This window comes from Bacillus sp. FSL W7-1582 (genome assembly GCF_038593325.1).
Classification (GTDB): Bacteria; Bacillota; Bacilli; order Bacillales; family Bacillaceae; genus Bacillus; species Bacillus altitudinis.
On the sequence record NZ_CP151987.1, the window covers coordinates 2486682 to 2544352 of the forward strand.

At 41.1% G+C, this 57671-nt stretch carries 56 protein-coding genes, 1 tRNA gene, 2 pseudogenes, 1 riboswitch and 1 other annotated feature (2 of these 61 cut by a window edge); of the genes and pseudogenes, 5 read left to right on the forward strand and 54 right to left on the reverse strand.

Annotated elements, in window-relative coordinates; all coding sequences use genetic code 11:
* Window positions 1-369 carry the 5' portion of a glutamyl-tRNA reductase gene (gene hemA / locus NSQ11_RS12820; protein WP_008342832.1) on the reverse strand. The gene continues 999 nt to the left of window position 1, outside the view, so the window shows 369 of its 1368 coding nt (coding positions 1-369); the start codon lies at window positions 367-369; the stop codon falls past the left edge of the window.
* 240 nt (window positions 370-609) lie between these two features.
* Here hemA and NSQ11_RS12825 point away from each other — a divergent pair, with 240 nt between their 5' ends.
* The gene (locus NSQ11_RS12825) at window positions 610-1095 is read left to right on the forward strand and encodes a hypothetical protein (protein ID WP_024718411.1); all 486 of its coding nucleotides are present in this window, start codon (window positions 610-612) and stop codon (window positions 1093-1095) included.
* Between the two features lie 225 nt (window positions 1096-1320).
* Here the strand turns inward: NSQ11_RS12825 and NSQ11_RS12830 are convergent, their stop codons facing one another.
* From NSQ11_RS12830 to ilvE, 17 genes are all read right to left on the reverse strand, one after another.
* On the reverse strand, window positions 1321-1716 hold the full coding sequence (locus NSQ11_RS12830) for a hypothetical protein (RefSeq protein WP_035701766.1): 396 nt from the start codon (window positions 1714-1716) through the stop codon (window positions 1321-1323).
* A complete protein-coding gene (locus NSQ11_RS12835) occupies window positions 1717-2865 on the reverse strand; it encodes an MFS transporter (protein ID WP_236809991.1) in 1149 nt (382 codons plus the stop codon).
* 70 nt (window positions 2866-2935) lie between these two features.
* A complete protein-coding gene (locus tag NSQ11_RS12840; protein ID WP_017367733.1) occupies window positions 2936-3076 on the reverse strand; it encodes a hypothetical protein in 141 nt (46 codons plus the stop codon).
* Between the two features lie 237 nt (window positions 3077-3313).
* Window positions 3314-3901 carry a ribosome biogenesis GTP-binding protein YihA/YsxC gene (gene yihA / locus NSQ11_RS12845; protein ID WP_007501562.1) on the reverse strand — a complete coding sequence of 196 codons (588 nt, stop codon included), beginning with the start codon at window positions 3899-3901 and terminating at the stop codon, window positions 3314-3316.
* The gene (gene lon, locus NSQ11_RS12850) at window positions 3898-6222 is read right to left on the reverse strand and encodes an endopeptidase La (protein WP_007501564.1); all 2325 of its coding nucleotides are present in this window, start codon (window positions 6220-6222) and stop codon (window positions 3898-3900) included. The genes yihA and lon overlap by 4 nt, the downstream gene beginning before the upstream one ends.
* 171 nt (window positions 6223-6393) lie before the next feature.
* Window positions 6394-8055 (reverse strand): ATP-dependent protease LonB, encoded by a 1662-nt coding sequence (lonB, locus tag NSQ11_RS12855; RefSeq protein WP_007501566.1) that lies wholly within the window; start codon window positions 8053-8055, stop codon window positions 6394-6396.
* A gap of 139 nt (window positions 8056-8194) precedes the next feature.
* Window positions 8195-9460, reverse strand: coding sequence for an ATP-dependent protease ATP-binding subunit ClpX (clpX, locus tag NSQ11_RS12860; RefSeq protein WP_017358145.1), 1266 nt, complete (start codon window positions 9458-9460; stop codon window positions 8195-8197).
* Window positions 9461-9711: 251 nt separating this feature from the next.
* Window positions 9712-10986 carry a trigger factor gene (tig, locus tag NSQ11_RS12865; protein WP_035701776.1) on the reverse strand — a complete coding sequence of 425 codons (1275 nt, stop codon included), beginning with the start codon at window positions 10984-10986 and terminating at the stop codon, window positions 9712-9714.
* Window positions 10987-11226: 240 nt separating this feature from the next.
* Window positions 11227-12234: a DNA damage checkpoint antagonist DdcA gene (gene ddcA / locus NSQ11_RS12870; protein ID WP_008342841.1), complete on the reverse strand. Its 1008-nt coding sequence runs from the start codon at window positions 12232-12234 to the stop codon at window positions 11227-11229.
* A gap of 123 nt (window positions 12235-12357) precedes the next feature.
* Window positions 12358-12957, reverse strand: a complete 600-nt coding sequence (gene leuD, locus NSQ11_RS12875; protein WP_008342843.1) for a 3-isopropylmalate dehydratase small subunit — start codon at window positions 12955-12957, stop codon at window positions 12358-12360.
* Window positions 12958-12972: 15 nt separating this feature from the next.
* Window positions 12973-14388 (reverse strand): 3-isopropylmalate dehydratase large subunit, encoded by a 1416-nt coding sequence (gene leuC, locus NSQ11_RS12880; RefSeq protein WP_007501575.1) that lies wholly within the window; start codon window positions 14386-14388, stop codon window positions 12973-12975.
* 42 nt (window positions 14389-14430) lie between these two features.
* Window positions 14431-15528, reverse strand: a complete 1098-nt coding sequence (gene leuB / locus NSQ11_RS12885) for a 3-isopropylmalate dehydrogenase (RefSeq protein WP_039166990.1) — start codon at window positions 15526-15528, stop codon at window positions 14431-14433.
* 18 nt (window positions 15529-15546) lie between these two features.
* Entirely contained in the window at window positions 15547-17100 is a 1554-nt protein-coding gene (locus NSQ11_RS12890; protein ID WP_008342850.1) for a 2-isopropylmalate synthase, read from the reverse strand.
* Window positions 17087-18115 carry a ketol-acid reductoisomerase gene (gene ilvC / locus NSQ11_RS12895; RefSeq protein WP_007501581.1) on the reverse strand — a complete coding sequence of 343 codons (1029 nt, stop codon included), beginning with the start codon at window positions 18113-18115 and terminating at the stop codon, window positions 17087-17089. Before ilvC ends, NSQ11_RS12890 begins: the two co-directional genes overlap by 14 nt.
* 18 nt (window positions 18116-18133) lie before the next feature.
* Window positions 18134-18652 carry an acetolactate synthase small subunit gene (gene ilvN, locus NSQ11_RS12900; protein ID WP_007501584.1) on the reverse strand — a complete coding sequence of 173 codons (519 nt, stop codon included), beginning with the start codon at window positions 18650-18652 and terminating at the stop codon, window positions 18134-18136.
* On the reverse strand, window positions 18649-20373 hold the full coding sequence (gene ilvB / locus NSQ11_RS12905; protein ID WP_342501120.1) for an acetolactate synthase large subunit: 1725 nt from the start codon (window positions 20371-20373) through the stop codon (window positions 18649-18651). Before ilvB ends, ilvN begins: the two co-directional genes overlap by 4 nt.
* A 122-nt stretch (window positions 20374-20495) precedes the next feature.
* Window positions 20496-20743, reverse strand: a binding site (T-box leader).
* Between the two features lie 8 nt (window positions 20744-20751).
* Window positions 20752-21666, reverse strand: a complete 915-nt coding sequence (gene ilvE, locus NSQ11_RS12910) for a branched-chain-amino-acid transaminase (RefSeq protein WP_008342856.1) — start codon at window positions 21664-21666, stop codon at window positions 20752-20754.
* A 432-nt stretch (window positions 21667-22098) separates the two neighbouring features.
* On the opposite strand from ilvE, the gene NSQ11_RS12915 reads away from it, so the two are divergent.
* Window positions 22099-23142 (forward strand): lactonase family protein, encoded by a 1044-nt coding sequence (locus tag NSQ11_RS12915; protein WP_008342861.1) that lies wholly within the window; start codon window positions 22099-22101, stop codon window positions 23140-23142.
* 187 nt (window positions 23143-23329) lie between these two features.
* Here NSQ11_RS12915 and NSQ11_RS12920 read toward each other — a convergent pair whose 3' ends face one another.
* From NSQ11_RS12920 to NSQ11_RS12955, 8 genes are all read right to left on the reverse strand, one after another.
* A complete protein-coding gene (locus NSQ11_RS12920) occupies window positions 23330-23749 on the reverse strand; it encodes a YkvA family protein (protein WP_008342863.1) in 420 nt (139 codons plus the stop codon).
* Between the two features lie 95 nt (window positions 23750-23844).
* Window positions 23845-25011, reverse strand: a complete 1167-nt coding sequence (dltD, locus tag NSQ11_RS12925) for a D-alanyl-lipoteichoic acid biosynthesis protein DltD (RefSeq protein ID WP_046527219.1) — start codon at window positions 25009-25011, stop codon at window positions 23845-23847.
* Window positions 25011-25247: a D-alanine--poly(phosphoribitol) ligase subunit 2 gene (dltC, locus tag NSQ11_RS12930; protein WP_003216498.1), complete on the reverse strand. Its 237-nt coding sequence runs from the start codon at window positions 25245-25247 to the stop codon at window positions 25011-25013. Before dltC ends, dltD begins: the two co-directional genes overlap by 1 nt.
* A gap of 21 nt (window positions 25248-25268) precedes the next feature.
* Window positions 25269-26453, reverse strand: coding sequence for a D-alanyl-lipoteichoic acid biosynthesis protein DltB (dltB, locus tag NSQ11_RS12935; protein ID WP_041506773.1), 1185 nt, complete (start codon window positions 26451-26453; stop codon window positions 25269-25271).
* Entirely contained in the window at window positions 26450-27955 is a 1506-nt protein-coding gene (gene dltA / locus NSQ11_RS12940) for a D-alanine--poly(phosphoribitol) ligase subunit DltA (RefSeq protein ID WP_342501121.1), read from the reverse strand. The genes dltB and dltA overlap by 4 nt, the downstream gene beginning before the upstream one ends.
* A 14-nt stretch (window positions 27956-27969) precedes the next feature.
* Window positions 27970-28119, reverse strand: a complete 150-nt coding sequence (locus tag NSQ11_RS12945; RefSeq protein ID WP_024427820.1) for a teichoic acid D-Ala incorporation-associated protein DltX — start codon at window positions 28117-28119, stop codon at window positions 27970-27972.
* 254 nt (window positions 28120-28373) lie between these two features.
* Window positions 28374-29639, reverse strand: coding sequence for a kelch repeat-containing protein (locus tag NSQ11_RS12950; protein WP_148780097.1), 1266 nt, complete (start codon window positions 29637-29639; stop codon window positions 28374-28376).
* A 764-nt stretch (window positions 29640-30403) separates the two neighbouring features.
* Window positions 30404-30583 (reverse strand): hypothetical protein, encoded by a 180-nt coding sequence (locus NSQ11_RS12955; protein ID WP_017358156.1) that lies wholly within the window; start codon window positions 30581-30583, stop codon window positions 30404-30406.
* 117 nt (window positions 30584-30700) lie between these two features.
* Between NSQ11_RS12955 and NSQ11_RS12960 the strand changes: the two genes are divergently transcribed.
* Window positions 30701-31207 (forward strand): hypothetical protein, encoded by a 507-nt coding sequence (locus NSQ11_RS12960; protein ID WP_342501122.1) that lies wholly within the window; start codon window positions 30701-30703, stop codon window positions 31205-31207.
* 83 nt (window positions 31208-31290) lie between these two features.
* Here the strand turns inward: NSQ11_RS12960 and NSQ11_RS12965 are convergent.
* The 15 genes and pseudogenes from NSQ11_RS12965 to NSQ11_RS13035 all read right to left on the reverse strand — a co-directional run.
* A pseudogene (locus tag NSQ11_RS12965) lies at window positions 31291-31621 on the reverse strand (hypothetical protein); the annotation flags it as partial.
* A gap of 243 nt (window positions 31622-31864) precedes the next feature.
* Window positions 31865-32461, reverse strand: a complete 597-nt coding sequence (locus tag NSQ11_RS12970) for a hypothetical protein (protein WP_046344156.1) — start codon at window positions 32459-32461, stop codon at window positions 31865-31867.
* A 160-nt stretch (window positions 32462-32621) separates the two neighbouring features.
* Window positions 32622-33377, reverse strand: coding sequence for a hypothetical protein (locus tag NSQ11_RS12975; protein ID WP_123766599.1), 756 nt, complete (start codon window positions 33375-33377; stop codon window positions 32622-32624).
* A 233-nt stretch (window positions 33378-33610) separates the two neighbouring features.
* Window positions 33611-34153 carry a site-specific integrase gene (locus NSQ11_RS12980; RefSeq protein WP_335358047.1) on the reverse strand — a complete coding sequence of 181 codons (543 nt, stop codon included), beginning with the start codon at window positions 34151-34153 and terminating at the stop codon, window positions 33611-33613.
* Window positions 34150-34442 (reverse strand): annotated as a pseudogene (locus NSQ11_RS12985) (ArpU family phage packaging/lysis transcriptional regulator); the annotation flags it as partial. The pseudogene NSQ11_RS12985 and the gene NSQ11_RS12980, both read right to left, overlap by 4 nt.
* A 182-nt stretch (window positions 34443-34624) precedes the next feature.
* A tRNA-Arg gene (locus NSQ11_RS12990) sits at window positions 34625-34698 on the reverse strand.
* Window positions 34699-34818: 120 nt separating this feature from the next.
* Window positions 34819-35343, reverse strand: coding sequence for a metallophosphoesterase (locus tag NSQ11_RS12995; RefSeq protein ID WP_008345914.1), 525 nt, complete (start codon window positions 35341-35343; stop codon window positions 34819-34821).
* Between the two features lie 14 nt (window positions 35344-35357).
* Window positions 35358-35960 carry an XTP/dITP diphosphatase gene (locus tag NSQ11_RS13000; RefSeq protein ID WP_164071256.1) on the reverse strand — a complete coding sequence of 201 codons (603 nt, stop codon included), beginning with the start codon at window positions 35958-35960 and terminating at the stop codon, window positions 35358-35360.
* Window positions 35961-35970: 10 nt separating this feature from the next.
* Entirely contained in the window at window positions 35971-36699 is a 729-nt protein-coding gene (gene rph / locus NSQ11_RS13005) for a ribonuclease PH (RefSeq protein ID WP_007501599.1), read from the reverse strand.
* A 151-nt stretch (window positions 36700-36850) separates the two neighbouring features.
* The gene (locus tag NSQ11_RS13010) at window positions 36851-37912 is read right to left on the reverse strand and encodes a GerMN domain-containing protein (RefSeq protein WP_017367749.1); all 1062 of its coding nucleotides are present in this window, start codon (window positions 37910-37912) and stop codon (window positions 36851-36853) included.
* Window positions 37913-38013: 101 nt separating this feature from the next.
* Window positions 38014-38832, reverse strand: a complete 819-nt coding sequence (gene racE, locus NSQ11_RS13015; protein ID WP_089374140.1) for a glutamate racemase — start codon at window positions 38830-38832, stop codon at window positions 38014-38016.
* 7 nt (window positions 38833-38839) lie between these two features.
* The gene (locus tag NSQ11_RS13020; RefSeq protein WP_007501606.1) at window positions 38840-39280 is read right to left on the reverse strand and encodes a MarR family transcriptional regulator; all 441 of its coding nucleotides are present in this window, start codon (window positions 39278-39280) and stop codon (window positions 38840-38842) included.
* A 149-nt stretch (window positions 39281-39429) separates the two neighbouring features.
* Window positions 39430-39654, reverse strand: a complete 225-nt coding sequence (gerE, locus tag NSQ11_RS13025; RefSeq protein ID WP_003184172.1) for a spore germination transcription factor GerE — start codon at window positions 39652-39654, stop codon at window positions 39430-39432.
* 206 nt (window positions 39655-39860) lie between these two features.
* The gene (locus NSQ11_RS13030; protein ID WP_025207747.1) at window positions 39861-41177 is read right to left on the reverse strand and encodes a citrate:proton symporter; all 1317 of its coding nucleotides are present in this window, start codon (window positions 41175-41177) and stop codon (window positions 39861-39863) included.
* A gap of 155 nt (window positions 41178-41332) precedes the next feature.
* Window positions 41333-42193 carry a LysR family transcriptional regulator gene (locus NSQ11_RS13035; protein WP_007501609.1) on the reverse strand — a complete coding sequence of 287 codons (861 nt, stop codon included), beginning with the start codon at window positions 42191-42193 and terminating at the stop codon, window positions 41333-41335.
* A gap of 135 nt (window positions 42194-42328) precedes the next feature.
* On the opposite strand from NSQ11_RS13035, the gene NSQ11_RS13040 reads away from it, so the two are divergent.
* Window positions 42329-43459, forward strand: a complete 1131-nt coding sequence (locus NSQ11_RS13040) for a PrpF domain-containing protein (RefSeq protein ID WP_241511343.1) — start codon at window positions 42329-42331, stop codon at window positions 43457-43459.
* A 123-nt stretch (window positions 43460-43582) separates the two neighbouring features.
* Here the strand turns inward: NSQ11_RS13040 and NSQ11_RS13045 are convergent, their stop codons facing one another.
* The 5 genes from NSQ11_RS13045 to NSQ11_RS13065 form a co-directional block, all read right to left on the reverse strand.
* Window positions 43583-44299, reverse strand: coding sequence for a biotin--[acetyl-CoA-carboxylase] ligase (locus NSQ11_RS13045; protein ID WP_135226591.1), 717 nt, complete (start codon window positions 44297-44299; stop codon window positions 43583-43585).
* Between the two features lie 71 nt (window positions 44300-44370).
* A complete protein-coding gene (locus tag NSQ11_RS13050; protein WP_007501614.1) occupies window positions 44371-44829 on the reverse strand; it encodes a thioesterase family protein in 459 nt (152 codons plus the stop codon).
* Window positions 44830-44951: 122 nt separating this feature from the next.
* Window positions 44952-45716 carry a succinate dehydrogenase iron-sulfur subunit gene (gene sdhB / locus NSQ11_RS13055; protein WP_008345969.1) on the reverse strand — a complete coding sequence of 255 codons (765 nt, stop codon included), beginning with the start codon at window positions 45714-45716 and terminating at the stop codon, window positions 44952-44954.
* Window position 45717: 1 nt separating this feature from the next.
* Window positions 45718-47478 (reverse strand): succinate dehydrogenase flavoprotein subunit, encoded by a 1761-nt coding sequence (gene sdhA / locus NSQ11_RS13060; RefSeq protein ID WP_008345971.1) that lies wholly within the window; start codon window positions 47476-47478, stop codon window positions 45718-45720.
* A gap of 37 nt (window positions 47479-47515) precedes the next feature.
* Entirely contained in the window at window positions 47516-48124 is a 609-nt protein-coding gene (locus NSQ11_RS13065; RefSeq protein ID WP_007501622.1) for a succinate dehydrogenase cytochrome b558 subunit, read from the reverse strand.
* Between the two features lie 283 nt (window positions 48125-48407).
* On the opposite strand from NSQ11_RS13065, the gene NSQ11_RS13070 reads away from it, so the two are divergent.
* Window positions 48408-48851, forward strand: coding sequence for a YslB family protein (locus NSQ11_RS13070; protein ID WP_008345974.1), 444 nt, complete (start codon window positions 48408-48410; stop codon window positions 48849-48851).
* Between the two features lie 168 nt (window positions 48852-49019).
* Here NSQ11_RS13070 and NSQ11_RS13075 read toward each other — a convergent pair whose 3' ends face one another.
* From NSQ11_RS13075 to NSQ11_RS13110, 8 genes are all read right to left on the reverse strand, one after another.
* Entirely contained in the window at window positions 49020-50255 is a 1236-nt protein-coding gene (locus NSQ11_RS13075; RefSeq protein ID WP_007501626.1) for an aspartate kinase, read from the reverse strand.
* A 131-nt stretch (window positions 50256-50386) separates the two neighbouring features.
* A riboswitch (Lysine riboswitch) is annotated at window positions 50387-50564 on the reverse strand.
* A gap of 61 nt (window positions 50565-50625) precedes the next feature.
* Window positions 50626-52398, reverse strand: coding sequence for an excinuclease ABC subunit UvrC (gene uvrC, locus NSQ11_RS13080; RefSeq protein ID WP_007501627.1), 1773 nt, complete (start codon window positions 52396-52398; stop codon window positions 50626-50628).
* Window positions 52399-52535: 137 nt separating this feature from the next.
* Window positions 52536-52850 (reverse strand): thioredoxin, encoded by a 315-nt coding sequence (gene trxA, locus NSQ11_RS13085; RefSeq protein WP_007501629.1) that lies wholly within the window; start codon window positions 52848-52850, stop codon window positions 52536-52538.
* Between the two features lie 246 nt (window positions 52851-53096).
* The gene (locus NSQ11_RS13090) at window positions 53097-54575 is read right to left on the reverse strand and encodes an alpha-N-arabinofuranosidase (RefSeq protein WP_058213897.1); all 1479 of its coding nucleotides are present in this window, start codon (window positions 54573-54575) and stop codon (window positions 53097-53099) included.
* A 75-nt stretch (window positions 54576-54650) separates the two neighbouring features.
* Complete coding sequence (locus NSQ11_RS13095) at window positions 54651-55628, reverse strand: electron transfer flavoprotein subunit alpha/FixB family protein (RefSeq protein WP_081114429.1); 978 nt, start codon at window positions 55626-55628, stop codon at window positions 54651-54653.
* Window positions 55629-55672: 44 nt separating this feature from the next.
* Window positions 55673-56446 carry an electron transfer flavoprotein subunit beta/FixA family protein gene (locus NSQ11_RS13100; RefSeq protein ID WP_035391188.1) on the reverse strand — a complete coding sequence of 258 codons (774 nt, stop codon included), beginning with the start codon at window positions 56444-56446 and terminating at the stop codon, window positions 55673-55675.
* A gap of 31 nt (window positions 56447-56477) precedes the next feature.
* Entirely contained in the window at window positions 56478-57257 is a 780-nt protein-coding gene (locus NSQ11_RS13105; protein WP_017358245.1) for an enoyl-CoA hydratase, read from the reverse strand.
* A 25-nt stretch (window positions 57258-57282) separates the two neighbouring features.
* Window positions 57283-57671, reverse strand: partial view of a TetR/AcrR family transcriptional regulator gene (locus NSQ11_RS13110; protein ID WP_017358246.1) — the 3' portion only. Its footprint extends 196 nt past the window's final position; the window shows 389 of its 585 coding nt (coding positions 197-585); its start codon lies beyond the right edge, outside the window; it ends in the stop codon at window positions 57283-57285.

Genomic DNA, 57671 nt, shown 5'->3' on the forward strand with positions numbered 1-57671 from the left:
TGAGCGCACTTGACCGAGTATTTGTGTTTCACCAATGACCATAGAATCAAGTCCACAGGCAACCCGGAATAAATGCTCAACCGCTCCATCATTTTCATAAAACTTCAAATATGGAGAGACATCTTCTTTTTCTAAACCGAACCAATCTGCTAAAAATCTTTTTATATAAAACCGACCAGTATGAAGCTGATCTACAACTGCGTAGATCTCTGTTCGATTACATGTTGAGATGACGATATTCTCTAGAATGCTTTTTTCTTCTTTAAGCTTGGACATCGCTGTTCCGAGCTCGCTCGGTTCAAAGCTCAGCTGTTCCCGTATCTCAACAGGGGCTGTTTTATAATCTAAACCCACAACAAGAATATGCATAACTTCAGCTTGCACCCCCAACGCCCTGTCTAATTTATAATAATTACAATATAGAATTTATTATTTATAATGATTATAACATATATTCATTTTTAACTGGATAAAAATTGTGAACAGATTTCAAAAATGTTGTGATATAGTAGAAAAATGTTCGACATCGAATGCCATATCATCACTTCAAGCAATTTACCAGATTTGGCGCGTGCGGACAAATGATCTGCTTATAAGAAGGTGACATCTTTGAAGAAGAAATCTATTTTGCTGCCGCTCACTTTGCTGGCTGTAGCACTATATGCCATTCTCTCAGGAGATCAATTTGACATTTGGAAAGATCAGGAGAAATGGTATACACTTGTACTGCTTTTTGGCCTTGCTTTCTTATATCAAGGAAAGAAGGAACAGGAAACCTCTCATGTGTTTATCGGTATGCTCATGACAGGCCTTGCGCTACACTTTATCCTTCAGCCGAAATTAGAACACTGGCCAGATACATTTACAATGATTGTGTTCATCGTCGGCCTTGCACTTTTGATGAAATCATCACAGAAAAAGGAATATCGAATAGAAAGTGTTGTTCTCATTGCACTCGGTCTATTCCTTTATTTCTTTCAACAAATTACGAAGCAACTTAGCACACTTTCGATCCCTACTTCCGGTTTTGAATTGTACTGGCCATATGTATTGATTGCCGTCAGTCTCCTCTTATTATTTTTAAAAAGGAAATAACTTATACAATATAATTGTTTGATAAGCCATCAATTGGATGTTTTATAATACACATCTTACGAGAAGAAGAAGATCCAGTTTAACTGATATAGACGACAATAACCGCCTTATCTGCAGTTGCTTGTGTAGCAACATTTTGCAGGTAAGGCGGTTTTGTTTTTCTCCCTTTATGTCAAGTATCATTAAATTGATATCAGTGTCACTGTCAAGCAATTATTATCATTTTTATGGTTTCGTCTTAAGTTCATTTTCATCAGGTAATCTAAATCCAAATTCTTTTTCCCATAAATCATTTCCGCTATCAAACATTTCATTTAGTATATCCACTTCATCAGCTTGATTCCCAAATCCAGCATCATGAGCTAAAATAATGCCGAAATACGACATACAATCGTAATAATAGTTTTGTGGTAACAGCATATGTAAATGCCAAACCTCATCAATTTCAGTATTTGGGGCAAAAGAACAATCGGGATATTTTTTGATCATGAACCAAAATTTTTTGTATTGATCTACTAATCGAGTAACATTCTCTTTATCCATTCCTTCAAAATAGTAACCAAACTTCAAACATGCTTCTACTAAGTCCACCGAAAAGTCAGGATAACTCACTTTATCCATTCATTGAATTCCCCTTTTTAAAATATTTTTTAGAATCAAAAATCGAATGATTCCTATACAAAGACATAATGGAATGATGTAAGAAATATTGAAAATTTTCGAACTTTCCAACATGAATGTAATCACTGTAATGATTAATATCGTTCCTAGCTGATTCAATGTATTCATACCTGCAAGTGCCATACTTCTATAGTGAGGATCAAAAACAACTAAAAAAGATGCTTTGATTAAGCTCATAAACAACGGGTTAATGAGTGTCAAAATAAAAAAACCAATTAAAAACAGTGAACTATTGGGCGCTAAAATCATTAGAATTAACCCAAACATAAGATATATCGTTATAAGATAGACTTTCGAATGTATTTTTTGTATATCCATTCTTCGGATCAATAGATTTCCTAGTAAAACCGATACTCCGCCAATTAGCCAAAATAATGATACAGTAAGATCACTTGCCGAAAACGTTTCTTTCAGAATAATAAACGAATAATTCATTACTACAGGTAAAAACATCCCATCAATAAACATGATGCACAAATAACTCTTTGGTATTTTTTTAAATATTTCAACATTCGTGAAAGATATACTTTCGATTTTCAACTGGGCAACAATTGGATACAAATACTCATAAACCAACAAACCAATAAAAAAGAGCAGAAAAACAAGATACATTTCTGATCCAAAGAATATAAACAAAATTGGTCCACTAAAGAAACCAATTGTTTTAGCTGAGAGTAAAAACATATTACGATATGCAATATCTTTATGGGGTTGATTGGATAAAAACATGTTAAATCCCGATTCTAAAATAAACGATAAGCCATTTATAAAAAATTGAAAAGCAAGCATTAAAAAAAACATTAGATTAAATAATTGATTGTTTAAAGCAAAAAACGAAGCAAGGGTTAGGATAGACAATGTGGTGACGAAAAATTTTGCCGTGTATCTAGATAAAATTTTAAATAAATAGTTGCTCACAATATTACTTAAAATAAACGAAAAGCCACCAATCAGATACATACTGCCTGCATAAAAATATGAACCAGTCATCTCAAAGAAATAAAGAGGCAATCCAGTCCAAACTAGTGCCCCTATGAAAACAATCATAGTATCCAAATAAACTAATGTACTCACTCTACTAATATTCATGTACACTATTCCTTATTTAAGTGTTAAGAAACAGAGATTCTAAAAAACCTCTGTTTCTCATCATACTCTCTTACTTTTTCTTTAATTCCTTTTGCATTTCTTTCATTTCATTTAGCGAGTAATTATAGCATGTTCTCGCTTTCAGTTTTGATTGTTTTTCCTTCATTTCATTTAGTGAGTAATTGTAACAAGTTCTTGCTTTTAATTTCATTATTACCACTCCTATCTGAAATATTTTCAATATCATATTACCGTAATTGATTTTATTTGTAAATATGGGATTTAATTATAATTTAGCATCTATTTAATAAACTTTCGGCATTCAATAATTTCTAGAGACAGAACGAATTTAAACTTAATCGCTTTCCTTCAAGTTCTACGTTTTTCTCAGCGTATGAAAAAAAGTTGCAAGAAAACAAATGTTTTCTTACAACTTTTTATTATCTTCTTAGCTGTTAATCTTCGCAAGGATCGCATTCCATGCTTCATCTTTTCCCTTTTTTGTTTCAGAAGAGAAAAGGATTAATTCATCTGATGGGTCGATGTCGAGTGTCTGTTTGACGACTTTCGCATGCTTTTCCCATTTGCCTTTTGGAATTTTATCGGCCTTTGTCGCAATAATGATCACAGGAACTCCATAGTATTTAAGGAATTCATACATGTTCACATCATCTGCGGATGGCTTATGACGCAGATCCACAATTTGGACGACTGCTTTTAACTCTTCACGCATTGTAATATACGTTTCGATCATTCTCCCCCATGCTTCGCGCTCTGTTTTTGATACTTTTGCAAAGCCATAACCTGGGACGTCCACAAAATGGAGCATATCATTAATAATGTAAAAATTAAGCGTCTGGGTCTTTCCTGGTTTAGAAGACGTACGCGCTAAATTTTTCCGATTAATCAATGAGTTAATGAACGAGGACTTTCCAACATTTGATCGTCCAGCAAGTGCGATCTCAGGCAGCCCCCCGCTCGGGTACTGCTCTGGTTTCACCGCACTAATGACGATATCTGATTTTGTTACTTTCATCTTCCCTCTCCTACTAACGCTTTCTCAAGCACCTCATCTAAATGTGAAACCGGAATAAAAGTTAATCCTTCTCTCACACTTTCAGGAATATCATCAATATCCTTCTCATTGTCCTTTGGAAGAATAATCGTTTTCAGTCCTGCACGATGTGCGCCTAATGCTTTTTCTTTTAATCCGCCAATCGGAAGCACTCTTCCTCTTAACGTAATTTCTCCTGTCATACCAACCTCTTTTGAAACAGGACGTCCTGTGAGTGCTGATACAAGAGCCGTCGCAATGGTAATACCAGCTGATGGCCCGTCCTTTGGAACCGCACCCTCTGGAACATGGATATGAATATCGTGCTTTTCATTAAATTGAGGATCAATGTTCAGTTCATCTGCTTTTGAACGAATATAACTGAATGCCGCCTGCGCAGATTCTCTCATGACATCACCGAGCTTACCTGTTAGCAAAAGCTTGCCTTTACCAGGCGAGAGTGAGACCTCGATGGACAAGGTGTCTCCGCCAACTGTGGTATATGCAAGGCCTGTTACAACGCCGACCTGATCTGTCGTTTCCGCCTGACCATAACGGTAAAGTCTTTTTCCGAGGAATTCAGATAAGTTCTTTTCCGTCACTGTGATGCGTTTGCGGTCTTCAGCCACAATTGCTCTTGCCGCTTTTCGGCAAATCGCCGCAAGCTGACGCTCTAACCCGCGGACTCCTGCTTCTCTCGTGTAATAGCGAATCATATCATAAATCGCTGCTTCACGAAGCTGCAAGTTCCCTTTCTTTAATCCGTGCTCCTTTAGCTGCTTCGGCAGAAGGTGATCTTTCACAATTTCTGCTTTTTCAACTTCCGTATACCCTGCAATCGTGATAATCTCCATTCTATCACGAAGTGGACCCGGAATGGTTGCTAAATTGTTGGCAGTTGCGATAAATAAGACTTGAGACAAATCAAATGTCTCTTCAATATAATGATCGCTAAAGTTATGATTTTGCTCTGGATCTAACACTTCAAGCATCGCAGAAGACGGATCTCCCCTAAAGTCAGAAGACATTTTATCAATTTCATCTAAAAGAAAGACCGGATTCATTGTGCCCGCCTTGCTCATCCCGCGAATGATACGGCCCGGCATCGCACCTACATAGGTTCTTCGATGACCACGGATCTCAGATTCATCACGTACACCGCCAAGAGAGATACGGATAAACTTTCGATCAAGTGATTTAGCAATGGATTTTGCAAGTGACGTCTTCCCTACCCCAGGAGGTCCTGCCAAGCAAAGAATCGGTCCCTTTAATGAATTTGTTAGTTTTTGAACAGCAAGATATTCGAGTACCCGCTCTTTTACTTTTTCAAGCCCGTGGTGCTCGTCATCTAAAATTTCGCTTGCAAGCTTTAAATCTAGACGATCTTCTGTATAAGTGCCCCACGGCAGATTGATCAGCCAATCAATATAATTGCGAATGACAGAACTCTCAGCAGAGCTTGAAGGGATTTTTTCATAACGGTTCAGTTCTTTTAAAGCCGTTTCACGAACGGAATCTGGCATGCCGGACTCTTCAATTTTAGCCATAAGCGTACTGACTTCGCCTGTTTTCCCCTCTTTGTCTCCAAGCTCTTTTTGAATAGCTTTCATTTGTTCGCGCAAATAATATTCTTTTTGCGTTCGCTCCATTGAACGTTTGACACGCTGGCCAATTTTCTTTTCAATCTCTAGCACTTCTTTTTCATTGTGAATGAGACTGATGACCCGATTCAACCGTTTTTTGACATCGACTGTTTCCAGCACTTCTTGCTTGTCTTTTAATTTCAAAGGAAGGTGGGAAGCGACGATATCCGCCATTCTTCCAGGTTCTTCAATATCCGTCACCGTTGCATATGTTTCAGCTGAGATTTTTTTTGAAATTTTTATGTACTGATCAAAGTGATCTAACAAAGTGCGCATGAGTGCTTCTGCTTCTGCGTCCTTTAATTCTTCTTCTGTCAACTCTTTAATATCGACTGACGTATAGTCTTCTAGCTCCATGTAGGATTCGATCTGCGCTCGATTTAAGCCTTCGACGAGCACACGGATCGTTCCATTTGGCAGCTTCAGCATTTGTTTAATTTTTGTGTAGGTGCCGACTTTGAAAATTTCCTCTTCACCTGGTTCATCTATTGAAATTTCCCGCTGTGTTGCTAGAAAAATCATATGATCGTTCATCATGGCCTGTTCTAATGCTTGAACAGACTTTTCGCGCCCAACGTCCAAATGCAAGACCATTGTTGGATAAACAAGCAAGCCTCGCAGTGGAAGGAGCGGAACATTCTTTTTGATTTCATCTGCCATGTTGATAGACACCTCCGTCACTAGTATGAATCATTATAATATACCTGTTTCAGTCTTGTACAATGTAAAAGACTTGAGAAATGATGATCTTACCGTAGTATACCCTTTCTTTTTATCTTGAAAAAGAAAAAAAGATCTATTTCACTAAAAAATCCCCATATGAGATGGGGATTAAACAGATTTCCTTTTCATTTCTTCTTCTAGTCCATCTTTCTTCTCATCTGGCGGATTGACCAAACACTGATCCAGCACTTCTTGGAAGTGCTTCACAGGCACAATTGTCACCCCTTCAATCTCTTTTAATATCGACTGCTGATTGTCATAAGGGATGATCACTGTTTTGACACCCGCTTGTTTGGCTGCCTTGATTTTTGGTATGACACCGCCAATCGGCTTCACCTGACCTTGTAATCCAATCTCACCGGTCATCGCCGTTAAATGATCAATCGGGATTTGATGAATGGCTGAGAAAATGGCTGTGGCCATCGCAATTCCAGCAGACGGCCCATCAATCGGGGCACCAGCCGGAAAATTAATGTGGATATCATATTCATTTGTTCGTATGCCTAAGTTTCGAAGCACGGTTAAGACATTTTCAACTGAGCCCTTCGCCATACTTTTCCGTCTGATCGATTTCGACTGATTGCCGATGCTTTCTTCTTCCGCAATACCAGTAATATTGATACTGCCTTTTTCAAGCGCTTTACAAATGTTCACTTCAATTTCAAGCAGAGCCCCGCTGTTCGGTCCATACACGGCAAGACCATTTACTACTCCTACCTTTGGCTTTTCCGGTACTTTTTGTTCATATCTTGGTGTCAGCTGGCTTGAATGAATGACCCATTCTACATCGGCGATCGTAATATCCTTTCGGTTTTCAGTGACAGCCATACCTGCGGCAATCTGTACCATGTTGACCGCTTCACGTCCATTTTTCACATAGGATGTTAGCAGGTTCAGTCCTTCGTCACTTAATTCCTTCTGTATTTTCTCGACTGCTTTAGCTGCAACAATTTTCAGCTCATGCTGATCCAAATCCTTGAAGAAAATCTCCAAACATCTTGATCGAATAGCCGGCGGAATTTCGTCTGGTGTTCTTGTCGTGGCGCCAATCAGTCGAAAATCAGCGGGTAACCCATTTTGAAAAATATCATGGATGTGATTCGGGATTTGCGTATTTTCTTCACTGTAATAAGCACTGTCTAAAAACACTTTTCGATCTTCTAGCACTTTGAGCATTTTGTTCATTTGAATCGGATGCAGTTCTCCAATTTCATCGATAAAGAGAACGCCGCCATGAGCATGTGTGACGGCTCCTTGTTTCGGCTGCGGAATGCCGGCCTGTCCCATGGCCCCTGCTCCTTGATAAATGGGATCATGTACAGAACCAATCAAGGGGTCTGCGATGCCTCGTTCATCAAATCTTGCCGTTGTGGCATCAAGCTCAACAAATACTGCATCTTTTTTAAATGGTGAATCAGCGTGACGCTTCGCCTCTTCCATCACTAGACGGGCAGCAGCTGTTTTTCCAACACCAGGCGGCCCGTAGACGATGACATGTTGCGGGTTCGGTCCACACAGGGCTGCTTTAAGTGCACGTATACCGTCTTCCTGCCCTACAATATCTTGAAACCCCTTTGGCCGGACTCTCTCTGATAAAGGTTCACTCAGTTTAATGGATCGCATCTTTCTGAGTGCTTCCATTTCTTTTTTTGATTCTTTATCGATCGTCACCTTTTGTGTGCGCTGATTTTTCAGTAAGTTCCAAAAGTACAACCCGATGACGATACCAAAGAACAGTTGTATGAATAATACGATTCCTGTCCAGCTCAATCGGTGCTCCCTCCTTCATCTATCGTTATGTATTGGTTTCTGTCTGCTAGTATTTCCTAGAGCTGGACGGAATAAACACAACTTCCACGATAAATAAAAAACTCCTGAATCAAACGATTCAGGAGTCATTCAAATGGGCTTATGCTGATGTTTTTGTATCTTTATTCACGACTGTACCGTCTTTTAAGACAAGACGTGGTGGCTCACCATCAGCAACCGTTTCACCAGTAATGACACATTTCTCAATATCATCACGAGATGGAAGATCAAACATCACATCAAGCATGATGCCTTCAATGATGGAGCGAAGACCACGAGCTCCTGTTTTACGCTCAATTGCTTTTTTCGCAATTTCGCTAAGAGCATCTTCTTCAAACTCAAGCTCAACATCATCAAGCTCAAGCATTTTTGTATATTGCTTAACGAGCGCATTTTTAGGCTTCGTCAAGATTTCTACAAGTGCTTTTTCATCTAACGGCTCTAGGCTTGCAATAACCGGAAGACGACCGATGAATTCTGGGATTAAACCGAAGCGAAGTAAGTCTTCTGGCAGAACTTTTGATAGAAGGACTTCTTTTTCAAGATCTTCAATTTTATTTTCCGCACCGAATCCAATCACTTTTTGACCTAGGCGGCGTTTGATGATTTGCTCAATGCCGTCAAAGGCTCCACCACAAATGAAGAGGATATTTGTTGTATCAATTTGAATGAATTCTTGATGAGGATGTTTACGTCCACCTTGAGGCGGTACACTAGCAACTGTTCCTTCAAGAATTTTCAAAAGGGCTTGCTGTACACCTTCCCCAGATACATCACGAGTGATAGAAGGGTTTTCTGATTTTCTTGCTACTTTATCGATCTCATCGATGTAGATAATGCCTTTTTCAGCTTTTTCTACATCATAATCTGCTGCTTGGATCAGCTTTAGTAAAATATTCTCTACGTCTTCCCCAACGTAACCTGCTTCTGTTAAAGACGTCGCATCTGCAATCGCAAATGGAACATTTAAAATACGTGCAAGTGTTTGAGCAAGTAATGTTTTACCGCTTCCTGTAGGTCCAATCATAGAAATGTTACTTTTCGAAAGCTCAACATCATCAATCTTACTGTTGGAATTAATCCGCTTGTAATGGTTATAAACCGCTACAGCTAAGGATTTCTTCGCATTCTCTTGTCCGATGACATATTCATCAAGAATTTCCCGGATTTCATGAGGTTTCGGAACATCCTTGAATTCAACTTCTTCCTCAGTACCGAGCTCTTCTTCAACTATTTCCGTGCAAAGCTCGATACATTCATCACATATATATACGCCAGGTCCTGCGACCAGTTTACGCACTTGATCTTGCGTTTTTCCGCAAAACGAGCATTTTAATTGACCTTTTTCCTCGTTGAATTTAAACATTCTTTCACCCCTTATTCTTCTTCACTTGCCTGTAGCTAACAGTCAGCTACCCTTCTGGGTCCAGTATGTATGCATTTTACCATACTTTCCTAAAAGACGGTAATGATGTGTTTGTAACACTGCACATTGAGATATGTATGACAGAAAGATGCGACTTACACTATCGTTTCCAAAAGAAGCGATGATAAGTCAAAAATTGTACAAAACAAGGCACGAGTCACTCGCGCCCTGTTTTATTATTATGCACCATATTAACGGTTTTCTACAAGAAAATCAATTGCTTTACGAACTTTTAAATCTTCTTTCATTGCTTCAGTAGAACCGATCGCTTGTTTGATATTTTCAACTGGCATGTTGTATGCTTCAGCCATTTTTGAAAGTTCTTCTTCCACTTCTTCATCAGACACTTGTAGGTCTTCTGCAGCAGCAATTGCTTCAAGAGTAAGATTAGATTTTACGCGTTTAGCAGCATCTTCTTTCATTTGCTCTTTTAGCGCCTCTTCATCTTGTCCAGAGAACTGGAAGTAAAGCTCAAGGTTCATCCCTTGCATTTGAAGACGTTGTTCGAATTCTTTCATCATGCGGTCTAGCTCAGTGTCAACCATCGCTTGAGGAACGTCAACTTCCGCATTTTCAGAAGCTTTTGCTACTAGCTCTTCACGAAGTTTGCCTTCTGCTTCGTTTTCTTTTGCTTCTTCAAGACGTTTCTTCGTTTTTTCAGTTAATTCAGCAATCGTTTCTACTTCTTCATCAACATCTTTAGCGAACTCATCGTCAAGTGCTGGAAGTTCTTTTGCTTTAATTTCATGAATTTTCACTTTGAATACAGCTGGTTTACCTGCAAGGTCTTCAGCATGATATTCTTCTGGGAATGTCACTTCAACGTCTTTTTCTGCACCTGCTTCAAGACCAACCAATTGCTCTTCGAAACCAGGGATGAATGAACCAGAACCTACTTCAAGAGAGTAGTTCTCAGCTTTTCCGCCTTCGAATGCTTCTCCATCAACGAATCCTTCGAAATCTAGAACAACTGTATCGCCGTTTTCGATTGCGCCTTCTTCTTTGACAACAAGCTCAGCTTGACGGTTTTGCATAGCTTTTAACTCTTCTTGGACATCTTCATCAGATACAGATGTGTCGTCTTTTTCTACGTTAAGACCTTTGTAGTCACCAAGTTTTACTTCTGGCTTCACTGTTACTTTTGCAGTGAAGATTAAGCTTTCGCCTTTTTCGATTTTCTCAACATCGATTTCAGGGCGGTCAACCGGCTCGATACCAGCTTCGTCGATTGCTTTCGGATATTCAACTGGAAGAAGAATATCTAGTGCATCTTGATAAAGAGATTCTACTCCAAAACGCTGCTCAAAAAGACCACGTGGTACTTTCCCTTTACGGAATCCAGGGATTGATACTTGCTTAACTACTTTCTTAAATGCATCATCAAGTGCTTTGTTAAATGTTTCAGCGTCAACTTCTACTGTTAAGACACCTTCGTTACCTTCTTGTTTTTCCCATTTTACTGACATGTGTGTTTCCCTCCAAAAATCTATTCAGATTGTGCGTTGTTACATTCTAAAGCATCATAAAGACTTCGTCCAATCAAAAACCACGCACTCCGCTAAAGAAGCGGTCTTATGTATACAACATTTGACTTGATTATACATAACGTCTTTCAACCGTTGGAATCTTACAACCGCACGATATATGCACAAATACAACCATTATATTATAACATAACAAGTCCGTCTTTCAACTAAATCGACAAATTACAAATAAGAAATTTCTTCAATATCTTTCAGCATTGTACAAGCTTCTCTCAGCTCTCGTTCGTTAAAATCATACAATAAATGCAATTCTTCGAGATCAATCTCGATCCCATGCATTTCATAGCCGACTTTATGAAGTGCCGCAGCCCAAAGATTCGGATCCGTATATTTAGGAAGAAATGGATATAGCACAAATAAGTGCCGGCGCCATAACTCTTCAACTCCTTGGTAAAGGGTTGGGTTCTCATTGCCGAGTGTGTCATCGAGCTTTCGAAGGACTTGCTGAAGCAGTGGCATTTGCTCTGGCTTGACAGCCTCAGAAGGAACAAGCGTTAAAGAATCACCGAACTTCGTCACATGAACCGGCTTTGCCACATCATGATCTGACAGAAGTTGCAGGATCAATGATTTGACCAAAGGGTTTCCATCAGGCTTTTGTAGGATCGTATTTAATAGACCCATATGCGGCGTGATGTTTCGGTCTTTCAGCGAATGGATGAACTGCACCTGCTCTTCTGGCCGCTCGAGCATTTCATCTATATTGATTTCTCCGCTGCCTTCCTCGTCTTCGTCTAAAATCTCTTCTGGTGATTCAATCATCTTTCTGCTAAATTCAAGCAGTTTATAAAAATGCTCCGCGCTTTCTGCTGGAAGGTGATTTTCTTCAAGGACAGCCTCAATTGTTTGTTTGACTTCCTCGTACTCTTTCAGCTGAATTAAGATGGTCATATATACTTGAAGCACAGTGAAATAGTGTCCATATCCTTCATGTAGCATCTTTTCACATACTCGCTTTGCATCCTGCAGCTCACCAAGCTCTAGAAAACAAATCGCCATACCGAGATGAATATCGGATTCTTCATCGTCATCATACGATTTCGCTTCTGAAAATAAGTGAAGCGCCTCTTGATACTGTTTATCTTTTAATGCTGCCATTCCTTTTTCAATCAGTCTTTCTTTCAGACCAGGAAACAAAATGACATTATCTTTCTTCTTGTCATGTTTCATGCTTACGTTCCTTTCGGGCGCATATTTTTTATCAGTTTACCAACGAAGGTTAGTAAACACAAGTAACGAGAGGTTTTCATGCAAAAAAGAAGCCGTCACACCACGGGGACGGCTTCTCGTTGTTTATGCACGCAGCCAGCTGCTACGTTTCTCTTCAAATGCTTGAATCTCATCTTCTAGTAACAATGTTAATGAAATCTCATCATAGCCATTCAGGAGCATTTCTCTCCAGTGTGGATCTACATCGAAAGGAGTAACATTCCCTTCATGGTCTTGAATCTGTTGTTTTTCCAGATCAACTGTCATCTCATATCCTTTGTTTTCATATGATGCAGCAAACGTTTTCCACACATCATAATCAAGGCGGATCGGAAGCATCCCGTTTTTAAAACAGTTTTGATGAAAAATATCGGCGAAAGATGGGGCAATGACAATTTTGAAACCATAATCATCAAGTGCCCAAGGCGCATGTTCCCTTGATGATCCGCAGCCAAAGTTTTCGCCTGCGATCAAAATAGAGGCTCCTTCATAAATCGGCTGATTGAGTTCAAAATCTGGATTCGGACTGCCATCTGCTAAATATCGCCAGTCGAAGAAGGCAAATCGGCCATATCCTGTTCGTTCGATTCTTTTCAAAAACTGTTTCGGAATGATTTGATCTGTATCTACATTTATACGGTTAAGCACAGCGGCTTTTCCTTTATGAGTGACTAAAGGCTCCATCTATGACACAACTCCTTACACGACTGTTTTCTCTTGATTAAACTTCCTGACATCGACAAATCGGCCATGTATGGCAGCCATTGCAGCCATTGCCGGGCTGACTAGATGCGTTCTTGCACCCTTCCCTTGACGTCCCTCAAAGTTACGGTTTGATGTAGATGCACAACGTTCACCTTCTGGCACCACATCGTTATTCATGCTGAGGCACATACTACAGCCAGATTCTCTCCATTCAAATCCTGCTTCTAGGAAAATTTCATGAAGACCTTCTTCTTCTGCTTGCAGTTTGACACTTTGTGAGCCAGGAACCACAATCGCTCTGACATGATCGGCTACTTTTTGGCCTTCGATCATAGAAGCGGCTTGGCGTAAATCAGTCATTCTTGAGTTCGTACATGAGCCAATAAACACATGCTCAATCGTAATATCTTCAATACGCTGATGCGGGTGAACCCCCATGTATTCATAAGCACGCTTTGCTTCTTTTTGATCATCTTCTTGTGCAAAATCTTCAGGTCCTGGAATTGCTGCATCCACAGGGAGCACCATTCCTGGGTTAATTCCCCACGTGACCATTGGTGAAATATGATTTCCATCTAAAACAATGGTTTTATCATAGGTCGCACCCGGATCTGTTCTTAGTTCTTTCCATTCTTTGATCGCTGCTTCAAAATCTTCACCCTGCGGTGCGTATTTGCGTCCGCGGCAATATTCAAAGGTCACTTCATCAGGTGCGATCAATCCTGCTCTTGCGCCTGCTTCAATTGACATATTACAAACGGTCATCCGCTCATCCATTGACATGTTTCTGAATACTTCCCCAGTGTATTCAATGACATAACCTGAACCGAACTTCACGCCGTGTGCGCCAATGACTGCCAAAATGACATCTTTGGCTGTTACCCCTTTTTGAAGCGTTCCGTCTACTCTAATTTCTAGTGTCTTCGGACGCTGCTGCCAAAGTGTTTGTGTGGAAAGTACATGCTCAACCTCACTTGTGCCAATCCCAAAGGCAAGTGCACCAAATGCGCCATGAGTAGATGTATGACTATCTCCACACACGATTGTTTTCCCCGGAAGTGTTAAACCAAGCTCTGGTCCAACGACATGAACGATTCCTTGGTCTACACTGTGAAGGTCAGCTAGACGGACCCCGAATTCAGCACAGTTGCGCTCTAGAGCACTGACTTGCTTCTTCGCAATCTCATCTTTGATCACAAATCGATTCACAGTCGGAATGTTGTGATCCATCGTCGCAAATGTGTTTTGTGGTCTTCGCACCTTGCGCCCTTTTTGTCTTAATCCTTCAAATGCTTGAGGTGACGTCACCTCATGCACCAAGTGCAGATCAATATATAAAAGGTCTGGTTTTCCCTCGCCATTTTTGACAACATGCTGATCCCATATTTTTTCGATGATTGTTCGAGGCATAACCCTTTTTCCTCCCTCTACCTAATTCAACAAGATTTCTATTTATACAATTGTTTTCGTACGTTGTTTGAGTGCATCTACAACGGCTTTCGTGATATCATCAGTTGTTTCATACGTTCCCTCTTTTGATGCTAGGTCCTTTGTACGTTTGCCAGAGGCAAGAACGGCTTCCACAGCTGCTTCAATTGCAGCCGCTTCTTCTTCTAAAGCAAAGGATGTTCTAAGCAAGCTGGCTGCTGACAATATAGTAGCCAGAGGGTTTGCGACATTTTGCCCCGCAATATCGGGTGCTGAACCATGAATCGGCTCATATAAATGAAGGCCGGTGCTTGATAAACTAGCAGATGGCAGCATGCCGAGTGAGCCAGTAATCATAGATGCTTCGTCACTTAAAATGTCACCAAACATATTCTCTGTCACGATGACATCAAATTGAGCGGGCTTATAAATCAGCTGCATCGCGGCATTATCGACGAGCATGTGCTCATATGCAACATCTGGATATTGGGATGCAACTTCTTCTACCGCATCCCGCCATAGTTTACTCGAAGCGAGAACATTTGCTTTATCCACAGACGTTACTTTTTTCCGTCTCGTTAACGCCATGTCGAATGCTTCTTTTAATACACGAACAATCTCTTCCTTTGTATAAAGAAGTGTATCAACCGCAGCTTCTTTTCCTTCATCATCCGTGTAGCGCTCACTTGGTTCGCCAAAGTAGAGACCTCCAGTTAATTCACGAACGATGACGAAATCTACTCCGCTAATGTGATCTTGTTTTAACGGTGAAGCCTCACTCAAGCTATCAAATACTTTGACAGGGCGGATGTTCGCAAATAAGTCCAGCTGCTTGCGAATGGAGAGCAAGCCTTTTTCTGGGCGAAGTTCTGGCGGGTTTTGATCCCACTTTGGTCCGCCAACGGCTCCTAATAAAATCGCATCTGCGCTTTTGCACACTTCTACTGTTTCTTTAGGGAGCGGATTGTTTTTTTCATCTATCGCTATACCGCCAATGAGAGCTGTTTCGAATTCAAATTCGTGTTGAAATTGAGCCGCTGTCTCTTTCAGGACAGCGACGGCTGATGTGACGACTTCCGGTCCGATTCCATCGCCGGGCAAAAGTGCAATTTTCTTTTTCATGAGTCCCTTCCTCCTTTCTTATGAGATGGCGTGATGTTTCTCAATTTCTATTAGGTTTGATTTAAAGATTAAATGTCTATTCACTGCATTGACGTAAGCTTTAGCCGATGCTTCCAGCACATCTTGCGCTACACCGCGTCCTGCTGTTTCTTTTCCTTCTATTGAAACAGTGACATATACTTCCGCTAGTGCGTCTCTGCCTTTTCCATTTGATTGAATACGATAGTCTAGCAAATGAATTCTTTCCTCCATACAGCGCTCAAGCGTGTTGTACACAGCTTCTACACTGCCTGCACCTGTAGCTGCTTCTTGAATGACTTCCTGCGTTTCTTGATTTTTAAGAGAGACTGTTGCTGTCGGCATTTGCTCTGTCCCATAATGAACTTGAAGACTTTCAAATTCATAGCCAATTTTACGGTCTGCTACTTTTTCTTCTAATATAATAGAGATCAAATCATCATCTGTGATTTCTTTCTTCTTCTCTGTTAAGTTCTTAAAAGTTTCGAAGAACTTATTGATTTCTTCTTCAGTCAATTTAAAGCCGAGTGTTTTTAAGCGGTCTTTAAACGCGTGTCTTCCGGAGTGTTTACCAAGGACAAGCACATCTGTTGTGACGCCTACAAGCTCTGGAGAGATAATTTCATAGGTTGTTTTTTCTTTGAGGAATCCATCTTGGTGAATACCTGATTCATGGGCAAATGCATTGTTTCCAACGACTGCTTTATTACGCGGTACAATCATACCTGAGTATTTGCTCACTACATCACTTGTGCGCTTAATTTCATTCAACTGAATGGTTGATTCGACTTGGTAAAAGTCTTTGCGAATATGAAGGGCAACTGCAATTTCTTCTAAAGCAGCATTTCCTGCGCGCTCTCCAATACCGTTGACAGCTGTTTCAATTTGATCTGCTCCGTTTTCAATGGCAGCAAGTGAGTTCGCTACAGCCATTCCTAAATCATCATGACAGTGTGCTGACAAGATGACTTGATCGATATTTGGAACGTGTTCCTTCATATATTTAAAGATATTTCCGTACTCTTTTGGTGCTAGGTATCCAACAGTGTCAGGCAAGTTAATGACACTTGCGCCTGCGTCGATCACTTTTTCTACAATTTCTGCTAGGAAAGAAAGATCTGTCCGGCATGCATCTTCTGCTGACCACTGAACAACTGGGAAGCGCTCTTTCGCGTATTTCACCATTGAAACAGCTTGTTCAACCACTTCTTCACGTGTTTTCTTTAGTTTATGCTTGAGGTGAATGTCAGAAGTCGCAATAAAGACGTGTATTCTTGGTTGAGCTCCATCTTTTAATGCGTCCCATGCAGCATCAATGTCACCTTTCACACATCGAGCAAGTCCTGCAACTGAACAGTTCTTAATCGTTCTTGCAATTTCTTGTACGCCTAAGAAATCCCCTCGGGATGAAGCGGGAAAACCCGCTTCAATAATATTAACCCCAAGGCGCTCAAGCTGCTTAGCAATGATTAGCTTTTCTTGTGCATTTAAGTTCACTCCTGGTGATTGCTCTCCATCTCGAAGTGTTGTGTCAAAAAAATTAATTTTTCGCACCGACGCTCACCGCTTCCTTTTTCTTTCCTTGTTTAACGAAAGGCATCATTTCACGAAGCTTTCTTCCGACGATTTCAATTTGGTGCTCATTTTCATTTGCATTGATCGCATTGAAACGTGGACGATTCACTTGGTTTTCAACAATCCATTCTTTCGCGAATGTTCCGTTTTGGATGTCAGTCAAGACTGCTTTCATTGATTCTTTTACTTTTGCATCCACAACGCGTGGTCCTGATACGAAGTCACCCCACTGCGCTGTATCAGAGATTGAATATCTCATACCTTCTAATCCTTCTTCATACATAAGGTCAACGATCAATTTCAGTTCATGCAGACACTCGAAGTATGCAAGCTCTGGCTGATAACCAGCTTCTGTTAATGTTTCAAAACCTGCTTTAACTAATGAAGTAAGACCTCCACAAAGAACTGCCTGCTCACCGAATAGATCCGTTTCCGTCTCTTCTTTAAATGTTGTTTCAAGAACGCCCGCTCTTGCTCCGCCAATCGCTTTTGCATAAGCAAGTGCTTTGTCTTTCGCTTGACCTGATACATCTTGGTAGATAGCAAATAGTGCAGGTACACCAGCGCCTTGCTCATATGTTCTTCTGACAAGATGTCCTGGACCTTTTGGAGCCACAAGATACACATCTACGTCACTTGGAGGAACAATTTGATGGAAGTGAACGTTGAATCCGTGTGCGAATACAAGTGAATTACCTGCTTCTAATTGATCTTTGATTTCTTCATCATATACTTTCTTTTGCTGCTCATCTGGAAGTAATACCATGACGACATCTGCTTGTGCTGCTGCTTCTTTTACTGTGAATACTTGATGGCCGTCTTCTTGTGCTTTTGTATAAGATCCGCCTTTTCTCACACCGACAATCACATCTACGCCGCTCTCTTTTAAGTTCAATGCATGTGCATGACCTTGTGATCCGTAACCAATGATAGCTACCTTTTGACCATTTAATACGTTTTCTTGAATATCACCGTTATAATATACTTTTACCATTTGACTCTCTCCTTTTGTTTAGACAATTGAAATTGTTTTATTTGTTTGCGGCTTTTGCTGATTATCTCTCGCAAAGGCCGTGGTTCCAGTTCTGGCGACTTCTTTAATGCCGTATGGCTTAAGTAATTCAATGAGTGCTTCAATTTTTGAAGACTCACCTGTCACCTGAATGACGACACTCTCTCTGCTCACATCTACAATAGAAGCTCTAAAAGGCTCAATGACCCCCGTGATCTCCATTCTAGATGCTGGTGCAGATACGACTTTTATCAAAGCCAGCTCTCGCTGAACGATTGATTGGTTTGTAATGTCTGTTACTTTCAGAACATCGATTTGTTTGTTCAGCTGTTTTGTCAGCTGTTCGATGTCTTTCTCCTGGTCTACATGGACGACGAACGTGATGCGTGATACATCTTGAATCTCAGAATGGCCGACCGTAATGCTTTCAATGTTGTAGTGTCTTTTGGTAAAGAGGCCTGTGATTCTGTTCAGTACGCCTGATCGATTTAATACAGTCAACACAATAATTCTTTTCAAGGTTTCACCCCCACCATCTCATGAAGTCCTTTCCCCGGTGCTACCATCGGGAATACTTTTTCATCTCTCGCTACATTGACATCGATGAAAACAGGCTCTCTAGAGGTTAAGGCTTCTTCGAGTTTTTCTTGCGCCTCTTCGTCTGATGAGATTCTGATCCCTTTAATGCCATAAGCTTCAGATAATTTCACGAAGTCTGGCTGCTCTGAAAATTTAGAATGTGAGTAGCGTTCTTCGTAAAAAATTTCTTGCCATTGTCTTACCATTCCAAGACTGTGATTATTGAGAACAATCACTTTCACCGGAAGGTTCAGCTCACGGATAACGGCAAGTTCTTGCAGGGTCATTTGGAAACCTCCGTCTCCTAAAATCGCCACAACCGTTGCCTCTTGATCAGCTAGCTGCGCGCCAATCGCTGCCGGTAAACCAAATCCCATTGTGCCAAGCCCACCAGATGTCACCCATTTATCGGCATTTTCAAATGGATAGAACTGTGCAGCCCACATTTGATGCTGCCCAACATCGGTTGCCACAATGGCTTCACCTTTTGTAAATTGATGAATGTATTCGATCAGCTTTTGAGGCTTAAAGCCTTCAGCTTCGTTTTCGACATACCAGAGTGGATATTCTTCCTTCCACTGATTTAGCTGGCTCTTCCACTCGTCTGATTCACCTTGTTTCCCGTCCTGCTTGATCAGTTCTTGAAGCACTAGCTTACTATCACCAACAACCGGGATATGAGTGTGAATGTTTTTACCAATTTCCGCTGGGTCGATGTCAATATGAGCCACCTTCGCATGCTTTGCAAAATGATTGAGGTTGCCGGTTACCCTGTCATCAAATCTAGCGCCGATTGAAATGAGTAAGTCACATTGATGAAGTGCCATGTTCGCTGCATATGTGCCGTGCATACCCGCCATTCCTAGGAAAAGAGGATGCTTTGCCGGGAATCCGCCAAGTCCAAGCAATGTATGAGCGACAGGGATTTGCTGCTGCTCTACATATTGCCTTAATTCTTCCGACGCTTTGCCATGAAGAACGCCAGCTCCTGCTAGAATAACTGGTTTCTTTGCTCTGCTTACAGCTTCTACTAACTTGCGAATTTGCAAATAATTCGGCTCAATTTTCGGCTGATAACCAGGCAAATCGATTGGCTGATCGTATTCAAATGTCCCTTCGATGCCAACGACATCTTTTGGAATATCAATCAAGACTGGACCAGGTCTGCCGGTTGTTGCGATGTGAAATGCCTCTTTAATGACACCCGGTAACTCTTCTGGACGTCTCACTTGATAGCTGTGTTTTGTGATTGGCATTGTGATACCAAGTACATCTGCTTCTTGGAAAGCATCTGATCCAATGACTGAGGTTGCCACCTGTCCAGTAAAGATAACCATAGGTAGTGAATCAATCATCGCATCTGCAATTCCTGTGACTAGATTTGTTGCCCCCGGTCCTGATGTGGCAATGACAACGCCTGGTTTACCAGATACTCTGGCGTATCCCTCCGCTGCGTGAATCGCTCCTTGCTCATGTCTTGGCAGGACATGAAATAAACCAGAATCGTAAATTTTATCGTAGATCGGTAAAACGGCTCCGCCAGGATAACCAAAAATGACTTCTACTTTTTCTCTTTTGAGTGCTTCAATTAACATGAGTGCACCGTTCATCGTTTGTGGTGCATTTGATTTTTCCGTCTCCATTTGTACATTTGTCCCCATTTGATTTCCTCCTCTTTGTCTTGCTTCAGTCAAGTTCTTTCACCCTTTTCCATTCAAGATAGAGATATGAGACCATATAAAAAAGCCTTCTCACCCCACAATGACACTACTTTTCACTAGGTCAAAGGGGCGAAAAAGCTTTGTTTTTCGCGGTACCACCCTTGTTCACGGCAAATCATGCTGCCGTCTCATGGACATCTTTCATCCATTTTGGTAACGAGTGATGCAATGTCACTCGGTCTGCCCTACTATCATTTCAAGCAGACACTCAGAGGTGAGTTCACTTTAGAAAGTAACACCGGTTTCCAGCTAGCACCGGCTCTCTGTAGATACTGACTCTAAAGCTACTAGTCCTCTTCAACGTTTATCGATATCTATTTAGCTTGCGTGAATGTTTTCATCGGTAAAGACTACTTTTTCTCCTTCTTCAACGACTCGCTTGCGGAATTGTTCAAGAAGTTTGTTTGTGTGGAACCCTGGTTTTCCTTCGCCAATGATACGGCCGTCAACTTTTACAACAGCGATGACTTCGGCAGCGGTTCCTGTCAGGAAGACTTCTTCAGCTGTATACACATCATGCCTTGTGAAAGGTTCTTCTTTCACTTCGTAGCCTAAGTCTTCTGCGATTTCCATGATGGCATTTCTTGTGATGCCTTCAAGTGCGCCGATATAACCTGGCGGTGTATATAGCTTGCCTTTTTTATAAATAAACACGTTGTCCGCTGAACCTTCAGCCACATACCCTTGATCGTTCAGCATGAGAGCTTCACTGACACCGGCCATATGGGCTTCAATTCGGACAAGAATGTTATTCAAATAGTTTAATGATTTCACTTTTGGACTTAGTACGTCAGGACGATTTCGCCTTGTCGGTACTGTCACAATATCAATACCTGTTTCATATAGGTGCTTTGGAAAGATGGCCAGCGGCTCTACAATGATCACTGTGTTGGCTCTCCCGCAGTTGTTTGGATCTAAGCCAAGATCACCGGCTCCTCTTGAGACAACAAGGCGGATATAGGCATCTTTTAGGCCGTTCCTTTCAACTGTATGAATCATTTTTTCAGTGAGCTCTTCAAGTGAATATGGAATGTTCAGCATAATGGATCTAGCGGAATCATACAGGCGGTCTAAATGTTCTTTCATTCGAAAGATATTTCCGTTATATACACGTATTCCTTCGAACACACCGTCACCATATAAGAAGCCATGATCATAAACTGAAATTTTCGCATCCTCTTTTTTCACGAGTTCATCGTTTAAAAAGATCCACTGTTCCTTTTGGTCTTCCATCTTCAGTGAGCACCCTCTCTTTCAAACAAAAAGTAGTTGAATTTTCAGACACTTTATATTGAAGTGTCTCACGCTTACTCTGCGTGACTGTTTGCTTTTGTTGAACCCATCTTACGCCGCTTTCCATACAGTGTCAACAGCATTTTTAAAATTATTAGACAATTTAGACTAATCAAAATAAAATGTATACGCTTACACCTTTGCTAGACAAGGAATGAAAAAACTTAAAATTTTTTGTATTTTTTCTTCAATTTATTTACTCTACATGAACGGTTTTCTTTTGAACAAGCTTTTGTAATATTTTTTCACACGGTTTTTGAAGAGTATTGTGAGATTTTATTTCGTTTGTTTTTTCCTTCAGCATGCCTTTCTAAAGCGTTTTCCTATGAATTTGTGATAGAATGAGAGCATCTAATAGAAGGAGGGCAATACATGGCTAACATCAGAGGTTATATCGGAACGTATACAAAAGGAGACAGCAAAGGAATCTATTCTTTTACTTTAAATACGGACAAGCAGCAGATTGAACAAGTAGAAGTGGCTGCAGAACTTGAAAATCCTACATATTTAACTGTCTCAGATTCTCAAAAGTTTGTGTATGCTGTTGTGAAAGAAGGAGCACAGGGCGGTCTTGCTGCGTATCAAATTGATGCCGACACCGGCGCACTTCGTTTCATCAACCAAGAGCTTGCCGATGGGGCTTCTCCTTGTCACGTCAGCGTGGACAGCCAAACGAAAACGGCGTTTACAGCAAACTATCATAAAGGAACAGCAGAGATGTACGAAATTGATGCTGAAAACGGCTCAGTGATCCGCACGCTGTCACAGGCGCAGCATGAAGGCACTGGACCAAACGAAGACCGTCAAGAAAAACCGCACACTCACTTTATGGGTTTGACACCTGATGAACAATTTGCAGTGGCTGTTGACCTTGGCACAGACGGTATTTATACGTATAAGAAAGAAAACGGCAAACTTGAGCTTGCCCATACATTTGAAACAAAACCAGGCAGCGGCCCTCGTCATATCACATTCCACCCAACGAAACCTGTGGCCTATGTCATGACAGAGCTCAGCTCAGAGGTCATTGTACTTCGTTACTTTGAAGATGGTCATTTCGAAGAGATCCAAACGATCGCAACCATTCCTAATGACTTCACAGAGAATAATCAAGGCAGCGCCATTCATGTGTCTTCTGACGGTCAATTTGTGTATGCAGGAAATCGTGGACATGACAGCATTGCCATTTTCAAAGCAGATCATGACGGCAAACTAAGCCTCGTTGAAATTGCTTCATCTGAAGGAAATTGGCCTAGAGACTTTGTCCTTGATCCAACAGAAGAATTTCTCGTCGGCTCAAACCAAGAATCTAGCAACCTTGTGTTATACAAACGTGACAAAGAAACGGGACGACTCACTGTCTTACAATCAGACATCACCGTTCCGCATCCGGTTTGCGTGAAATTTTTAGGATAATGAAAAAAGCCTCCGGTTAGGAGGCATTAGATTGTTGACAAAGGGCTAAAATGAACTTTATTTTAGCCCTTTGTCTTTTTTTCAGCGTAGTTGAAAATCCTTGAAGTCTAGGAAGAACGAGCACCGGACTGACAAAGAATGCGAGGGTTTGTCAATACGCTGAAGCCTCCGTTTAAGAGGCTTTTCTTTAAGCAGAAGGCATACCGCCATCTTCAAGCTTTTGATCAATGAAAGACGTATCGCTTTTTTCACCGAACCATTTTCCCAGCCTGTCTTTTGCTTTTCCTTTGACATCGTCATCAATGTACATTGCGACTTGAAGCAGAGCAAATGTGATGGCGCCTAGATCATCTGTGTAGCCGATCCCCACCAATGTATCAGGGATCAGGTCAATCGGAAGGATAAAGTACCCTAGCGCCCCAATGATGAGGGTCTTCGCTTTAACCGGTACTTCGGGTTTTTGCAATGTATAATAAAGTAATAGCACAGCATAGACAAGAGAAACTCCAGCTTTTTGTGCCGTCTTTTTTAACTTTTCCCAAAAGGCATGATCATTAAAATGCTTCTTTGAACGCTTTAATAGTTCTTTTTTCTCAGAACGATTCATCGTATCGCCTCCATATTCAGCATAGCCCTTCCACCCTATTTATACAAGAAATCCACTCATTCGACAAACAAAAAGCAGCAGAAAGCTGCTGCAATCTACTGCTCTTTGTAAAACTTTTCGATCGCCTTATCGATGTATACCCATCCTTTATACGACACATGAATCGTATCCTTAAAGAAATATGGGTCATACTCATGCGAAGTCAAATCTGCGACTTCATACCCATTATCTCGAATTTGACGATTGATTTTTTGATAATAATCTGTACGTCCCTCTTTCGGAAAACCAGTGTAATCATACCATTTTCCGTTGACGGGAATCGTCACGAATAAAGGCTTCGCCCCTGCCTGTTTTAAAATATCCAGCATGATCTGGAAATCTTTATATTCAGGTGATTCTGCATAAGAATTGTCGCGACGAGAATCCTTCATCTTTTTCATGATCGGCTTCAGCTTGCGGTCAAACAGTCTCTGATCAATATAAAACGGGTTGTCCCCTGCTTTTTCAGATCCTAAGACGCTCGCTTCTTTTTCAAGCTCAGTCCATGTTTTCCCTTTCACTGAAGGAGACGGACGAAGCTTGCGCTCATGCCCAGACCCGATCGTATAATACATGTCTTTCTTTTGAAGCATGCCATAATACATTTTTGCAATAGGAGAAATCGCGCCATAAGCGAATTTGTTCCCAGAAAGCTCTGCTTTAAAAAGCTCTGTGATGACCATGTCGTTCTTTACTGCCTTAAACTTCATGATTCTTTTGATAAGCTCTTTTTTCACAGCTGGATCAATTTCTTTATTATAAGCGAGATCAAGCGCCTGAAGCGCTGAATAGTTAGGAGCAAAGTGATTCTCGTCTGATCCCCCTTTGACAAACCACTGCGGGGACACGATAAACACAAGCTTTTTCCCTTTTAATTCATCCATATGCGCTGCAAAGTTCATGGCATGAATTAATGATTGCGATCCACCTTTTCCAACAAGATAAGGTGTAAACCCTTGAGGATTTTCATGAAAGAAATTCGAAGGGTGATATGGATCAAAACGTGATAGTTCAGAAGATCCATAGATCGGCAAATAAGTTGGATCTTTTAGCATTTCATCTTGTAAATAAAGCCCTTGGAACATCCCTGGATCTAATTCTGTGGCTGACTTTTGTAATTTGTCTTTTGGGATCAGATGTGAGAGCCATGCATTTGGTACAAGAAGAACACCAATGAATAGAACAGCCGCTAAAATAAGCGGCCCAAAAAAACGCTTTTTCATTACTTCATCTCTGCCAGCTGCTCAGCAATGTGATTCGGTGTATCCCACACATCACGATCAAACTCTGTAATCGGAACAGTAATTCCAAGTTGACTTTCAATTGCCATAAGTAGTTCTACTGTACCAAATGAATCTAGAAGACCTTCGTCAAAAATTGCAATCTCTGGATTTTCTTTCACAACGTCGTCCTGACAAACCTCTGCAATAATACCGTATACTTGATTTTTAAATTCCATAATTTTCTACTCCCTTAATCATTAATGATGAAATGGTTTTCCTGAAAAAATATAAAATCCGAAACAAATCACATGGAATGTAATAATGATCGACACAACCATTGTGACCTTATTATCCGGCCACCACTTGTGCTTTTTATTCCACTTCTCAAATAAATTGTAACCGGACATCACAACTGCATGGTATAGTCCGTAAATAATATATTGAAGGGCTAGACCATGCCAAGCACCCATCAATAGAAAGAGGACAAAGTACCCAATATTTGATACAGCCATCCGGTTCTTGATCCACTTCTTCTTTGTCATAAAGAACACAAATCTCATAAACACATAATCTCTGAACCAAAAGGACAGCGACATGTGCCAGCGATTCCAGAAGTCTTTAATATTACGGCTGATAAACGGTTTATTAAAGTTTTCTGGTGATTTAATGCCCATGATATAACTCACACCTACAGCAAATGCTGTATATCCAGCAAAGTCAAAGAACAAATACATGCTGTACGCATACATATACGTTAACTGTTGAACAAAGTGACTGCTGCTAATGTGATGAATATTCATGAGAATATACGTGTGAATGAGATAACCAATAATGAACTTATATAAGAACCCAATAAAAATTTTATGAATCCCTGCATATAGAAGGTCACTGTACGCTTCTTTTTCAGGCGGTGTATCCATATCCTTTTCAAACCGGCGATAACGATCGATTGGACCTGATGAAATCGTCGGGAAAAAGACGATGAAATAGACCAAACGGTGAATCGGGATTTTCTTTTTAATCAAGCCGTCTCTTGTCTCGATAATTAACTGAACACCTTTAAATGTTAAGTACGAGATCCCCAAAAAGCTCAGCCAGTTCATTGGCGGCGGTTGATGCGGATGATGAGTTAAAAAGAACGGTAAAATCTTTGATAGCACAAGCGGCAAAATCGATGCCACCACTGCCATATAGAAGACAGACGCACGGTTCGCCTTCAGCCGGTACGCAAGGTATAGGCGGATAATCAAGACTTGCCACACTGTAAACAGGAACAGCAGCAAAGCGCCATGTGCATCCTTTGAGAAAATAAGCGCGAGTGCCACAACCGTTGCAAACATGTTGTAGCCCTGCATTCTTTTGCCGCGAAGACCAAGAATCATCGTCGGCAAAAGAAGAATACCAATTAGAATGAAGAAAAAGAATGAACTAAACGGAATCATAGAAGAACCTCTTTCGCGATTCTTTTACGGTCAACCTTCCCGTTTGGCGTCATGTACAGCTGCTCAAGATAGACAAACTTTCTTGGAATCATGTACGCAGGCAGTGAATCCGCCATTTCTTTCTTAATTGCACTTGTCAGCTGATATTCTTTTTCAAAGGAGTGCTCAGTTGGGACAATGGCTGCAATTAAGTACTCCACATGCCCGTTTGGCTGAAACGGCACAATCACAGAAGCATTGACATACGTTGTCTCGCTCACATGATATTCAATTTCTTCAAGCTCCATCCGGTATCCATGTAGCTTAATTTGATAGTCCAGACGACCGTGGCACGTAATCAAACCATCCTGCGCCACACCTGCGTCACCTGTGCGGTAAGCAGGACGTCCTTCATGTTCAAAAAACACTTTATCCGTTAAGGCTTGTTCACCTAAATAGCCTTTTGTGACGCTTGGCCCCACGATGACAATTTCCCCTTTTTCCCCATCAGGGAGTGTCTTGCCTTCTTCATCTAAAATGACGATATCTGTATCCGGTTTGGCATAACCCACTGGTAAAGAATCGTGCTGATCAAGAATCTCCTGCGTGACTTCAATCGATGTAATCGCAACAGTTGCTTCAGTTGGACCATACGTATTAAAGACCTGCGCCTTAGGAAAACGCTCAAGAAGCGCGCTTGCTACAGAGACAGGAAGTGCCTCACCGCAGAAAAGGAAAACGTTTAGCTTTGGTAAAAGCTCCCCTGTAAAGGATGGGTCCATTAAGCACATTTGCACAAAGGAAGGTGTTGATGTCCACACTTCAACGTCAGATTGACCAAGTGCTGCAAACATATCCTTCGGCTTATTCACAAGATCTTTCACTAAACAGTAAAGCGTGCCGCCTGATTGAAGCGCTGGATAGAGATCCATCACTGATAAGTCAAAAGAAAACGGTGCTTGATTTAAGAACGTGCGCCCCTCGCCGATTGGGAAGTCGCTGCACATCCATCCTGTAAAGCTTTCTAAATTGCTGGCTGTTACCTGAACGCCTTTCGGTTTTCCGGTACTGCCAGACGTATAAATGATGTAAAACACATCATCCTGTTGAACCCACTGCGATGATGGCGGTGCTTCTTTTTCAAGAGCTAAAAGCGATGCCGCACTTTTCACTTCAATGTGTTCTTCTACATCTAATACATTCTGCTCATTTGCACATATCAATAGACTGGCTTTTGAGCTTTCAATGATTGAGACGATGCGCTCGACAGGTATGGAGATATCGACCGGAATATAGGGTCTGCCTGATTTCACACTGCCTAAAAAAGAAATCAGCATCTCTGGCTCCATATGACCGTATACAATGACAGGTGCACTGTCAGTTGCGACTGTATCAATCGCACCAGCCATTTGGTCTGATAGATGCCAAAGCTCATCATATGTGATCGAAGCATGTTGAGAAACAAATGCTGGCTGTGTCGGTTTCGTTTGTTGGTATTCATGAATCGTGTGTAATAGTTTCATAGTTTAATCTCCAATTAAAAATCGTTGTAAATGAATGATCCCGTATTTGCTGTATGGAATCCGTAAATAAAGAACAATAATAGCAAAATAAGTAAGTAAAAGCTTGTATATCCTATCCATTTTACAGACTTATTTTCTGATAGCTTTTTGAATAGCATATTGATAACCTCTTTTCTTTTGACACTTATAAAGACGCATGGATCATCAAAAGAGTTTCATATCAAAACATAAAATTTTTAAGAATTGATGAAAAAAAGATGTCCAAAGTATGAACGTGTCTTCGGGCAAAGCTGTCTTATTGTAACAAAGATTTAATATAATTGAAATGAAATGGAAGCTTAAATTTGCCTTAAAATTGGTGAAAGCTGTCGAACAAACGCAAAAGCCACCTAGTTAGACTAGATGGCTTTGATGTTATTTACTTTTTATATTTATTCACTTCGAACATGAGAATGTTGTTGAATACCACATAGTCCTTTTTACTTTCAAAAGGACCTTTGTTGTTGTCATGCTCGTCAATTTCATAAAACCCTGGACCTTCGCCGGCATCACGTTTTTTGTACCAGGATAGGAAGGCATTGACTTCTTTCATTGAAAGGTCATACTCTTTTTGCAAACCATTGACCATTGTGATGATGAGGAGAGCATCGCCGTCTTCATCTGTTGTATCGTCTTTTGGTGGTGTGGTTGGTTCTGGGTCTTTGTCGCCAGGTGGTTCAGTTTCAGTGTTTTTAAGACTCTTTAATGAGATAGATAAATTAGATTTGAAATTTGCTCTAGCGTTAGTTGGGGCACTTGAACTTTGTTCAACTCCTCCAATTACATAGAGCGTATCATTAACAAGTGCGGATACATGTCCCATTCGATAAGGTGCAGAAGTGTTAGGTATAGTTTTTGATGTCTTAGTTTCTAAATCATAGAGTGTAACTCTAGAAACTCCACCCGTTCTTATAATATAATTTTCATACATGACTGCAGAATAATAGGGTGCGATAGCTCCACCACTACTAACTCCCCTCCATTGATCTACTATAGGATCATATTCATAAATTCCTTTTACTAAGACCTCTGATCCAGATAAAATGTAAAGCTTATTCTTCACAACCACTGCATTTCCCGAAGTAGCTTCAAAATTAAATTTTTTCTTTTTGGTCCATTCTTTTGTTTTCAAATCATAACTAAAGGTATTGTTGTACCTATCTGCCTTTAATGCACTATCGTATCCAACTACATAGATCTTCCCATCAATGGCACCTGCATATAAATTGTAAGCAGATACCTTTCTTTCAAACGGGAGCTCTACTGAATCTTCCCAAGTATCCATTTTGATATTATAAACTTCTACGCTATTTGTTAATCCTTGTTCTGTTCTCCCCCCCATTACATATATACGATCATCAACAATTACACTAGCAGCACCCATGCGGCCTGTCTTCATACCAGCTTTTTCTGACCATTTATCTAACTTCGGATCATATACATAAGTAGTATTAGAATATGCCTTACTTGGACCCGTTCCACCTATTACATAGATTTTCCCATCATATACTTCACTTACAGCTCCTACTCTTGCATCTGGTAGCTCTTCTCGTTTTTCCCATTCAAGCGTTTCTGCTTTTATTGATTGTAATGGATAACTTAATGCAGAAAATAATAAAATGAAAATAAAAAACCATTTTTTCAAGATAACCACACTCCTTCAATTTGTTTACACAACAAATATCGGATAGTTATTTATTTTTTTCATGTTTTTGTTGCTTATATATATTTATTACTTATTTACTTACTGTTTCCCCAATACTCCTATAAATTTCCAAAACCAGACTTCCTCATTAGAATCAATTCATATTTTTGTATTCCTCCATCAAAAAAACCCATGATTCATGGGTTTCTTCTCAGTCCGTTATTAAAAAATCCGTCACAAGGCAAACAAGTTCCACGTTTTCATCCAGCCCTCAAAAGCTTGGATACACACTGTCCCCAAAACCAATAGAAAAGATCTCTAAATCAGGTTTCTCCTGAAAGCGCGTAACTAACTAGCTTCTTGTATCCTCATAACATTTCTCAAATTTCTCTTCAAGTGCATCATATATGTAATCATGTTCGGAAAGTATAAATCTCAAAGCATGCTCTTCTATAAAATACCCTTTTCCAGTATCAACTCTATAGCCAAAGAACTGCTCCCCTTGTCAATCACTGATTTGATTTTGTACACCCCAGAATTCCTCCTTACTCATTTCATATTCTCCTTCTACTATACACCTTAATTTTTTAAGTTAGAGAAAGAATGTTCTTTCTATTTAACATTAATCTCTGCGATGACTGAGCAGGAGATTCGTAAGGCTGTTAAGAAGCTTGTCTTAATTAATGGTGTATTAGGATGAGATAAAGAGAAGAAAAAATGAAGGTTCATTAAAAAACGCCCTTCCAGTGGGAGGGGCTATGTTATTAACTATTTTCTTTGGAGTATTTTTTTATCAATGATTCACTAATCCTGCTTACGATATAGATCGCAACCGCTAAAATTAGCATCAACGGAAACATACCTAAACGATTATCTGCAACATAAACAATGATCCCCACAATGATAGCTACTACGATTGCCGTTAAAAAATGCTTCACCGCCATCTCACCCCTTTGTTTAAATCATATACATTTTATTACATAAAAATTGGAATTAAAACACCTTTTTGCTTATAATAAATTATATTACATTTTCTTACAGAAAGAAGGTTGGTGAAAATCTTGAGATCTTTGTTTCTTGTTAGTTTGTCTTTGGTGTTAATGCTTTCTGTCAGCAGCACTCCTTTATTGGCGCAGCAGAATGAAGTAATTTCTAAAAATCAAATAAACTATGAACCTTCCCTATATGTTACTAATGAGAACTTATTAAACAATGAATTGGAAGCTCAAGCAAAATGGGACGGACAATTCTCATCTAATTACACTATACCTTCTTATGTAGTTGCATCAGCTGCCACCTATGGGATGTTTCATATTACAAGATACTTAACTGCAACTTTACAGCTTGGACCTGCTGCAGCTGCTGCGTTTGCTGGGATGGTATCTGGTTATGTCTCGGCAAAAGGTGAAATAAAATTAAAAGCAGTACAAAAGTATAGATGGATTAAAAAGTATACTAAAGCTGAATACCAAGCAACCACAAAAATATATGTTAACGGCAAATACAAAACAACCACAACAAAAAAATGGATCTCGGAAGTAGATACTAACATCGATCGTGTTAAATAACAAAAAAGTCCCTTCATTATTATGGAAGGGCTTTTCAGTTTACTATTGTTACCCATCGTGATATTCAGAGGCAGACGTGATATACACATGCTTTCAAGGTTGTTTAAGTCTAGGCGTTTGTTTATTTCTAGTTCCACTACGTGATGAATCATGTCAGTAGGTACTTACACGATCTTATTTTAAATAGCTTTGACAAAGGTAATTGTCTCGCATTAGAACAAGTTGTCTTGTCTGTTTCCATTCTCTTGATTTATAAAAACTTGTTGATTGTTTATCTCGAACATGTTTGTTGTAATACTTCGCTTCCTGCTGCTTACCATCAGCATGAGCAGGACAATAACCATCCCTTGTTAACTCCCTGCACTTCCTTTGATATGATGCTAGATAGGATCGTGCTGCTTCATAGGGTAGAATCTGGCTGATATGCAGGAGGCTGTCTATAGCTTACCTGTCCCTCACACCGTAAGAACCGAGCATGCCTAGCCCCTGACGATCTCCCCATCTGCCCATATGCATCCCCTTTTATTAAGGGCTTTAAGTCCGTTATATAATTGGTCTGTCCTTATTGCGTGTCCAATTGCTGTGTTGATGATTAGTTCCCTGAGTGAGTTGTCCACGTTGTATCCCTCCCCAAAGTAAAAAGCACCCCGAAGGATGCTATGGTGTATTTTTGTACTCTTTATAGCGTTGTTCAATTCTTTTCTCTTCTTCAATCAACTTGTTAAATATGTATGTGCACTCTTTCACCTCTTTGTATATATCCATTTCAATGTTATATCCTTCAAGTAGTTGTGGGTCAGGAAATCCTCTCTGGAAATTTCTAATTAATAATACTAAATCGTAATCTAGATATTTGTAGACTATTTCTTCTTGTTCCTTAAGAACTTTTATAAATCCAAAAATATAGCTTTTAATAACCTTCTCCTTATCAGCTTCAGTAGTTTGAGGATTTATTAAATAATACAATGTAAATTCAATAGGTTTTAATTGATTTATTAATTGATTTATTTTGACCAAGGTTTCTGTCACAGTGCCCATAAAAATTTCTTTTTCTCGTTGCTGAATTTGGCGTCTAACACCTAAATATGTAATTCCCCCACCTATGATCGCTCCTAATAAAGCAATTAATCCAGCCCAAATAGTCTCTTTATCTTTAAAAAATAAATTTAAAATTCCGCAGTAGATAAGTACATCTGCGATGAATATAGATAAAATGATGAATATTAGTATCGTATCTTTAGAATTTAGTTTCATCTCTTCCCTCCTACAGTTTATATCGGCAAGAAAATTAGTTTATCTGCTAAAAAAGCGACCTCCGCAATGGAAGCCGCTCTCAATTTATCACCTAATACCATCTTAACCGCTCTCACACAAAACGCTTTGCCAAGATCATGCCGAAAGTGTGCCAAAAATTTCATTTTTTATTTTCAAGATAAATATCTGGATAAAATATTGTCTGATGCACTTCGTTATCATATCGTACACAACCTTCGTTTGATAATTGTTCGATAATCAATTCCATCTCAAAACGATTAAGTTGTAATGGCGAAAGATACAGCAAGTCATATTTCAAATCGTCGAGTGGAATCATTGTACGATTCATATACTTTTCTTTTATAAACTTTTTTAAATCCTCGTAGAAATCATTTTCTGTATTTACTTTTTTCTTAATACCATCATTATCCAATCGTCTCACTTTAGAATCTAGGGCAGATGCATTTTTATCCAAGTGTCGCATAACTTCTTCTATGTCTTGTTTGGTTACTGTTTCTTTTTCTGAAAGTTTCTTAGAAAGACTTTTTATTAAATCCTCAGTTCCACTCCTATATGTTGCAACCGTGGATAGCAATTCTTCTCTAAATTCATTCAAATTTCCAATAGTTTCAAGCGTTAGTCTCAATGCGTCTTGCGATGCTTCTTGAGTTTTTGTTAACTTCTCAGCAGTTTCTTTGATATCAACAATTGACTGTCTTTGACCAGCAACATCTACTAGAGTCATTAATATTGCAATTACAGCCAGAACAACGGAAATACCAGTAGCCATAACATTCATCTGGTTCCCAGCATCTTTATTCCCACCAAATGCTATTGCCAATGTAAACGTAATGATTAAGAGTGCAATAATACAGCCATATACTAAATGTACAACACCTATTTGTTTATATTTCACCATAAATCCCCAATCCGCTTTTAAGAACATTATATATCTAGTAAAGTTATTTATCCACACAATCCACCAATTCACCATATCTATTAGTCTGTCCAACTGGATAAATCGCTGTATCCTATGCCCCTCTTGCTTTTCAGCTATTACCTTAAAATGAGTTGGACATTTTCTCATTATGGTTAATTGACGAAAAAGAACGCAAAAAAAGACCCACCTGCCATTTGAACAGATGAGTCTTATAAGCCGAAATCGTCCATTGCTTTGTCCATAGCGTCTTGTGTAATTCCAATGTATCTCAATGTAATGTCAGGACTAGAATGGTTAAATATTTCTTGTAATAAGGCAACGTCTTTATGTTTTTTATAATTCCAGTAGCCAAATGTTTTTCTGAGCGTATGAGTACCTATGCTATCAAGCTCGACATAGTCCGCTGCCTCTCTCATAATGTTATATGCACTGCTGCGGCTGATTGATTTGTTAAGTCCTTCTCTGCTTTTAAAAAGGTATTCTTGATCATCTTTGTCCTTGATATATTGATCTATCGCTTTTCGAAGCGTTTTGTTTATTTTGATTCTTTTTTCTTTACCTGTTTTTTGTTCTCTTAGAGATACATATTGCTTCCTTACATCCTTCACTCTCAATTCTAGCAGATCGGATATACGCAAACCTAGATTGATTCCGGCCACAAAAAGCAACAAGTTCCTTTTGTTTCGCTCTCCAAGATATTTCTTTATATAATGGATCTGATCAAGGTCCCTTATTGGCTGAACAAAATTCATGATTTATCCCCCTGCTTATACACTTCTTCTCTAAGTGCAAAGGCCAGTCGATAGTATGCTTTGTTTTTAACACGATAGTAATTCCGCTGGTTGGGGCTCATATCTGCGTAAATCTCGTAATCATACATTTCTTCATCCTGCATATAGAGTATAACTAAAATGCGGCGCTCTTTTTGCGTAAGACGATTGATTGCACGCTGAATCCGTTCAATTGATTACGCTCAATTTCTCAATCCATCTTACTAAGAGCTGCTTCTTCGGTGGATGTATGGAATTGATTCAAAAAACTCGTGATGTAATAGCGGATCAAAAGGCAATAAACCTGAGAGTACCGACGTCATCAGTTACTAGAGTCATAAAAGATCGCTAAAATAGGTAAGGCCTTCTTTCTTAAACAATAAGAAAAAATAAAAAAGCCAGAAACATTGATGAATCAATGTTTCTGGCTTTTAACAGTTTTAAATCATTATACGTCCCAGGAGAGATTCGAACTCCCGACCGACGGCTTAGAAGGCCGTTGCTCTATCCTGCTGAGCTACTGGGACATGTTGTTATGTAGTGTGCTTTGGTGTATTACCTCAGCGACAAGATTTATTATATTACTATTGTTCTTTAAAGTCAACGGTTTTTCGAAAGTTTTTTCATAAGGGGCAAATGCTGCACCCTTATGAAATACCTTCCAATGTGACAGTGTTTTCGAGGTCTTGTATGACGTGACCTTCGTCCGTGAAAAACTGTACGTTTGCTTCGCTTCCATCTAGTGTCAGTATAGCATAGCTGCGCTCTTTGCGCACTCTTGGCAGGTGCACACTGCCTGGGTTAATGAGCAGTTTTCCTCTTAGCAGCTCACTGCCTGGGATGTGCGAGTGGCCAAAGCAGATAATGTCTGCGCCTAGCTCTTCTGCACGGTAGTAGACTTGGAGCAAGGATTGTTTGATGCCATGCAGATGTCCGTGAGTGAGAAATAGTTTTCCGCCTCCGTCGAGTGGGAGCAGGAGCTCTTCTTCAAAATCGCCCATAAAGTCACAATTTCCTTTGACGACTTTGTATCCTTCGAGTGCTGGGTGGTTCGTTTCGAGTTCTGAATCTCCGCAGTGAATCATCATGTCCACTTCAGCCGCATGCCGTTTAGCAATGGTTTGAAGTTCGTCTGTGAGTCCATGACTGTCACTAATGATGAGTATCTTCATGGCTTCATTCCCCCTTATTCATTTGCGTCTAGCAGTGATGAAAGCTTTTGAAGCGCGACCGCTCGATGGCTGATCTTGTTTTTCTCCTCTGGTGATAACTCGGCCATCGTCTGGTCTTTGTCTTTGACGATGAAAATCGGGTCGTATCCGAAGCCGTTTTCGCCGATCGGTTGTTCTGCGATGAAGCCTTCTACTGATCCTTCTACCGTTTTTGTTTCTTTCCCCGGTATACTGACAGCCAGGGCACATCTGAATCTAGCAGTGCGGTCTTCTTTTTCAATGCCTTGCAGCTCATTCAGCACCTTTTCCACGTTCTCGGCATCGTCTTTATGCTCGCCCGCGTACCTCGCTGAATAGACGCCAGGCTTTCCGCCAAGGTAATCAATTGACAGACCCGAGTCGTCTGCAATCACCATTTCACCTGCTTTGGCTTGAATGGCCTCGGCTTTGATGATCGCATTTTCTTCAAAGGTATGTCCTGTTTCTTCAATCTCTTCCGTAAATCCGATGTCCGCTAGTGTTTTGACCGTGAATCCTTTTGGCTCAAGAATGGCTTTGAATTCTTTCGCTTTGCCCACATTGTGCGTTGCGATGATGGCAGTTTTCATCCTGATCAAACCCTTCTCTTTATTCGATAACTTCTCCTGTCACTGCTTTTTGCTTTTCAATTAATTCTTTGATGCCTTTTTCGGCTAAATCAAGCAGTCCGTTTAGTTGTTCTCTTGAGAATGTCGCTTCTTCGCCAGTGCCTTGAAGTTCAACAAAGCGTCCAGCGCCTGTCATGATGACATTCATATCCACTTCAGCTGAAGAATCTTCTTCATAATTTAAATCTAACAGAAGTCCCTGTTTAGAATCAATTCCGACGGATATCGCGGCTAAATAATCAGTGATCGGATTTTCTTTCAAAACGCCTTCTGATTGAAGCTTTTGAATCGCTAGTGTCATGGCCACAAATGCACCTGTAATAGATGCTGTGCGTGTTCCGCCGTCTGCTTGAATGACATCACAATCAATCCAAATGGTGCGTTCACCAAGCTTTTCTAAGTCAACGACTGCGCGCAGAGCTCGTCCAATTAAACGCTGGATCTCCATTGTACGTCCTGTGACTTTTCCTTTAGATGATTCTCTTATCGTTCTTTGAGCCGTTGCTCTTGGAAGCATGCTATATTCTGCTGTAATCCAGCCTTTTCCTTCTCCTCTTAAAAAAGGAGGTACGCGGTCCTCGATAGATGCGTTACAAATCACCTTCGTATTTCCCGCTGAGATTAAGACAGAGCCTTCTGGGTGCGTAATGTAGCCTGCCTGTATTTCAATTTTTCTTAATTCGTCGTATTGTCTTTCATCTAATCTCATGTTTTACCTCCGTTACAATATACATTCCGCGCGGGTGTCAGCGGGGTTCTCCTATTAACTTTGACAACCTCGATCCGTTCTAATCGCTTGGAATAAAAAAGAGGCAGCGAATGTGCATGCCTCTTTTTCTCCATTATATCAATGTGTGACGTTAAAAACTACCTGTATTCACTTGTTCTGGTCTTGAAACTGGCTTTGTGAGCTCTGCTCCTTTTTCGTTCACAAGCTCTGCCTTTCCGTTTACCTTCACAGACACGCTTTTCACATCTGGCAACTCTGTTAATGTCAGCACAATGCTATCAAGAACTTTTTGTGAAATGACTTTTTTCTTTTCATCTGCACTGCCAAAAATGGATTCATTGAAATCAAGTGTCACATGACCGTCTTTTACTTTCGGAACATCATTCAGCTTCACATCTTGATCAAAGTCTGTCAGCAATTGGCTTGTTTTGCTTGGCCCAGAGACGAGCTCATCAATGGCTGCTGTAATTGGATCATCCTCGTCTTTTGGTGCTCTTTTGGTCACTGGAACATAGTACGTCTGTTTATCAGATTCAGCTAAATAGTAGACAGTCACAGGCTTTGTTGATGTCATATCAGCCGCAGCCTCGTGCTGAATATTAATGCCGTCCTCTCTGCTTAAATCATCTGAAATCGGTGTCCCATTCACAGGCATCTCTTTTAATTCATGGCCATTCATCTTTAATTTGACTTTCGCTACCGAATCAAACTGCGTTAATGTCCAAGTGACTGATTGCAAAATGCGCTGTTCGTCTTCTTTTTTATAGTTTTTGAATTCATTTGAGAAATCAACAACCGCGGTGCCATCTTTAATATCGACAGATACGCTCGTGTCCGCCGGCAGCACGGCTCTGAATCCATTTGGCATCAGGTTAGAAATCGGTCCCCCGTCTACGAGGTATTCAAGTGTTTGTTTCGCACTTCCTTCGTTTTTCGGCAGCGGAATGGATTGAGACACAACATACCCATTTTTATCAATTAAATATAATTCTCTCATAACTGTATCTGCTTGCTTCTCTTCTTTTCCTTCTTTCGCTGTTTGTTTCTCTTCTTTATTTTCTTTCACAAACGTGACATTTTGTGGTGGATCAATCTCTGTTTTCGCTTGGTCTGTTTGAAACAATCCGCATCCTGATAAAAGCATGGCTGACGCAATACACGTAACAGCTGCTGTAGTTCCTTTTTTCAGCATACTTCACCCTCCTCTAGTGGTTTGTACTAGTATGTATACGAGCTCCCTCAGAGGATTAGACCCTTTTCATAAAAAAATAACCCACTTCCATGAGAAGTAGGTTATTGCTGATATACGTGTTCAAGCGAAACCGTTTCGACCTTTCCTGGCAGGTAGCCGAACCAGTCTTGAGCGATGTTTTGAAAGTTTTGTTGCTGTCCTGTTGTATAAAAAGTATGAACAGGCTCTTCCTTCGAATCATTTAACAGCCCTTTATATGAAAGAATTGTGCTCGCTTCTCTCGCTGTCTCATCTCCTGATGAAATGATATTGACGCCACTGCCCATAAAGCGCTGAATCGGTTCTTTTAAAATCGGGTAGTGCGTGCAGCCAAGAATGAGCGTATCAATGCCTGTTTCTTTCATCGGTTCAAGAGAAGCTTTTACGACTTCATCTGCTGTATGATCTAAAAACGTACCGCTTTCCACAAACGGCACCAGCATTGGACATGCCAGACTTTGAACAGTTAGTCCTGCTTTTAAAGAGAGCAACGCTTCTTTATAGGCTTCACTTTTGATCGTATTGGCAGTGCCGATCACGCCAATATGCTGATTGTTTGTGACCTTGATCGCTGTGCGGGCTCCGGGCTGGATCACGCCAATGACCGGGATATCAAGTGTTGCTTTAATTTCATCAAGTGCTATCGCCGTCGCAGTGTTACACGCAATGACAAGCATTTTAATATGGTGGTGTCTTAATAGGTAGTGTGCCATTTCCCATGTATATTGAAGAACCTCTTCTTCTGCTCGAGGGCCGTATGGACATCGTTTTGTGTCGCCTACATAAATAATCTTTTCTTTTGGCAGTTGTCTCATGATCTCCTTCGCAACGGTTAAACCGCCTACGCCGGAATCAATCACGCCGATGGGTTGATCCAACAAAATCGCCTCATTTTCTTTTCATTTGCTGCTGTAGTTTCGTTAAAGATTGGTTGAAAACGATGGCTTCTTCTTCAGAGAAAGCCCCTAGAAGTTCACTGACGTATTCTTGGCGTTTGACAATCACTTCTTGAATGATCCGCTCACCTTCAGGCAATAAATGAATGCGAACCACGCGGCGGTCAGACGGATCTTTCACCCGTTCAACAAGTTCACTTTTTTCCATTCGATCAATTAAATCGGTTGTCGTGCTGCAAGCCAAATACATCTTTTGTGATAGCTCACCTATTGTCATATCTCCGAATTCATAAAGCCACTGAAGCCCTACAAATTGAGGAGGTGTAATCGTATATTGATTCAGGATTTCTCTGCCTTTTTGCTTAATGATTGCAGCAATATGGCGCAATGATTTTTCAATTTCTGCAACATGGCCTGACTCATTCGTTTCCATTTCATTGATACCTCACTATAGCATCTCACTTTGATTAAAACGTACATTCCTATTTTCCTCGTTTTTCAATGAAATTGCAAGAAGAGACTCATGGAAACCATATAGAAATAACCGGCTCCTCCCTGGTGCGGAAGGAAAACCGGCTGACGTTAGAGCTCTAGCTCACCCATACGCAGAAGCTCGACTACGGCCTGTGAACGACCTTTGACTCCTAGCTTTTGCATGGCATTCGAAATATGATTTCGAACAGTCTTTTCGCTAATAAAAAGCTCGCTTGCAATTTCTTTTGTTGTTTTATCTTGGACGAGCAATTCGAATACTTCTCTTTCTCTTTTGGTTAATAGCGGCTTGGATTGAAACTCTTTCTCCTTCAAGTATTGTAACCCTCCTTGCTAAGGTGAGAGCTCTAGTCTCTATAGAATGGGATTCTGTATAGTCGAGATATCATATGCCGGGTACTTGAGGTAGGTGACGTTAAAATCGAGAATTCCCGTAGATGAGCGTCCAATTTGCTCCCCTTCAAACCGCACAAAAAAGGACGAGTCCCCTATAGAGACATCGTCCTTGATCAAACAAGCTTTTAAAATATCGAAATGGCTCCTGTTAAAAGAGCAATAAGTGTTGTAAACAGGGCTGTGAGTACGGTCCATAACAGTGCGTACTTTTGCAAATCACCGATATCTTTATTCAGCATACTCACAAGTAGTAATGTGGAAGCCACAAGCGGACTCAGTAAATGGACAGGCTGTCCGATAATAGAGGCGCGCGCAATTTCTACTGGATCAATTCCGTAAGCTGCGCCGGCTTCAGCTAAGATTGGCAGCACCCCGAAATAATACGCATCATTTGAAAGAACAAATGTAAATGGCATACTCGTCAACGCGACAATGAGTGGAAAAAATGAGCTGTATGAATCTGGAATCATGTAAATGACCAAGTGAGCAATGGACTCCACCATTTTTGTTCCCGAAAAAATGCCTGTGAAAATTCCTGCTGCAAACACAAGGGTAATGACCGTTAAAGCATTTCCTGCATGCGATAAAATCCGCTCACGCTGATCTTCCACTTTTGGATAGTTGATCATAAGCGCAATGACAAAGCCAATGAGAAAGAGTACAGGAATCGGTACGATATCCAATACAAGTGTGACCATGACAGCAATCGTCAGGAAGAAGTTGACCCAAATCAAGTTTGGTCTCTTCATATCTGCAACGCCATCTTCAATTGATGCAGCCAATTCAGGAGAGATCGAGACCTCTTCTTTATACTGAATCTCGGCAACCCCAATGCGCTTCCGTTCTTTTTTTCCAAGAACATACGCTGTAAAAAGGATAAAAAGACCGCCCCCTATCATCGTCGGGAGTAATGGAATGAAGAATTCCGCTGCATCTAAACCAAGTGCAGCAATCGCACGAGTAGCTGGACCGCCCCAAGGCGTCATTCCACTCATAATGCCTAGTGATAATAATGAAATCGTTCCTAAAATCAGTGGGTTCATCCCAATTCTTAAGAAAAGTGGCAGCATAGCTGATACGGTAATCATGTACGTTGTCGTTCCATCACCATCTAATGCAACAAGCATAGACAAAATCGCTACCCCAAAAGCAATTTTGACCGGATCGCCTTTCACAAGGCGTAAAATCAGTTTGATCAACGGGTCAAACAATCCAGCATCCAGCATGACACCGAAGAATAAGATGGCAAATAACAATAAAGCAGCAGATGGTGCAACGGTCTTGAGTCCATCAAGCATCATGTCCCCTAATCCGCTGTAAAATCCACCAATTAATGCAAAGATGATTGGCACAACGGTTAGAGCCACCACCGGATGCATACGTTTTGTCATAATAAGAAATGTAAAAGTCACGACCATCAAGATCCCTAAAATAGCTAGCACTTCATATCCCTCCATCCTCTTCTTTACACGATCCACAAGCGCCCCTTTTGCACTTGCGGCCCGAAATGTTAGCGCTTTCTATTTCAAGGATATAATAGCTTTTTTTATAATGAAAATATCGATTTTTTCGTCTATTCAATAAATTTTTTTTATAATCAGCCTTGCTGACTTCTTAAAAACTCAATGAATGCTTTCACAACAGACAAATGAAGCGAATCCGGTTGGTACATGAGCCATGTATCTCTTAAAACAGGCTGTCCATCTTTATACGAAAGACCTTTTACAAATAGCTCATCACTTGGTCTGAGGCAAATTTCCGGGACAATGGCATAACCTAAACCATGCTTCACCATCTCTTTTGATGTATCTTGCCTGTCTGTCTCCATTGTCACAAGCGGAGGCATCGTGAACGTCTCCTGCCACCATCTGTTAATCAATCGTTTTAATGAACTATCCGTGTGATAGTCAATGAGCGGCAGCTTAGGAAGATCCTTTAGCTGTATTTCTGATTTTGAAATGATACAAAGCCGTTCTTTATCAAGCAAAAATCGCTCTCCATTCCAGTCGTAATCTCCTCTTAAAATCCCTAAATGTACACTTGATGTCCCTAATAAATCCATGACTTTTGTGCTCCATCCTGTGTTCACCATAAATTGAACATGTGGATATTGCTTAGAAAACTCTCTTAAAATTTCCGGCAGTTTATATTGAGCAAAGTTACTCGACACCCCTAACCTGATCGTTCCTTTGACCTTTTTTTGCATATTGAGCATGCCATCTTTCGTTTGCTGGAGCTGCTTGAGCATGTCATTTGCGTATTTAGCCAAGTATTCGCCCTCTGATGTAAATTCAATGCCTCGTTTTCTTTTAAAGAAAAGCTTCATGTCAAATTCCTCTTCAAGCTGTTTCAATCGATAACTTAAGGCAGGCTGCGATACAAATAATTTTTCTGCCGCTTTTGTGATGTTCTTCTCTTCATATAGCACCTTTAAAAACCGCCAATCTTTCTCATCCATTGTGTGCCCTCCTTTTGACCTTGTTATAAAAATATTTTATCAGTTTCTCTTAAAATAATGTATTTAACTTATTTCTTATTATACTTTACCATTTTGATTAGATAAATAGTAACTAAACAATTGAGGGTGAGAGCAATGAGAAAAGTTCCAATCACAATCATGCGAGGCGGTACAAGCAAAGGGGTCTTCATTCAAGCCAATGATGCACCTTACGAACACGATGAACTCGAAGCATTTCTATTAGACATTATGGGCAGCCCTGACCGACTGCAAGTTGATGGAATCGGGGGCGGTAATTCTTTAACAAGTAAGGTGGCCATTATCGATAAAGCCACTCGTCCAGATGTGGATGTGAACTATACGTTTGCACAAGTCAGCATCAATGAAAGATTTGTCGACTTTAAAGGAAACTGTGGGAATATCTCATCAGCAGTTGGGCCGTATGCCATCATTAAAGGACTTGTCCAAGCAGTTGAGCCTGTCACAACAGTACGTATTCTGAATACCAATACGAATAAAATCATTGTGGCAGAGGTAGAAGTCGAGAACGGAGAAGTAAAATTTGAAGGACAGGCAGAAATTCCAGGAGTGAAAGGAACAGGTTCTCCCATTTATTTATCCTTTGAGAAACCTGAAGGCGCTGTCACAGGTAAAACCTTTCCGACTGGAAATAAAATGGATGCGATCCAGACAAAGTTTGGAGAGATTCCGATCTCAATCGTTGACATTGCAAATCCAATCGCCTTTGTCCGTGCCAAAGATATTCAATTAAAAGGAACTGAATTGCCTGAGGAGTTTACAGACGAATTGCTGGATGATTTAGAAGAGATTCGTTCCATCGCTGCTGAAATGTGCCACTTTGCACCAAAAGAACTGGCCACATTACAGTCTCCAGCTGTTCCTAAGCTTGCAATTATTAGCGAGCCTGCTGATTATGTAGATACAAATGGAATATTGAGAAGAGCAGCAGATATGGACATCATCGTTCGTATGCTATCGATGCAAAGACCGCACCAAGCACTTGCCATTACCGGATCTGTCTGTGTGTCAGCCAGCTGTTTCATGGATCAAACGCTTCCGGCACAGCTGTTTCAAGGTCAAGATGATACACTTCGAATTGGTCATCCTGCTGGTATTATGCAAACTGAAATTGATATCTCACAAAGCAGAGTGAAAGTCATTCGAACCGCAAGAGAAATCCTAGATGGGGTGGTCTTTACAAAAAAAGACTACATGGTTCAACCTCAAATAAAAAGAGAAGCATAAATGAGACGTCTTCATGTCGACAAAGAGCTAAAATGAACTGATTTTAGCTCTTTGTCTTTTTTTCAGTGTGAAAATCTTAAAGCAACTCCGTTCTAACACCGAATAATCGAACGAGAAATTGGGCTACTTGGGCGGTGCATCAATATCTCCTGCTGAATGGGCTTTTATATGTCCTTGATCATCTTTTAACTGAATATGACCATATCGGTTCACACCACAGCAAATCCCTTCCTGCCATGTTTGCTTTTCACGATCTAATGAAATACGAAGCGGTTGATTTAGCCGATATAATCGTTTGTTATAAAGGGCAGTGAGGGCTTCAAATCCTTCCATTTGCCAGCGTGCATGGTATTTTTCAAAGGCCGCTGCCAAATCTTTCACTAGCTGGTCCGCTTTCACCTCAGTCAGTTCTGATAGGCAAACGGTTTTATACGGAACGCGCTCCGGCTTTGTCTCTACATTGATGCCCACACCGATGTAAATGGCGCTCCGGTCTGCTTCAATTAATGTGCCAGATACTTTCGCTTCATTAATCAATAGATCATTTGGCCATTTGATCGCCAGTTGATCCTCTGCTCTCATGAGTGGTTTGAGTACATCATAAATGGCAAGTGCCGTCAGCGGGGCAATCGTTGATTGGGTGGAGATATCTACTGGCGGTTTTACTGTCATCGTGACAGCCACATTCCCTGTAGGCGTTTCCCACGGTCTGCCAAGCCTGCCTCTCCCTGCTGTCTGCTGCCGGGCATATACAGCAAATGAAGGGGTTTCTCCTTGCTGAATAAGCCTTTTCGCTTCATTATTTGTACTGTCAATGGTGTCGTATTGAAAAATCTTCATGTGATCTCCTTTTGTTTCATCTTCATATGATCTTTTTATTATAACAAAATGAAACATGTGACCGTGATTCTTTAATGTCGCTGGGCCTGAAAAGTCTCTTTTTCCTCTTCTGTAAACGGTACAGGGGCACCGGTGTCTTTACTTATTTGCACCATCGTGACTGAGCCTGTAAAACACGGTTCTTGCTGTTCATTTTCTCCTAAATAATGAAGGATGAGAGAGCTTGATCCAACCTTTTCTGGCTTTACATACACACGCAGCCTCTCACCGATTTCCACTTGCTTGATGTAATCACATTGAAGGTTTGCCACGACCGTAATCGTCTCTCTCGCTCGCTTCATTCGTTTATCTACAATTCCCGTTTTTTGAAAGAAGGCAATCCGCGCCTCTTCAAAATACACAAATGGGGTGACATTGTTCATGTGACCAAACATATCCGTTTCTGAAAAACGGACGGTTGTTTCCACATAAAATCGAAACGATGCCCTCCACTCTTCAAACGGTTCTTCAATATATGACGGCAGCCTCATTTGATCCACTCCTTATTCGCAAACAAACGCCTCTCCCGTATTGGAAGAGGCGTTTGTTATGTTTTTGCATCCAGCCTCTTGTAAACACTCATCATGATTGGCAAGGAGGACTGAATGTGATGTTATTCTGCGTGATCGCTTCCGAAGAAGTTACGGAAAGCTTGTAATGTTGTATCTCGGTTAAGTGCTGCAATTGATGTTGTGAGCGGGATTCCTTTCGGACAAGCCTGCACACAGTTTTGAGAGTTCCCGCAGTTTGCAAGACCGCCATCACCCATAATTTCTTCTAAACGGTCAGACTTATTCATTGCACCTGTCGGATGTGCGTTAAATAGACGAACTTGTGAAAGCGGTGCAGGGCCCATAAAGGAAGACTTATCATTCACGTTTGGACAAGCTTCAAGGCAGACACCACATGTCATACACTTTGAAAGCTCATACGCCCATTGACGCTTTTTCTCAGGCATTCTTGGTCCAGGTCCAAGATCATATGTGCCATCGATCGGCACCCAAGCTTTGACTTTTTTCAATGAATTGAACATACGGCTTCGATCAACCTGCAAGTCTCTCACAACCGGGAACGTTTTCATCGGCTGAAGACGGATCGGCTGCTCTAACTTGTCAATCAGTGCAGTACATGACTGGCGGGGCGTTCCATTAATGACCATGGAACAAGCGCCGCATACTTCTTCAAGGCAGTTCATGTCCCAGTTGATCGCCGTTGTTTTTTCACCTTTTTTATTGACCGGGTTACGTCTGATTTCCATCAGTGCGGAAATGACGTTCATATTCGGACGATATGGGATTTCGAATTCCTCATCATAAGGCTTGCCATCTGCTGTATCTTGACGTGTGATAATAAATTGAATCGTGTTTTTTTCACTCATCTTATTTCTCCACCTTTTTCTTCGAGTAATCTCGTTTACGAGGTGCAATTAACGATACATCGACGTCCTCATAGTGGAATGCAGGTTTTTGGTTTTTCCCTTTGAACGTAGCCATCGTTGTTTTTAGGAATTCTTCATCATTTCTTTCTGGGAATTCCGGTTTATAGTGTGCGCCTCGGCTTTCATTCCGGTTGTAAGCCCCAATCGTAATGACACGTGCCAGCTGAAGCATGTTGTCAAGCTGACGCGTGAAGGCAGCGCCTTGGTTGCTCCATGAAGCTGTATCGTTGATGTTAATATGCTTATAGCGCTCCATCAGTTCTTCAATCTTCTGATCTGTTTTTAAGAGCTTCTCGTTGTAACGAACGACTGTCACGTTGTCCGTCATCCATTCTCCAAGCTCTTTATGAAGCACATATGCATTTTCTGTGCCATCCATGCTAAGGATGTTGTCCCATTTCTCCTGCTCTTTCTTCACGGCACTGTCGAATGTTGCAGATGATAAATCTTCTGCAGACTTTTCAAGACCGCTAATGTATTTCACAGCATTTGGTCCAGCAACCATTCCGCCGTAAATCGCAGAAAGCAATGAGTTTGCACCAAGTCTGTTTCCGCCGTGCATAGAGTAATCACATTCTCCTGCAGCAAACAAGCCTTTGATATTCGTCATTTGATCATAATCAACCCATAATCCGCCCATTGAATAATGAACAGCCGGGAAAATTTTCATCGGAAGCTTACGCGGGTCATCACCCATGAATTTTTCATAGATTTCAATGATTCCACCAAGCTTAATATCAAGCTCTTTTGGATCTTTGTGAGAAAGATCTAGGTACACCATGTTCTCTCCGTTGATGCCAAGCTTTTGCTCCACACATACGTCGAAAATTTCACGCGTTGCAATGTCACGCGGTACAAGGTTCCCGTATGCTGGGTACTTTTCTTCAAGGAAGTACCAAGGCTTCCCGTCTTTATATGTCCAAACACGTCCACCTTCACCACGAGCTGATTCACTCATGAGACGCAGCTTGTCATCTCCTGGGATCGCTGTTGGGTGAATTTGAATGAATTCTCCATTAGCATAATGAGCACCTTGCTGATAAACGATCGATGCAGCTGATCCGGTATTAATCATGGAGTTCGTTGATTTACCGAATACGATACCAGGGCCGCCTGTTGCCATGATGACAGCATCTGAACGGAAGGATTCGATTTCCATTGTCGTCAAGTTCTGCGCCACAATGCCTCGGCATACTTCCTCGTCATCTAAGACAGCACCAAGGAATTCCCAGCCTTCATATTTCGTCACAAGCCCTGCTACTTCATAGCGGCGAACCTGCTCATCTAGTGCATATAATAACTGCTGACCTGTTGTCGCACCAGCAAATGCTGTACGGTGGTGCTGTGTTCCCCCGAAACGGCGGAAGTCCAGTAATCCTTCTGGTGTTCTGTTAAACATTACACCCATACGATCAAGTAAGTGGATAATGGACGGCGCTGCTTCACACATTGCCTTTACTGGCGGCTGATTAGCTAAAAAGTCTCCGCCATATACCGTGTCATCAAAATGCTCGTAAGGTGAATCTCCTTCACCTTTTGTATTGACCGCTCCGTTAATTCCGCCCTGCGCACAAACAGAATGCGAACGTTTCACAGGTACGATTGAAAATAGTTTAACAGCTGTTCCCGCTTCTGCTGCTTTGATAGTTGCCATGAGACCAGCTAAGCCGCCTCCGACAACGATGATGCTAGAATTACTCATTGTAGCCCCTCTCCCTCTTCTACTAATCTATTTCCTCTTAAACAAAAGCGAAAATTGCTCTTAGCCCTACATATGAAAGCGCTATAAATATACCTAATGTCACATATGTGGAGATTCTTTGTGAGCGTGGTGAAACTGTAATTCCCCAGCTGACAGCAAATGACCACAAGCCATTAGCAAAGTGGAAAATAGTAGATAAAACGCCGACAATATAGAAACCTAGCATAAATGGAGAGCTTAAAATATTCGCCATCATGTCATAGTTTACTTCAGCTCCAAGCTGCGCTTGAATGCGTGTTTCCCATACGTGCCAAGTGACAAAAATCAATGTGATGATACCTGTAATCCGTTGCAGTCTGAACAACCAGTTTCTTAAGTAACTGAAGCGAGACGTGTTGTTTTGTGCCGTAAAGGCTATGTACACCCCATAAACAGCATGATAGATCAGTGGTAAGAAAATCACGAACAGCTCAAGTGCATATCTGAATGGAAGCTGTTCCATAAAGTGTGCAGCTTTGTTAAACGCCTCTGGTCCATTCGTCGCAAAGTGGTTAATCACTAAGTGCTGTACTAAAAATAGACCGACCGGAATGACGCCAAGCAAAGAATGCAATCTCCGATAAAAAAATTCTTTGTTCCCCGACATTACTTTACCCCCTAGTAAAAAAAGTGCAATTGCTTGAAAATTGTCTTACCCCCGCTTCTTTCAATTGTAAGCACTTTATTCAAATTTATTGACAATTTCATTTTACTCCTATGTCAAAAAAGCGTCAAGAAACCGCGTACATAAATTAAAATTTTCCGAAATTTAAAAGTTTTAAATCAAAATTCGTTTTACTACAATAAGAATTTCTTAGACTTCAGGGAAAACTCTGTCATCATATGCCCACATAAGCTATAATAAATTGTTGAAAGAGGGGAGCCATACAATGAATAAATTCGAATCTAACTTAGAACAGCTAAAAGAAATTGAAGTCAATGGATTTGCCTACGAGCTGATACGCGAAGTTCTGCTGCCTGACATTCTTGGTCAGGATCATTCATCTATGATGTATTTTGCGGGTAAACTGCTTGCTCGTAAATTTCCTCAAGAGTCATGGGAAAAGATCCCCGAATTTTTCCATGATGCCGGATGGGGAACTCTCACGATGGTCCATTCTAAAAAACAGGAAATTGAGTTTGAGCTCGAAGGTCCACTTGTATCGAATCGACTCAGCTATCAAAAGGAGCCATGCTTTCAAATGGAAGCAGGTTTTATCGCTGAACAGATTCAGCTTCTCAATGAGCACGTGGCTGAATCCTATGAACAAGTAAAAAAGCGTGCTGATAAAGTCATTTTAACCGTTAAATGGGATTTAAGAGACCCTAGCTAACACTGTTTATGAAAGGCGATGACTTCGTGTCACGCCTTTTTTATATACCCTTCTATCATAGCACAGTTGGCGTACCGGTTTACGCATGTTTTTCTTTCTTCATATGCTGATGATTTCCAATATAAAAAAGAGGTGTATCTTTTTATGGGATACACCTCTTTTGAAGATTTAAGAATGAGCAGCGGCGCTCACCTTTGATAATTCAAACGCATCATGAAGGGCTTCTACCGCTTTCACCATATCTTCACGATCAACGACTGTTGAGACTTTGATCTCAGACGTACTGACCATTTTCACTTGAATGTCTTTTTGAGCTAACACAGCGAACATTTCAGCCGCAACGCCTGGGTTTGAAACCATACCAGAGCCAACGATAGATACTTTGGCTAATTTGCTTTCTGTCTCAATCTGCTCATAACCAAGCGCACCTTTGTATTCTTCTAATACTTCAACTGTTTTAGACAAATCATCCGTTTTCACAGAGAAAGAGATGGAGGTCTGATTGGTGCTTGTGACAGACTGAATGATGATATCGACATTGATATTTTGCTTTGCAAGTGTCGTAAAAATCGTCGATAGCGTTGTTAAACCGCTTGAAAGGCCACATACCGTCACGCGTGTCATCTGATCTTCAAATGCAATGCCTCTTACAACTAAATTTTGTTCCATGGATGATTCCTCCTCAATTAACGTACCCGATTCATTTTCAATACTAGAACGGACTTCTAGTGGGATTTGATAATTTTTCGCAAATTCGACCGCTCTCGGATGCAGCACACCTGCTCCTAAATTGGCTAACTCAAGCATTTCATCGTATGAAATTCCTGCAAGTTTTCGCGCAGACGGCACATAACGAGGATCTGTTGTAAACACACCTGGTACGTCCGTATAAATATCACATTTGTCCGCTTTGAGTGCCGCAGCTAGTGCCACTGCTGTCGTATCTGATCCACCACGCCCAAGTGTTGTAATATGTAGATCATCCGCAATTCCTTGGAAACCTGCTACAACGACGACTTTTCCCGCACTCAGTTCTTCTTTGATTCTTGCTTCATCGATGTCCACGATTCTTGCATTTCCGTGCACCTTCTCTGTTTTCATCCCAGCTTGCCAGCCTGTAAAGGAAATGGCATCATAACCTTTTGCTTGCAGTGCCATCGCTAATAATGAAATGGTCACCTGCTCACCAGTTGTCAGTAGCATATCCATTTCTCTTTTGCTTGGATCATCTGTGAGTTCTTTCGCTAGGTCTACTAGAACATCCGTTGATTTTCCCATCGCAGACACAACCACGACCACATCATTTCCTGCCTCGCGTTCAGCGATGACTCTCTCTGCGGCATTGCGAATTTTTTCTGTCGATCCAACAGATGTTCCACCAAATTTTTGTACAATTAGTCCCATGTCTACCACCCTTTTTCAAAAGATCACGTGTGAGAGAAGAGGCTGCGGAGACTGCTCTCGTCACTGCAAATAAAAAAGCAATGAGAGAACAAATCTCCCATTGCTTTAAAATCATCATCAAACGATGCAAACAATGAGATAGCCCTCCAAGAAATACATTCTTGACAGCCCTACATTTCTTCAATGTACAGCCAGCGAATAAAATGAGTGGATTTTATTCACTTCGGCGACGCTCCCCTTTCAGCCCTCTTCCTAGATCCCCTCGATCTCTGAAGGCTTACTCTTGAAGTTCGCACCTCTATCTTCAACAAACAACACGTTCATTTATTAAATTAGTCACATCTTAACAGACTTTTGGAAAAAGTACAATCTATTTTTTTAATGCCTCCATTAAAAGTTCAGCCGTTTGTTTCGGAATACCAGCGTCCTGAAAATCCTGGATAGAGGCTTCTTTCATCTTTTTCACAGAGCCAAAATGTTTAAGTAACTGCTTTTTGCGCTTTTCCCCGATACCTGGGACATCGTCTAGAATAGACTGGAATGCATTCTTCCCGCGCAGCTGCCGGTGAAAACTAATCGCAAATCGGTGCACTTCATCTTGAATACGCTGCAATAAATAAAAGGCCTGACTATTCCGTTCCAGCGCAACAATTTCAAGCGTATCACCCATCATCAGATTCGATGTCCTGTGTTTTTCATCTTTCACTAGACCTGCCACAGGAACAGACAGATTTAATTCATTTTCGAGCACATCTATGGCTGCGTTGATTTGTCCTTTTCCTCCGTCGATTAAAATCAAGTCAGGAAGCGGCAGTTCATCCTTTAACACACGGGTATACCGCCTTCTAATGACTTCACGCATGGAAGCATAATCATCGGGCCCCTCAACGGTTTTAATTTTGTATTTTCGGTATTCCTTTTTATACGGCTTCCCGTCTTGGAAGACAACCATAGCGGATACGGGGTCTGCTCCTTGGATATTGGAGTTATCAAATGCCTCAATCCGGTATGGCATATAAATATTAAGTGCATCACCAAGCTGCTTCACTGCACCAATTGTCCGTTCTTCATCGCGCTCTATGAGCGAGAATTTTTCTTTGAGTGCAATTTTGGCATTTTGGTGGGCAAGTAAAAGCAAATCCTTCTTCTTTCCTTTTTTCGGCTGATGAACATTCGTTTCAAGCAATTGCTCAATCATCTCTTGATCGACGCTGTCTGGCACCAAAATTTCCTTCGGCAAAAAGTGGTTGTTTTTTTCATAAAACTGCCCCATAAACGTGAGAAATTCCTCCTCAGGGTCTTGATACATCGGAAATAGGCTGACATCACGTTCGATTAATTTTCCCTGTCTGATGAAGAAGACTTGGACACACATCCAGCCCTTATCATAAGCATAGGCAAATACATCGCGATCGGATAAGTCACTCATCGTCATCTTTTGCTTTTCCATCGTTGAGTCGATATAAGCGATTTGATCTCTCAGTTCTTTTGCCCGCTCAAATTCTAATTGTTCGGCCGCTTCTTGCATCTTCTCTGTTAATTCTTTCTTGATTTGCTGATGACCTCCGTTTAGAAATCTTGTGATTTCATCGACGAGCTGTTTATTCGTTTCTTCAGAAATGTCATACACACACGGAGCAAGACATTGTCCAAGATGATAATAAAGACAGACTCGGTCAGGGAGTGTTGCACATTTTCTAAGTGGATATAAACGATCGAGCAGCTTTTTCGTTTCTCTTGCTGCTTGTACGTTCGGATATGGACCGAAGTATTTCCCTTTATCCTTTTTCACATTGCGGGTGACAATCAGCTTAGGGTGACGTTCATTCGTAATTTTAATAAAAGGGTACGTTTTGTCATCCTTGAGCATGACATTGTATTTCGGGTCATATTTTTTGATTAAATTCAGCTCTAAAATAAGTGCCTCAATATTTGAAGAGGTGACAATGTATTCAAAGTCTTCGATTTCACTGACAAGCCGCTGCGTTTTGGCATCATGAGATCCTGTAAAATAAGAGCGGACCCTATTTTTTAATACCTTTGCCTTTCCCACATAAATGATCGTATTTTGTCTATCTTTCATTAAGTAACAGCCTGGTTGATCAGGTAAGACTGACAGCTTTTCTTTGATCAATTTGTTCATATTTTCATCCGTCCTTGTTTTCCTCGTTCACTCCTTCTAGTGTATCACGAACATTTGTTTTATACCACGATGAAAGAAAAGCGGCTCTCTATACGAGAACCGCTTTTTGAGATCATGCCACGCGGGCATAGATCGGTTTATAGATGTTTGTTTACAAGCTCAGCTAGTGCTTCTTTTGGTTTGAAACCAACAGAAGTTTCTACAACTTCACCGTCTTTTAAAACAAGAAGTGTTGGGATACTCATAACGCCGTATTTACCAGCAGTTTCTTGGTTATCGTCTACATCAATTTTTACAATTTTCATTTTGTCGCCCATTTCTTGATCAAGTTCTTCAAGAACTGGAGCAATCATTTTACAAGGTCCGCACCAAGGTGCCCAAAAATCTGCAAGAACAACACCTTCTGCAGTTTCTTGTGAAAATGTTGCGTCAGTAGCTTTTACGATTGCCATTATTCATTCCTCCAATGTAAATTATGCTTTTTAGTATAGCATCTACCAAAGTGACTTGCGAATGAAATGCTTACGAATCATTTTTTATGAAATGAATTAAAAAACAAACCGTATAATCGCACCAATAACAACAATCGCACCAATGATCATCAGAATGGTTCTAAGCATATGACATAACTCCCTTTCCGCTTCATTTACAATGTATGATGCCCCAACATTCTTCTCATCAAACATTGAAATATGCGATCAAGCCAGATCGACGGTCAACATGACAACCGACATAGGCGGCAGATCAATAGTCAGCTCGCCGTGCTTAACAGCAAATTGCCGAAAGTCCGCAGGCTGAACGGATTGAGGATCATCGAACGTATTGTGCGCATTCATCCGATCAGCTGTCAGCACAAGGCCAGTGACCTTCGTTTTTGCATCGATTCCCTCTATCGCAAGAGATACGTCTGCTTTTTCATGGGGATTCACATGACAGAAACTAATATGCATCTTGTCAGATGACCGCGAGGCTGACACACTGACTTGAGGGATTTTTTCACCCCGGCGTTCATACGAAGGCGCATTCAATTCTACTTCAAGCGCTTCTTCTTCTTGATGTACTTGAAACATGTGAAATACATGATAGGTAGGTGTCAGAAGCATCTTTTCGTCCTGCGTTAACACCATCGCTTGCAGCACATTGACGGTCTGGGCAATATTCGCCATATGAATCCGCTGGCAATGGCGATGAAAAATATGAAAATGCAAGGCACAGACTAGAGCATCTCTTAATGTGTTTTGCTGATACAAAAACCCTGGATTTGTCCCCGGTTCTGGATCATACCATGTCCCCCATTCATCAATAATCATCCCGATTCGCTTGTCTGGGTCATAACGATCCATGATTTTTCCGTGTTCCACGACAAGCCGCTCCATTTCAGACGCCTTTTTCAGCGTTGTAAACCACTCATCCTCATCAAAATCGGTCGCAGACCCTTTTTTCTCCCATGTTCCTGGGACCGTATAGTAATGCAAACTGAGCCCATCCATCCAAGGCGCTGCACGCTCCATTAATACTTTTGTCCAATTCACATCATTTGAATTCGCACCGCATGCGATTTTGTAAATGCGCTGACCAGCAAATTCTCTCACATACGTTTGGTAGCGTTTATATAAGTCTGCATAATACTCTGGCGTCATATTTCCACCACATCCCCAGCTTTCATTGCCTACACCAACATACGTCAGCTCCCACGGTTCTTGTTTTCCATTTTGAATGCGCCAATCCGACATAGGTGTCCCCTTAGGAAATGTGATATATTCAATCCATTCTGCTAATTCTTGCACAGAGCCGCTTCCAACGTTTCCACAAATATAAGGCTCACATTCAAGTAATTCACACAGTCTCATAAATTCATGTGTACCAAACGCATTTGATTCAACGGTGCCACCCCAATGAGTATTCACCATCGGCTTTCGTTCACTCAGATCCCCGACGCCGTTTGCCCAATGATACTCGTCTGCAAAACAGCCACCCGGCCACCTAAGCACCGGGATATGTAACGCTTGAAGGGCCTTTAGCACATCAGTACGAATCCCCTCAACATGATCAATCTCTGAATCTTTCCCTACCCAAATTCCGTCATAAATTCCTCTTCCTAAATGCTCTTGAAAGTGTCCATAGATGTGTTTAGAAATGCGTCCAATCACTTCATTGACTTTTACTGTTCCATTCACTTGTAAACCGCTCCTTTGTTTCGTGATAACATACAAAAAAACCCAGAATACCTAGGCATTCTGAGTGTATGAGCGTTAAGAATGGATATTCATCTTTTTTAACTCTTCATTTAAAAGCGGAACGACTTCGAATAAGTCACCAACTATACCGTAATCGGCAATTTTGAAGATTTCAGCTTCTGGGTCTTTATTGATCGCAACAATGACTTTACTGTTGGACATACCGGCTAAATGCTGAATAGCCCCTGAAATCCCGCAGGCAATGTAAAGGTCAGGTGTGACGACTTTACCGGTTTGACCAATTTGCAGGGCATAATCGCAGTAGTCAGCGTCACATGCACCACGCGAGGCACCGACTGCTGCGCCAAGCGTTTGGGCAAGTTCTTTCAGCGGTTCAAAGCCTTCTTTGCTCTTGACCCCCCTGCCTCCTGCGACAATGACCTTCGCTTCAGATAAATCTACACCTTCTGATGTTTTTTTAATGACTTCCTTCACGATCGTTCTTAGGTTTTGAATATCGACAGAAACTGGCGTCACTTCTCCGCTGCGTGACGCATCACGCTCCAGCGGTGCCACGTTGTTTGGACGGATAGTAGCCAAAAGCAGACGATCTGTTGAAATGACTTTTTCAAAAGCTTTTCCTGAATAAATCGGTCTAGTGAAAACAAGGTGTTCACCGGTAACGCTTACATCTATTGCATCTGAAATTAAGCCTGTTTGCAGGCGTGCAGCTATTTTTGGTGACAAGTCTTTTCCGATCGATGTATGACCGAAGAGCACTGCATCAGGATTGACTTGATCTAATATTGCTTGAAGCGCCTGCGCAAAACCATCAGACGTATAACAAGAAAGATGCGGGTGCTCGACGATCATCACATGATCCGCTCCATAATAAAGCAGTTCATCCGCTTGATCTTTGACGTGATCCCCTATTAAAACGCCAATCACTTCACCGCCATCAGCCACCTCGTGAGCGGCAGCAATCGCTTCAAACGTCACATTTCTTAATTTACCGTCACGACTTTCTCCAAGTACAACAACTTTTTTACTCATCCTTTAAGCTCCCCCTTGTTCTCGTGATATCGTAAAGTGGATGTTTAGATGACTTTTGCTTCATTTCTTAGCAGGTCTGTCAGTTCCTTGACCTGATCCTGAAGCTCGCCGCTCAGCACCTTGCCACCCTCTTTTTTCTCCGGTAAGAAACGTTCAATTGTTTTGATTTTATATGGCACATCGTCTTCATCTAGATCTAGATCGTCTAATTCTAATTCTTCTAAAGGCTTTTTCTTTGCCTTCATGATGCCTGGTAACGATGGATAACGAGGCTCATTGAGACCTTGCTGCGCGGTGACCACTAGCGGGAGCTCGGCAGAAATCACTTCCACATCACCCTCTGCATCTCGCTCAATTGAAGCTGAGCCGCCGTCGATTTGAATACTTGTAATGGTTGTGACATATGGAAAGCCGAGTAATTCAGCAAGACGCGGGGCCACCTGTCCAGATCCGCCGTCAATCGCTACATTCCCTGCTAAGATCAAGGAAGCTTCTTTATCCTTGAAATAGTGATATAGAATCGTAGAAGCGGAAAACTGATCCCACTCCTCCAAATCATCTTCAACATTTAATAAAACGGCTTGATCGCAGCCCATTGCAAGTGCTGTTCTAAGCTGTTTCTCCGCATCTTCATTGCCAACTGTCACGACCGTTACTTCTCCCCCGTGCTCATCCCGAAGCTGAATCGCTTCTTCAATTGCGTACTCATCATAAGGATTAATAATGAACTCTGCCCCATCTTCTTGAATAGCACCAGACTGAATAGAGATTTTCTCTTCCGTGTCAAACGTACGCTTCATTAAAACAAAAATATTCATTCATTTCTCCCCCTTGTGTCGTACTAATCCCTTATTCCCCTTTAAAATTCGGTTTACGCTTTTCGATAAAAGCTTGGATGCCTTCTTTGGCATCATTCGACTGGAACACCTCAGCAAACTTTTTGGCTTCCAGCTTCATTCCGCCATCATATGAGTACACTTTTGTCGCATTCAATAACTCAAGCACATACTCAAGCGTTTTAGGGCTTTTCGCTGCAAATTTCGCCGCCAATGTTTTCGCTGTTTCCAGCGCTTCTTCCTCTGTTTCCGCAAGTTTTGAAACAAGTCCGCAGGCAAATGCTTCTTCTCCTGTAATCGGCTCAGCTGTTCCCATCATTTCAAGTGCTTTAGCTGATCCAACGTAGCGAGGCAGGCGCTGCGTTCCGCCGAATCCTGGGATAATACCGAGATTTAATTCCGGCAGTCCCAGCTTTGCATCTTTTGTTGCGATTCGAATATCACACGACATCGCCAGCTCAAGCCCGCCGCCTAATGCTGCCCCGTGAATGGAAGCAATCACCGGTTTTGGACATTGTTCAATTCGTTCAAACACTTGCTGTCCTCTGTCTGCAAGGCTGGCATAATCAGACTCTTCCTGCAAGGTCGTAAATTCTTTAATATCAGCACCTGCTGAGAAAAATCTACCTTCTCCATGAATGACAATAGCTCTCACTTCACTGTTTTGTTCAAGCTGATCAAACATGTCGTTGAGTTCAGTGAGAAGCTGAGAGGATAAGGCATTTGCAGGCGGGTGTTGAATCGTGATGAGTGCTGTCTGTTCGTCTTGGTGTAAGCTAAGTATTTTTTCCATGTCAATCATCCTTTTTCAATTGTCTTTAAGATTGATGTATTCCGTTTAAGAGAAGATCATGTACACTTTCTGCGAGTGCTGGCAGGTCATACTTTTGATCATTCATGACCCATGTTGTAGCGGTTTCATCAATCGTCCCAAATACCATTTGTCTCGCTAAGCGGACATCTAGATTTTGTCTAAATTCTCCTGTCTTCTTTCCCTCGGTTAAAATGGAGTCTAGCATATTTAAATACCCTTTCAGCACCTCATTGATTTTTTGGCGCAGTTCAAGGTTTGACTGCCTGAGTTCAAGCTGTGTCACAAGGGCCAAATGATGGTCTTGCGATAGCAGGCGAAAGTGTTCTCGAATGAGGAGAAGAAGCTTTTCTTTCGCAGACGGTTTCTTTTGAATATCTGTTTCCATCCGTTCGA

Excerpts from the sequence above, each read along its gene's own strand:
- NSQ11_RS12830 (WP_035701766.1), bottom strand. The coding sequence starts at position 1,716 with ATGGATAAAGTGAGTTATCCTGACTTTTCGGTGGACTTAGTAGAAGCA.
- NSQ11_RS12835 (WP_236809991.1), bottom strand. The coding sequence starts at position 2,865 with ATGAATATTAGTAGAGTGAGTACATTAGTTTATTTGGATACTATGATT.
- NSQ11_RS12840 (WP_017367733.1), bottom strand. The coding sequence starts at position 3,076 with ATGAAATTAAAAGCAAGAACTTGTTACAATTACTCACTAAATGAAATG.
- yihA (WP_007501562.1), bottom strand. The coding sequence starts at position 3,901 with ATGAAAGTAACAAAATCAGATATCGTCATTAGTGCGGTGAAACCAGAG.
- lon (WP_007501564.1), bottom strand. The coding sequence starts at position 6,222 with ATGGCAGATGAAATCAAAAAGAATGTTCCGCTCCTTCCACTGCGAGGC.
- clpX (WP_017358145.1), bottom strand. The coding sequence starts at position 9,460 with ATGTTTAAATTCAACGAGGAAAAAGGTCAATTAAAATGCTCGTTTTGC.
- tig (WP_035701776.1), bottom strand. The coding sequence starts at position 10,986 with ATGTCAGTAAAATGGGAAAAACAAGAAGGTAACGAAGGTGTCTTAACA.
- ddcA (WP_008342841.1), bottom strand. The coding sequence starts at position 12,234 with ATGAAACATGACAAGAAGAAAGATAATGTCATTTTGTTTCCTGGTCTG.
- leuD (WP_008342843.1), bottom strand. The coding sequence starts at position 12,957 with ATGGAGCCTTTAGTCACTCATAAAGGAAAAGCCGCTGTGCTTAACCGT.
- leuC (WP_007501575.1), bottom strand. The coding sequence starts at position 14,388 with ATGCCTCGAACAATCATCGAAAAAATATGGGATCAGCATGTTGTCAAA.
- leuB (WP_039166990.1), bottom strand. The coding sequence starts at position 15,528 with ATGAAAAAGAAAATTGCACTTTTGCCCGGCGATGGAATCGGACCGGAA.
- ilvC (WP_007501581.1), bottom strand. The coding sequence starts at position 18,115 with ATGGTAAAAGTATATTATAACGGTGATATTCAAGAAAACGTATTAAAT.
- ilvB (WP_342501120.1), bottom strand. The coding sequence starts at position 20,373 with ATGGGGACAAATGTACAAATGGAGACGGAAAAATCAAATGCACCACAA.
- ilvE (WP_008342856.1), bottom strand. The coding sequence starts at position 21,666 with ATGGAAGACCAAAAGGAACAGTGGATCTTTTTAAACGATGAACTCGTG.
- NSQ11_RS12915 (WP_008342861.1), top strand. The coding sequence starts at position 22,099 with ATGGCTAACATCAGAGGTTATATCGGAACGTATACAAAAGGAGACAGC.
- NSQ11_RS12920 (WP_008342863.1), bottom strand. The coding sequence starts at position 23,749 with ATGAATCGTTCTGAGAAAAAAGAACTATTAAAGCGTTCAAAGAAGCAT.
- dltD (WP_046527219.1), bottom strand. The coding sequence starts at position 25,011 with ATGAAAAAGCGTTTTTTTGGGCCGCTTATTTTAGCGGCTGTTCTATTC.
- dltC (WP_003216498.1), bottom strand. The coding sequence starts at position 25,247 with ATGGAATTTAAAAATCAAGTATACGGTATTATTGCAGAGGTTTGTCAG.
- dltB (WP_041506773.1), bottom strand. The coding sequence starts at position 26,453 with ATGATTCCGTTTAGTTCATTCTTTTTCTTCATTCTAATTGGTATTCTT.
- dltA (WP_342501121.1), bottom strand. The coding sequence starts at position 27,955 with ATGAAACTATTACACACGATTCATGAATACCAACAAACGAAACCGACA.
- NSQ11_RS12955 (WP_017358156.1), bottom strand. The coding sequence starts at position 30,583 with ATGGCGGTGAAGCATTTTTTAACGGCAATCGTAGTAGCTATCATTGTG.
- NSQ11_RS12970 (WP_046344156.1), bottom strand. The coding sequence starts at position 32,461 with ATGAAACTAAATTCTAAAGATACGATACTAATATTCATCATTTTATCT.
- NSQ11_RS12980 (WP_335358047.1), bottom strand. The coding sequence starts at position 34,153 with ATGAATTTTGTTCAGCCAATAAGGGACCTTGATCAGATCCATTATATA.
- NSQ11_RS12995 (WP_008345914.1), bottom strand. The coding sequence starts at position 35,343 with ATGAAGATACTCATCATTAGTGACAGTCATGGACTCACAGACGAACTT.
- rph (WP_007501599.1), bottom strand. The coding sequence starts at position 36,699 with ATGAGATTAGATGAAAGACAATACGACGAATTAAGAAAAATTGAAATA.
- NSQ11_RS13010 (WP_017367749.1), bottom strand. The coding sequence starts at position 37,912 with ATGCTGAAAAAAGGAACTACAGCAGCTGTTACGTGTATTGCGTCAGCC.
- NSQ11_RS13020 (WP_007501606.1), bottom strand. The coding sequence starts at position 39,280 with ATGGAAACGAATGAGTCAGGCCATGTTGCAGAAATTGAAAAATCATTG.
- NSQ11_RS13035 (WP_007501609.1), bottom strand. The coding sequence starts at position 42,193 with ATGGATGAGAAAGATTGGCGGTTTTTAAAGGTGCTATATGAAGAGAAG.
- NSQ11_RS13040 (WP_241511343.1), top strand. The coding sequence starts at position 42,329 with ATGAGAAAAGTTCCAATCACAATCATGCGAGGCGGTACAAGCAAAGGG.
- NSQ11_RS13045 (WP_135226591.1), bottom strand. The coding sequence starts at position 44,299 with ATGAAGATTTTTCAATACGACACCATTGACAGTACAAATAATGAAGCG.
- NSQ11_RS13050 (WP_007501614.1), bottom strand. The coding sequence starts at position 44,829 with ATGAGGCTGCCGTCATATATTGAAGAACCGTTTGAAGAGTGGAGGGCA.
- sdhB (WP_008345969.1), bottom strand. The coding sequence starts at position 45,716 with ATGAGTGAAAAAAACACGATTCAATTTATTATCACACGTCAAGATACA.
- sdhA (WP_008345971.1), bottom strand. The coding sequence starts at position 47,478 with ATGAGTAATTCTAGCATCATCGTTGTCGGAGGCGGCTTAGCTGGTCTC.
- NSQ11_RS13065 (WP_007501622.1), bottom strand. The coding sequence starts at position 48,124 with ATGTCGGGGAACAAAGAATTTTTTTATCGGAGATTGCATTCTTTGCTT.
- NSQ11_RS13070 (WP_008345974.1), top strand. The coding sequence starts at position 48,408 with ATGAATAAATTCGAATCTAACTTAGAACAGCTAAAAGAAATTGAAGTC.
- NSQ11_RS13075 (WP_007501626.1), bottom strand. The coding sequence starts at position 50,255 with ATGGGACTAATTGTACAAAAATTTGGTGGAACATCTGTTGGATCGACA.
- uvrC (WP_007501627.1), bottom strand. The coding sequence starts at position 52,398 with ATGAACAAATTGATCAAAGAAAAGCTGTCAGTCTTACCTGATCAACCA.
- trxA (WP_007501629.1), bottom strand. The coding sequence starts at position 52,850 with ATGGCAATCGTAAAAGCTACTGACGCAACATTTTCACAAGAAACTGCA.
- NSQ11_RS13095 (WP_081114429.1), bottom strand. The coding sequence starts at position 55,628 with ATGAGTAAAAAAGTTGTTGTACTTGGAGAAAGTCGTGACGGTAAATTA.
- NSQ11_RS13100 (WP_035391188.1), bottom strand. The coding sequence starts at position 56,446 with ATGAATATTTTTGTTTTAATGAAGCGTACGTTTGACACGGAAGAGAAA.
- NSQ11_RS13105 (WP_017358245.1), bottom strand. The coding sequence starts at position 57,257 with ATGGAAAAAATACTTAGCTTACACCAAGACGAACAGACAGCACTCATC.